Origin of the sequence: Brevibacterium yomogidense, from assembly GCF_900163715.1 — a bacterium.
GTDB lineage: Bacteria > Actinomycetota > Actinomycetes > Actinomycetales > Brevibacteriaceae > Brevibacterium > Brevibacterium yomogidense_A.
Map to the genome: position 1 here is coordinate 1 of NZ_FWFF01000003.1, position 57,671 is coordinate 57,671.

A 57,671-nucleotide genomic window follows, 5' to 3' on the forward strand; every position below is an offset into this window, starting at 1 on the left:
GGCCCACCGCTCGGGCAAGCCAGATCAGATGTCACCTATTCGTGCAGCAGTCCCCCCGCCTCTCATTCATCACCGACACCCGGCACGCAGGGACAGCGTCACGCACTCCGAAACCGGAAGAGCCCGATAACCTTTCACTCGTTGCAACGCGACGCGAGCCGTGAAGTCGGACCGTCCCACAGCCGTTGAGGCCAGGCATCCGTGTTGCGTTCACAGGGGTAACCCGTGCGAGAAGTTTTGACTAGCCATAGTCAACGTGTTTAGAACGGTCCACAGAGAACCCTCTAGAAACACGACGAACCGCCGCGTACGTCGTAGCGCAGTCCCAGTCCAGGTCACCGGATGGCATCAACACCGAGTAGGTACGTGCATACGCTGGCAACACTTTAAACTTAGCGCCCGCCGACCGAACGCCTAGATCTACCCAGAAGACTGTGTCATCGCGCAGTAGCGCAGAATCGCGCCACGGAGAGACGACTGCCAAGTCTCGCCCCAGGGCTCTCGCTAGGCGGGCATAGACAGACGCCTCAAATTCAAGCGACGAAGCTGGATCGAAGACGGCGGCCACATTCATGACTCCCACTGGAGGCGTTCGGGGACCGTCATGACATGCATCAACAGTTGATCTTCCGGACACGAACACTGAAGCAGTCAAGCAGCCAGACACGCTGAGTCGCACCCGACCTTCAGCACCCTCAAAAACAGCCTCACGGCTACTCGAGAGTAGTTCCATCACACTTGGCCAATCAGATGATCCGACTTGCAGCAGATCAACGGATTCAGCCACATCCAGGATAGTCCGACTAGGGCCATCACAACCAACATGAGAAGCTATCATGTCGGCGAGTGAAGATTCTGGCGTCCAATCTATCACCGTACAGTCGATGAAATTATCCACCGCAATTCGGAACCGCTCGCGCAAATACGCGGAATGGCGCTCGTCAGTGAGAGTCTTCGATCGGTACTCTGGCGCCATTGCATGTTCAACTGGCCATTTATACTTCCGTACAAGACTGAAAATGGGACGATCCGACATCACTACTACCCTAAAGACTGGACAGACCGCCTGCAGATAGCCAACAGCATCAATTTCGCGCTCAATACGCTGCAGTGTCATCCCCGTCATGTTCAGCAGGAATGTCGGTAAATCAGTCACCGACTCGAGACCATCCAGCAAGGTATTGTTCACCGCGATGCGACGGCGACTAACATCAGCTCCTGTTACCAAATCGCCCCCTTGCCTGATGACTGTGCCATGCGCCGGCGATGAGCGACGCCGCTTCGTGGGCCCCAGTACTCCTATCGAGACTGGCCAATCGGTCGCGAATAGCTGCACGCACAGTACTATCAAACATCCTGGCTACCGCTTCATCGATCGACTCGGGTTCGCTTTCCAACGCTCGCAGGCCGACACCGACGTCACGAGCCCACAGTGCACGAGCGTCCTGGTCATCAGTCATTGTCGACATATTAGGTATCCAAACAGTAGGCACCCCGATATCCATGAACTCAGCAAACGAGTTGTACCCAGCGGCCGCCACCGCGAACTCAAACGCGCGAGCGTACCTTGCCAGCGGGAACGTCTCGATTGTGGTATACGACGCGGAAGCTTGCGCTGACGAAATGGGCGCTTTGGTCAGTACCGGATGCCAACCATACGCCCTACTGACAGCAGAGAGCACCCTCTCCAGAGTCGAGTTCAGATCATTAATGTTTCCGGCACCCAAAGTAACCAAGACGTACCGAGTCTCGGGATCGTCGACGAGTCCAAGTTCCGCTAGAGCCTCTGCACGCGGCAGGACCTCGGTTTCAGATATTACAGTCATTGGGGAAACGCGCACCGACTTCGAGTCTTGACTGGTCGCACCCACGTCGTACTCCCCTGCATATTCGCCTGGCTCGATGATGAGGTCAAACTCAGGCGCCTTGGCCAGCTGCTCGCTGGTGATAGTGGGTTTCCACATTGCCCGGCGAACCCAAACGCGAAGCAGGTTGCTGGACTTAAGGACATTGAGCATTCCGCGATACGGCCACGTCCCGTCAAATATTATGACATCGATCTTGTACGTCCGAACCGCCAAACGAAGACGGTCCTCGAAGTATCTATGCCACAGCTCGGATCTTGTCTGCAGCGCAGAATTGAATGGCACATACTCGTATGGGAAGCCCGCCGCACCGACAACCTCCAGGCCCTGCGACATCGAGAAGAATATCGGATCGAAATCTTTCGCAGCCGCGCGGGCCAGCCCCAACAACCTCGTCAGATGGCCCATGCCAGCACCATTACTTGTGACCAACAGCGCCCTCGGCCGGCCGGAACCAGCGAACCTATCGGTGCGGCCAGGCATGCTTGTACTGAGTTGCTCACTGCGCGGGGTGATTGAACGTCCACCAACATCCGCACCATCTGCAGTCAGTTCGTCATTGCGAAGCTCTTCCTCCTTACCCATAAATGAACACAACCGGTCCTTATGGAGATCAACCGAATGACCCGCCGCGAACTCCTGACCAACACGTGACTGAAGGAGGTAGTCTCGGACGCCAGTACAGAACTCACCGATTACAGCTCTGACTTCAGCTGGCTCGCAATAAACTGCGGCGTCTCCGTACGTCGCCCTGAGGTATTCAGGCAATATCACTACACAGCCACTCCACAGAGCTTCCATAATTGCGCGCCCGTATGCTTCCAACCATTCGGAATGATGAAAATACACCCAGAAGTCAACTGCACCCAAGAAGCGCAACGGCTCGAGCGCGCCGAACTCGTGGATGGTCCAGTTCGAAGGAGTACCAGAAATGATCTCAAGAGCTGGCTTCGCCCCCCCAAGGATATGAACATCGTAGGAACCAGCGACTGGATAGGCGCTAACAATATCAGCTCGCGAATTTGGCCACTTCGCGCTCTGAGGTCGGGAATGTCTTCCGATCTGCGGTCGGCGGCTGTCGAACCCCGTGCGTATTACAGGCTCCCCGGAGTATGCGAACACGTTCGTCCAGTCATACGGCAGAACGCTCGCCACGCCCGCTATATGCTCTAGAGACTCCCGTACTACAGGACCGATTGGGGCCCATTCGGGAGTGACCCCGAGCCGAGACTCGACCACCGCCGTAACCTCATCAACGTCATACTCAATGTCGCCGTTAGGTTTGATCGCAGGCTGATTGGCTACGATCACAGCATTGTCCGCGCGCACTGACTTGGACACGTCGGGCATTGCCAACAGAGCTGTCGGATGGCGCAAAATGGCCAGTCGCGCGTGTATGTGATCACCGGGGATTATCGGGAACACACTGTCGCGATCAATCTCGCGAGTGATTACTGATGACCACGGTATAGCACGGGAAGACAACCTGCTGTTCGCCTGCAGGAGGCCGGTAGTCAGTCCCATGCTTTTCTGGATAGATAGCTCCTGAGCCGTACTATGACTTGTGCCTCCGGGCAAGCGAAAGTCAGTCACCGTCAGTACATCAATACTTCTCATTCGGCGCTCCCGGTGCACCCGCTGCGGCAATCAAGTGCACCAAGAGTGCCTCCATATCACGTTCACCGACCCGATCATCGGGAGTTTCCACCACCCTCGCAAGATAGCTGGCGTCCGCTCTCAGACGATCGACATCTTTCACTGTCGACACGTTGCGGAGCATTCCCAGGATCTGTTGTGACGATTGACCGTGTCTCCATTCGGATCGCGTCACCAGCTTTTCAATCTGCAACTGCCTTTCAGCTTCGGTTCGCTCTGCCCGCGATACTACCGCCAGCACCCTTCGCTGTGTCACTGAGTTCAGAGCGACCAGGAGAAGCACTGCGACTGCGGCAACAAAGATGGCGGAGAGGGGATATCCAGAGGCCAAAAGTGCTGTCGCCCCGAAAGCTGAGCCTAACGTTGCCAGCAGAATCAGACGCGTCCCGCGGGGACGCATCGCAAGCCGCAGGCGATCAGCTGTTGACTGCGCCATGTTTCCACTCCGATAGTTGTTGATTCATCTACATACCTGGCACCTGGACCCCTTACGCCGGCGGCGCACTCTGTAAGCGAATGCGCCCCGGGTCAAAGCAACACGCGCGAGGCTTCGCTCCTCACCAGCCACTCAAGAGGACTTCAGTTCAGGCTTCTCCTTGCAAAAAGAGCGTGCTGTACGCTCTCGGATTCTTTGCATCACGACAGCCCTGAAAAGTCGGGCAACTTAGCGCCATCCATCAGCTCACTCAGGATTCCAGCGATCACTCGCTCCGTTGCACGACCGTCGCCGTAAGGGTTTACCGCGTTGGCCATGCGCGCGTATGCCTGAGGAGAATCCAGCAACAATGAAACTTCTTGGATCACACGTTCCGGTTCTGTACCGATGAGCTTCACAGTGCCAGCTGAGACAGCCTCGGGGCGCTCGGTGTTCGTTCGCAGTACGAGCACTGGCTTACCAAGACTCGGCGCTTCTTCCTGAATACCACCTGAGTCAGTGAGAATGATATCGGAACGAGCGATGAGCTGCGCAAACTGATCGTAGTCGACTGGCTCGATTCGCAGAACATTGTCGAGGTCGTCCACGAATGGTCTTATCGATGCGCGAACGACCGGATTTTTATGAGCGGGCCAGACGAAGAGCACTGATGGATGATGTTCGGCCAGTGAGCGCACTGCACGGCCTATGTCCTCCATCCGCTTGCCAAGATTCTCACGACGGTGGGCAGTCAGGAGCACGATCCTCTGGTGTTCGCGGATATCGGTCAGCTCCGGTGCGGTCAGCGCAACGTTCTGCTTCACGGCCCAGTTGAAGGAGTCGATTACCGTATTCCCAGTAACTACGATCGACGACTCTCCGATCCCGTCTGCTATCAGGTTTGCCTTTGATACTTGAGTTGGCGCGAAGTGCATTCTCGCGATCTGCGAAACCAGCTTGCGATTTGCTTCCTCCGGGAAGGGTGAGTGGAGGTTCCCGCTACGAAGGCCAGCCTCTAGGTGCAGAACGGAGATCTCACGGTTGAATGCCGCAATCGCCGCTGCCATGACTGTGGTGGTGTCGCCCTGCACGAGCACAGCGTGGGGCTTAACCCTAACCAAAAGCTCGTCCATTCGCTCCATAGCGGCAGAAGCGAGGCCATTAAGCGTCTGCCCCGGAGACATCAAGTTGAGATCAGCATCCGGGCGAATTTGGAAAATCCTATTGACCTGGTCCAGCATTTCTCTGTGTTGAGCCGTGATCACTGTGAAGACGTCTAGGTCGTGAGCCGCTTCAAGTGCACGGATCACCGGCGCCACTTTGATCGCTTCAGGGCGTGTCCCGTACACGACCATCACGACAGGGCGCTCTGTTTTGCTAGTCGTCTTCAAGTATTCCTCCCAGGTGCGATCGTACGTCCGAAGATATACCTTCGTAGTCAGTATCGCGGTAGTGGTACGGGCCGACGCCCCATTTGTGTTCGGGGTTCATCCGGACCTCAGCAGACGTTCTCCGAATGGTCGCTGTCATCCATCTCTCCGCAAACGCCGCGTACCGCTTGTATCGCTGATTCTCGCGCCGGGAAACCTTCGCGATCTCCTCAGCACGGGTGTGCCCGGGGCTCACAAGCCCACTGAAAGCGATATCCAGAGATTCACCGCGAACTACCGACCGCGACATCTGCCGCGTGCCTCGCTTGACGCGTCGCCCGATGGTCCCCGCGACGGATCGGACCCCTCGCGGAAGACTCTGACCGTCGGAGACCTCTGCCCATGCGATATCGAGGAATACAAGCGGCACGCTGAGCTTTGTGACATGCTCAACCACCATCGTGAATCCTCGCTTCCAGAGCTCGAAGTGCTCGTCTGTCCCGAACTCGATGAGTCGCGCGCCTGCTGCCGGGCCCCACACTTCGATGCCCGCGTGGTACGCCTCCACCGAATTCGTGAGGAAGGCTCCCGAGGGAAACCTCCACACTCCACGTCGCTCGTCGACCAGGTCGAGAAGCAACAGCGCCGCGCCCGGCTCGGACAGACGGGCCACTACGTCTGCTGCTCTGTCTCCTTCCAACATGCGCTTCTGAAAGTCGGAACCGAGCCGATCAGAGGGAACATCGATATCACCAGCCGGCGACAGAGAGACGATGGCTGACTGCCGTGCCACATAGGTGCCCACCGCGATGTCAGGCATGTACTCGAGTGTGTCCCGACTCACGCATGATCCCCAGACGTCTATGCGTGGCACGTGCTTATCCGACATCTCGTCAATTCCTCAGGACGTCTCGAGCGCGCCGTGGCTGCGGCACCTGTTCGAGACGGACATCGGTCACGACGGGCAACATGTCAGTTTCGAACGTGCGGTCCACCTGCTGCTCGAAGCCTGGCCATGTCGCCGGTGGGCGTCGATACTCCTCGACTTCGTGTCTTCCACGCCGCGCATGACGGGGATCCGTGTCTTTCAGAGCCAGATCGTTGACGACGCGGACTTCCTGCATCTCCCCCTCGTCAACAGCCTTCTCAAGAAGTGACTGCGCCGTCTCGTGCTCTCCCTGAGCAACATTCCACGACCACCAACGATACTTCTCCGCGACGTCTTCGGCCTCCCCATCCATAATGACCTTGCCGTCGTGCATCCAGATCGCGCGATCGCACATCTCCTGAATGACCTTCGCCGCGTGGTTCACGAGGAATACGGTTCCCGCTTCGCTCAACATCTCGTTCATCGCCTCTTCACTGCGCGCGGCGAATGTCGCGTCGCCCGTCGACAGCGCCTCGTCGATGAGGAGGATCTTCGGCCGTGCGGCGACCGCGATCGCGAACCGCAGGCGTGACGACATGCCCGACGAGTATCCGCCCATCGGGCGGTTGATGGCGTCGCCCAGTGCAGAAAGCCGCACCACCTCGTCCTTCACGCTCTCAGCCTGCTCCGGAGTCATGCCCATGGCCAGGCAGCCAAGACGCACATTCGCAGCTCCGGACAGGGCAGGCTGCAGAGCCGCGTTCACCCCCAAGAGTGTGGGCTGGCGCTGCGCCAGAATGTTTCCCAGGTCGGGGCGCTCGACGCCCGCGATGAGTCGCAACAGTGTCGACTTCCCCGAGCCGTTCGCACCGATGACCCCGATGAACTCTCCCTGGCGCGCTATGAGGGAGACGCCCCTCAGCGCCTCAACCTTCTCCATCTTTCCCATGTTGAGTCGATTGAGCACGCGTGCCGCGCGATTGCGGCCCTTGGGTTCCGATGTGCGTACCGTATAGCTCATGTGCACGTCTTCGACGACGACCGCGGGGGCACGGTAGTCCGTCGAATCACTGCGCCTTTCCATAGGACTCCTCCCCACGGTAGAAGAACAGGAAACCGAAGATGACGAAGACGAAGGCCCACCCTATGGCCAGCATCCACATCCACACTGGAGAATCCAGGCCGTAGAGGATGGAGTTCCGATAGATCTGAAGGTACGAGAACATCGGATTCACCTTCATTACCGCCTGAACCGCAGGCTGGTCCACGAAGCGGTCAATCGAGAAGAAGACGCCGGACGCATAGAGCCAGAAGCGCGCGAATACGCTCACGACGTTACTGATATCGGGCAGGATGTGCCCCAGTCTCGCCAAAAAGAACGCGCACCCCAGAACGAACAGCGTCTGACACAAGAAGGCGGGGATTACGAGCACGACCCGCCACGTGAGGTTCTCCGCAGGCGGCAGGACACTCAGCACGACAGCGAGCACCAGGAACGTCGGCATGAAGTTCATGACTTCACGGACGACGACCGTGATGGGCAATGCGGCGCGCGGGAACGCGAACGCTCGGATCATCGCCTGCCCACTGCGGATCGCCTGCGTCCCACCGGTGACGCAACGCATCGACAGCTGGAAGAAGAAGACGCCGATCATGAGGTATCCGACGAAGTTGTCGATACCCCTCGACGTATTGAGGATCAGCCCGAAGATGACGTAGAAGCCGAGTCCCATGAGAAGGGGGTTGAGCACCAGCCAGCCGTACCCCAGCAGGTTCCGGTTCGCGGTCCCGGCGACCTTCGACCGCGCTTCCTCACGAATGAAGTACCTGCGACGCCAGAGCTGACGCAGATACGTGTCGAGCGGAGGCCGACGGCCCACCTGTCCGAGCGACCAGGAGGCTACCGCGACGGGCCCTTTCGAATCCGTGGAGGTCGACGTACTCGTCGTACTCATACGTGACCGCCCTTCACTCGTACTCCCAGATCCTCATACATCCTCCGGTACCGCTCGCCCAATGCCGTCCATGTGCGATTCTCCTCCACGAACAGCCGTGCTGCCGACCCCAGTCGCTGCCGCTCATCGGGATCGTCCGCGAGAGCGACGAGCACTCGCGCCAACTCGTCGACTTGCTCAGCTGGGAACACTGTACGCGCCCCTTCCGGCAAGGCTTCAGCCAGCGCCGGCAGATCGCTCAGGACCACTGCGCGACCCAGCCCGCCGGCTTCTACGGGTTTGAGAGGAGTGATCTTACGGCACACGTCGACGTTCTTCCGTGGAACAGCGAAGGTGTCCAGCGCGAGGACATACTGCTGTGCGCGTTCCGGAGGCACACGCCCTGTGAAGACCGCGGCGTCTCCGAGCGTCGCCGCGCGTTCTCTCAGCGCGGGGAGCTCGACTCCGTCACCGACGATGAGCATCCGCAGATCCACACCGGCGCCGCGCGCGTGCGTCACGGCGTCTACGAGCACGTCGAGGCCTTCGTATCCCACGATCGACGCGGCAGTCCCCACCCACACTCCCCCGCGCGGCAGCCCCAAGGATTCGCGCACTGACGCAGGGTCCTCACGCCAGTCCGAAGACAGCAGTCCCTCCGAGACGGAATTGGGGGCGACCAGTATGCGGCCACGATCGACGCCTCGGTCGGCCAGCTCGTCCGCCATCGTCTGTCCCAGCGTGATCACGGCGTCTGCGCTGCGTGCGACATCCGTCTCCCGCTGTCGGAACAGTCGGAACCGTTCACTCCTGCGTGCAGCCAGTTCGTCGTTCTCGTCACCACGTGAAGCGGCCCACGTGTCCTCAAGAGAGCCGCGCACCTCGTAGACCCACGGGAGGCCGAGCTCACGTGCAGCAGCGCGCGCGGCCAGACCGTTCGTGAAGTGGGTCGTCGTGTGGATGGCCTGTGCCCGCGAGCCGCGCGCAGTGCGCACGAGGAAACTCGCCTGCTGCTCCAAGCGCTCGTCCAGCGTGATCCCCAATCTATTGGGAATGTCGAAGAGGTAGTCGATGCCCTCGATCTGCACGCGATCTCGCAGGACCGGTCGGCCGATATCTGTGGGATATCCAGTTCTGTCTGCACCCACCACCGGCACGCCTGCATCCTTCACGGCCGTGAGCACGGCATGGGTGCGCAGCGTGTAGCCCGACTGAGTGTGAGGGAGCGAGTTCGTCAAGGAGAATAGGACTGATGCAGTCGGCAAGTCCCGGGGTGTGGGCGCGGCTCCGGCGGCAGATGTCTTGGACTCCCACTCCGGTTGGAACACACGAAGCTCTGCGGCGAGCCGGTCCTTCATCCTGCTGGTGGGAGCACTAGCGACGGCATCGGTCATACGTCCCTCATGCCACCGGATCCGGGCTTCCAGCAACTGTCCCCCGCGCACCCCCACGACATCTGCTGCACGTTCGATCGCCGTGCGCCGGTCACCCATCGAGAGCGCCAGCTCTCCCAGAACCCGTGACTGAAATCGGCCAGCTGGACGAGCGGTCACATACTCACGCGCACGGCTCACGTCACCGGTCAACCAGCTCGCCGCGGCCGCTGCGGCGGGCCCCGGCACCACTGACAGCACTGATCCCGCTGCGTGCGAAACCCGGGAGGGGAGCCGCCTGAACACCTGGATCCCGAATACCACCGGATCGTGGGCAACGTGGTCGACGACTATTCGCCACAGCGTGATCGCCTGCCGAGCAAGAACTGGAGTGCTCATCTGCGTACCTCTTCGAGTAGGGCAAGGTAGGTGTCCGCAGCAGCACGGGGGGAGGCATGGTCACGCAACCATGCGAGTGGGCGTTCGTCGACGGCAGTCGAGTTCGGATCGTTCCGCAATGAGGTGAGCACGCGGCGCAGCTCGTGTGTATCACCGGGACGGGATACTGATCCTCCGTGGGATGCACGGATCATCTGCGCAGCTTCACCGGCCAGGACTCCTGTGACGTGCACCCGCCGAGCCATCACAGAGACCAGCTTGGACGGCACAGTGCGTTCGAAGGAAGGAACATCCGCCAAACTCACGAGCCCCGTATGAGCCCACGCCCACTGCGACTCCAATGCCGCGCCGGTCATCTGTGGGAAGAACTCGACTCGGTCAGTGAGATCCGATGCAAGATCGCGCAGCTCTTCCCACTGCACACCGGCACCCACGACCCTCAAGCGCACTCCGTCGACATCCGCGACCGCGCGGATCACCGATTCCAGATCCTGCGAGCGTCCGACCGTGCCGACGTAGAGCATGTGAAGACCTCCGCCGGCGCTTCTCCGCGCTGTGCGCGGGGCTGAGCTGTTCACGTCGCTGGTGTTGCGCACGACGGACACCGGAGGCATATTGCGCCCGCGCAGTTCCGCGGCGAAGGACTCAGTCGTCGTCACGAGCGCATCTGCACTGCGCAGGGCTCGGTGGAAGACCGCGGGAAGAGCTCGCGACTCCAACCATTGCGCAGCGTCCTGCGGCAACCAGCCACCCAGAGCGCGGCTCACCAGCGAGGAATCTGCGATGAGATCCGGCCATGCATCTCGGATCTCCGCGACGTGCGGGACCTGCAGAGCGGACGCCGCAAGCGATGCGAGGAAAGGCATCGGCAGCCCCGGTGTCGTTGAGATGAGGACGTCCGGCCTGCTACGACGCATCGCCATTGCGGCGAAGGCTGACGTGGCAGAGGACACGGATTGGTCGATCAGCTGGCCGGGAAGCGTTCCCGAAGTCCGGACATAGGGCACACGGAGGATCCGCTCACCCTGATTGCCATCGATCCATCGCCATACCGGCTGGTGTTCCACGGCGAGCGAATCCGCCCGACGATGCGGGTAGTGCGCAATGGGAGCACACACTCCTACGGTGTGGCCACGTGCGACGAACTCGCGGACCAGTCCACGCCATCGGCGCTGAGGAGCACCGATCTCAGGCTCGTAGTAGTGGGTGAAGAGGAGTATTCTCACGCGTGCTTCCGACTCTCACGCCGACTGACGATGGTGGGTAGAGCGGCGTAGACGATGATTGCGCCAGACCACACGGCTACCGCGATCAACGGATCGTACATCGGCAGTTCGAAGAGAACTGGCAGCGCTGCGACAACGCAGACACCGGTGGCGAGCAGGTGCACTGCCGATACCTGCTCATGGGCGAGGCTCGCGGTCTGCAGCTTCTGGTAGATGTGTGTGCGATGTGCTGTGAAGAGGTTCTCCCGGCGATAGATGCGCCTGCCCAGGGTGTACAGGACGTCGAACATCGGGATGACGAAGGGGGCGAACAGCGCGGTCACCGGTGCGCCCTCATTCCACAGCACCCAGATTCCGACGCTGAGGAATCCGCCGATCGCATAGCTGCCGACATCCCCCAGGAACGAGCGAGCGGGCGTGGCATTCAACGGCAGGAACCCCACAAGAGCAGCAGTCAAAGCAATCATCGAGGCCGCGAACAGCTCACTGTCGACGGCCAGCGCCAACACTCCGAACCACAGTGCTGTCGCAGCTCCCCACGCCGGAACGAGCGTGTTCAACCCGTCCATGAAGTTGGTTCCATTAACGACGATGAGGATGCTCAGGACCACCGCCGCTGTGGCGAACACTCCCACGTCGGAAACCATCAGGACGGCTACGGCGAACGCACTCGCTAGGACCACCTGAGTCACGAGGCGGCTCACGGCGGACAGGGAGTTGAGGTCGTCGATAAGGCCCACAACCCCGAACAGGAGTGCCGCTGCGAGGGGCAGCAGTGAGCGGATGGTCTCAGGTCCCGAGTCAGACCCGTGGGTAGAGGCCAGCTGAGCGACCAGCGCCACCACCGAGCCGCCCAGGAGCCCTGCGAACACTGCGATGCCACCGCCGCGAGCAATGGGTTTGTCGTGGGATGACCGCGCGGTGGGATGGTCCAGGACGCCGCGCTTCTGGAGGATCGGGATCACCACGATCCGAGCTGAGAAATATGAGACTGCGGCAGACATCACGCATACAAGTGCGACGACCAGCATCATGAAGCGGAGCCCTTCTCCCCGGCCTCATCGAGTATCGCTGCGATGCTCACGGGGGCAGTGCTCAGCGGTTCGCTCGTGGAGCGCTGGCCGACTTTACCGTTCTGCATCGAGCTTGAAATAGCGCGATCGCTGCCTGCGCTGACGATTCTCCGCATCGCATCGACGAGTTCCTGGTTCCGTCTGTGTCCGGAGATGCGAGCGCTCACGATGAGTCCGCGTACACGCGCGAGGTCGACAGGCGGTACGGAGACCTGCGAGATCAGCGGATGGTTGGGACGCACATCGGTCTCCGATGCGCTCAAGCGCGTCTCTTCGAGCTTCTCCCCCTCCCGCAGTCCGGTGTAGCAGATCTCCACGTCGTCACGGCCGCTCAGTGCGATCACTCGCCGCGCCAGATCCTCGATCCGCACCGGCTCTCCCATGTCAAGCACCAGCGTTTCGCCCGGGTGCCCGATCGCACCGGCCTGGAGCACGAGCTCGCACGCCTCATCGGCAGACATGAAAAAGCGCTTGACGCCGGGCGCGGTGACAGTGACCGGCCCACCCGCCTGCGCTTGAGCGACGAAGGTGCCCAGGACTGAACCTCTGGACCCCAGAACATTGCCGAAGCGCACTGACATGTACGACAAGCCCGTGTCGCCCGCAACCGCTGCGATCGACCTCTCCGTCAGATACTTCGACCCGCCGAGAACCGAGGTCGGGTCTGCGGCTTTGTCCGTTGAGATGTGTACGAACTGCGGTACTCCCGTCTCCACAGCTGCATCGAGGAGGCTCATGCTGGCACCGACGTTGGTCATGATCGCTTCGTCCGGGAAGCGCTCCAGGAATGTGAGGTGTTTGAGCGCCGCCGCGTGGAAGATGATGTCCGGTTTCACGTCAGCAACCAACGAGCGCACGAATCCGGAGTCTCGCAGATCCCCCAAGACCAGATCGTCGCTGGTCAGCATCGCTGAGCCTTCAAGCACCAACTGCGTCGTGTGAAGACCTGACTCGTCCCGGTCCGTCATCACGACACGACCCGGCGAGAACCGCGCGAGCTGTTTGCACAGATGGGATCCGATCGAACCACCGGCACCCGTCACGAGAATGGTCTTCCCGTCCAGATAGCCCGCGATCCCCTGGACATCGGTCGAGATGGGGCTTCTGCCGATGAGATCATCGATCTCGATAGGGCGGAATGACGCGGGTCTGGTCGCAATAGCGGAGCCTGCGGACGCTCCTCGCTCCCGAAGGTCGTACACATCGAGTTCGGGCAGCACCCTCACCTCGGCACCCGCCTGTTTCGTCGTCTCGACGATGACGTCCAACTGCTCGGGGGGCAACCCGCGGATGGCGATGATCACGACATCGACAGGCTTCTCCTCAAGCACGCGCGGCAGATCGCTCAGTTCGCCGAGAAGTCGGGCTCCTTGGATGCGCAGGTAGCGCTTACTGGGGTCGTCGTCGAGGAACCCCACCGCTACATGCTCGCTATGAGGGTCGTCAGTGATGAGCCTGTAAGCGGTGAGACCATGACTGCCCGCACCGATGATCAAGGCACGCTTGCTGATTCCTCCGCGAGTGTGTCTCAGAGCACGCAGACGACTCCGCAGCCACTCGTTCAGTCCGATGACGACGATCGCGAGCGCAGAGGCAGTGACCGGCACGCTGGTCGGCACGAACACCGCATCCATCGAGAACGTGTTGAGGACGTACATGGCCGCGCTGGCCAGTGCGAGGACTCCTCCGACAGCGATGAGTTCGTCCCCAGATCCCTTCCAGAATCGCCCACGATAGACGAATGCTGGCCCCAGCAGCAGGAATGCAGCCAAGCCCACCGCCGCGCACAGTCCGATGCCCAGGAAGTTCGGCTCAGAGAGTGAGAAGTCGTATCGGACGAGGGACGCGAGCCAGATGCATGCAGCGTAGATCAGGCCGGCACTGAGGGACCTCAGAACCGCGCCCGTCAGCGCTCGATTCGTGGTCTGCGATCGCAGGGGGGCACGCGATGAATCAGTCTCAGATGAGGTCATCTTCGTCTGTGCCGTGCACGCCTTCCATCCGGGATCATCCAACTGCCTGGCCATGATTCCCTGTGAAGGAGGGTCTCAATCATTGTGAGTATAGTTAAAGTATTCTCACTATTGGAATTGAGACGTCGTGACACTTCTCGCCTGCGCCGATATTTAGGTGCACACGTACTCACGCCGCCCACGAACGGAGTTGGTCCTTGAACGTTCGCCGGCTCGCCCGCGACGCCCGCGCCGGAGTCTGGCATCTGCGGAACGGCGGAATCAGTCAGTTCCGCCGGTGGCAGCAACGACGGGGGACAGAATCCCGGAACCCCAGGATCTCTGAAGCAGAGTCGCTGCTGGAGCGCTATCCGCCGTTCGAACCGGCTCCTCGGGCGCCCGCGTTCCCATCTGTCCGAGTGGGAGTCATCCTCGATGACTTCTCCGCCCTCGCCTTCGCGTACGAGTGGGTCACGATCCCCTTGTCACGCAAGGGCTGGCGGGATCAGCTTCAGGGACTCGACTTCGTCTTCATCGAATCTGCCTGGAACGGCAACTCTGGCCAGTGGAAGTACCAGCTCACAGGCGAGAACGGTCTGAAACCCGATGCGCGGGAGCTGCTGTCGGCGTGTCGTGATCTGGGTATCCCGACGGTGTTCTGGAACAAGGAGGACCCCCCACATTTCGAGGACTTCCTCGAAGTCGCTTCCCTGTGCGACCACGTCTTCACCAGTGACAGTCGACTGGTCGATGACTATCGAGAGCGGCTGGGCCACGACCGAGTGGCGCCGCTGTCATTCGCAGCGCAGCCTGCGATCCACAGTCCCGTGCGGCCGGCCGGCCCCCGTCGGGAAGAGGGCGCAGCATTCGCGGGGATGTACTTCGCGCACAAGTATCCGGAGCGCCGCGAGCAGATGGACTGGCTCCTGGGCGGAGCGGCCGACGCCGCGCACAAAGCTCAGGAACGCTTCACGATCTTCTCCCGACAGCACGGCGGCGATGAGAAGTACCAGTTCCCCGGCGAGCTCGCCGACCACGTCGTCGGTTCCCTCCCCTATGACAGGATGCCGAACGCATACAAGGACTTCGCACTGTTCCTCAACGTGAACTCCGTCGTTGACTCCCCCAGCATGTGTGCCCGCAGGATCTTCGAGATCACTGCGAGCGGGACCCCCGTCGTGAGCGCTCCCAGTGAGGCCACACGCAGGTTCTTCCCCGCAGACGAGGTATTCCAGCCTACCGACCGGAAGGAAGCGGCACACACGGTTCGCGCTCTGATGCGCAGCCCCGAGCTCCGCGACCGGTCCGTGCACCTGGCACAGCGCCGCATCTGGCGTGAGCACACGTACTCACACCGCGCCATGGAGATCATGGACGTACTGGACATCCCGCACGCAGACCCCACAGCTGCGGCATGCACGGTGATCGTCTCCACGAACCGTCCGCACCAGATCGACCATGTGCTCACGTCCGTCGCCAAGCAGACCGGGGTCGATGTCCAGCTGTCCCTGGTCGCCCACGGACATGAACTCGACGAGAAGGATGTTCGCGCACGCGCGGCCAGCCTCGGACTGGACAATGTGGTCCTCCACCACGCGCCGTCCACGATGAGTCTGGGAGAGTGCCTCAATATGGCGGTCGACAGCGCGGACGGTGATGTGATCGCCAAGTTCGATGACGACGATCACTACGGCGAGCACTACCTCGCCGACCAGGTCAACGCGCTCCGCTACTCCGCGGCAGACTTGGTGGGAAAGCAGGCCCACTACATGCATCTCGAAGACAGCGGCGCGGTGCTCCTGCGGTTCCCCGAACGGGAGCACAAGTACACGAGCTTGGTGATGGGGCCGACAATGGTCGGATCACGTGCAGCATTCACCGACGTCCGCTTCAGCCCGATCACCCGAGGCGAAGATACGACGTTCCAACGAGAGCTCATCGAAGCCGGTGGCGTGGTGTACTCGTCCGACCGCTTCAACTTCGTCCAGGTCCGCACCCACGACGGCGCGCACACGTGGACTGTCGAGCAGCCTGAGCTGCTCGCCAACAGCGTGGTGCACGGCTTCGGCCTCGCCCCGGAGCACCACTTCTTCTGAGCCGGTCGGTCTACTCATGACGCATGCGCCCGCAGAAAGGACTCTCCTCATGCCCTCTCCCCGCACTCCTACCGTCGCCGTGGTGGGCCTCGGCTACATCGGGCTGCCCACGGCTGCCGTTCTGGCCAGCGTCGGCGTGCAGGTCACCGGAGTCGACGTGAAGCAGAGCACCGTCGATGCCGTCAACGCCGGGGAGCTGCCCTTCGTCGAACCCGACCTGGGGACGGTGCTCGCGGGTGCGGTGTCGCAAGGCACGCTGACGGCGTCGCTCGATGTGCCGCACGCAGACACCTACATCGTCGCCGTTCCCACCCCTTTCAAGGAGGGAAAGGTCCCCGACCTCTCCTACATCGAAGAGGCGACGCGCAGCATCGCCGCGAAGCTCACCGGTGGAGAGCTCGTCATCCTCGAGTCGACGTCGCCCCCCGGCGCGACGGAGTTCGTCGCGCAGACCGTCATGGAGACGCGTCCGGACCTCACACTGGAGCCGGATCTGCCGAACACCGTATACTTCGCGCACTGCCCCGAACGGGTCCTCCCCGGCCGCATCATGATCGAGCTGCGCACGAACGACCGGATCATCGGGTCCGTCAACGGTGACGCGGGCGAACGAGCAAGAGATCTCTATCAGCTGTTCTGCGAGGGCGAGATGCTCCTCACCGACGCGCGCACGGCGGAGATGGCGAAGCTGACAGAGAACGCGTTCCGGGACGTCAACATCGCGTTCGCGAACGAGCTCTCACTGATCGCCGACCGCGTGGGAGTCGACGTGTGGGAGCTCATCGAGCTGTCCAATCACCACCCGAGGGTGAATATCCTGCAGCCGGGCCCCGGAGTGGGCGGCCACTGCATCGCGGTCGACCCCTGGTTCATCGTTTCGTCAGCACCCGAGGAATCGCGAATGATCCGCAGCGCACGCGAGATCAACGACGAGAAGCCGGAGTACGTCCTCAATCAGGTCGTTCCGCGTGCGCAACGGTTCAAGCAGCCACGCATCGCAGTCCTGGGACTGGCCTTCAAGCCCGACATCGACGACCTGCGCGAGAGCCCTGCAATGCACATCGCCGATGAACTCGCCCGGCGGCTGCCCGAGGGAGAGATCATGGCCGTCGAGCCGCACATCGACGAACTTCCGTCGTCTCTTACGGCACACGGCAACGTCGTGCTCACGGAGTTCGAAGCAGCGATGTCGGCAGCTGACCTCGTCCTGCTGCTCGTCGATCACACGATCTTCAAGAACGCTGACCCTTCCGCGCTGACGAGCGCCCAGATCTTCGACACCCGCGGTGCGTGGCGAAGCATCTGAGAACCGCGGTCGCTCACGACACAGCTCAATCTGACGTGGTCGGTGTCGCCGGTGCGCTCCGTTCGAACACGAAGACGGTCGCAGAGCTCGCATCCACGTCGAGCTGGAGGGCAGAGCCGCCCTCCAGCTCGTCGGAGTACGGGAGGTCCGCTGGCAGCGGAAGCGGTTCCAGATAGTTCGACACCATCGGTTCAGTCAGATTCTCCGCGGAGACCTGCGATGCCGCGATCGCGGCGTAACCGTCCGGTACGTCGATGCTCATCGGCGTGGCGTCGATGTCCGCCGCATCGGCCGTGCTGAGCACCGTCACGACGATCTGATCTGCCGCCTCGTCGTGGACGGCGTAGGTCCGCACATCGCTGCGAGCACCTTCGGTGGAAAGAAACTCACCGTTCGCGCTCATCGATGCCAGGCGCAGCGCAGCGTGGTTGTTCTGCCCCACGATCGCCGCCGGATCGTCCTCTGCTGTGCAGACAACAGACATCGGGGCCCCGCCCAGACAATCGCCCAGCATGGAGTGCATCGCCATCCGCTGCACTCCCAGCTGAGCCGCATGCAGGGTGTAATCGATGGTCCACAGTGCTTTCGACTGTGTCCGCGAGGTGTCGTTGGTGCCAGGGCAACTGGTCGGGCCGGTCTCTTCGACCCAGAGTGGCAGGCCCGCTTCATCGGCCACCCCCAGCCCGATGCCAAGGATCCGCGCCGCAGAGTCATGCACCTCAGGATGGACGAAGTTCTCTGCCTGCGGACCTCGACCCGGCACCTCTGTCGACTCGCAGTCGTAGAGCGCGTACCAGTGCTGACTCACCGCCGCCTTGTCGGCTACATCCGATCCTGCGAACCCACGCATCCACTCGGCGTCGAACGCTCCGGGCCCAGCGATGGGCAGGCCGGGCGCCGCATCCGCGACCGCCGCGGCGTACTCCTCCACCTGCTGCACATAAGCATCGACGTCCCAGGAGTCGTCGCGGACGCGGTGGTTCGGCTCTCCCTCCACGGTAAAGCCGTTCGGCTCGTTGCCGATCGAGACGGCGACCAGAGCATCACCGAGGGACTGCTGCGCATGTGCGGCCATGTCCGCGCCCCGCTCCGGGTCGAAGTCTCCGAGTGGAAGCCCCAGAGTCACCTTCGCGTCCGTCGCATCCGTCAGCTTCCGCAGCCGCTCCAGATCCTCCGGTTGAACGACTACGTCGTCGGAGTCGTCGGATGTCTCGCCTGATGACGTCCAGAACAGGTTCCGGTCCAGTCTGTTCCCTCCGAAGCGCAGCGCAGGAGAACCCAACTCATTGAGACGTTCATCCAACGTCGACGCTTCAGGATCGAGGCGCGGATCAGCCAAGTCGGTTGCTTCCAATGAGATGCCGATGTTCTCCGACCGAACACGTCCACCGACCTTGTCCATCGAGACAGTCAGCTCCACAGGGTCGCCCAATGACGCATGCTCGCCCAGGTCCTGCACGAACTCTTCGGCATCGTCGCGAAGGGTCAGCCCAGGAGCTGAGGGTGGCTCGGGAGGCTCCGTGGTGCGGGTCCCCCGCTCCTCGTCGACTCCCAGGCTGCAGCCTGCGAGCAGGAACACTCCGGCCGAGGCCAGCGCACACAGGTTTCTCACTCGGGTCCTCACCAGAGCAGTCTATTGGCAGTCCTGCGAGCGTCGGACGTCTAGGGGTGGGACCACCGTGCGCGGGCGGTCTCCGTGGGACCGTTGACCTCTGTGAAACCTGCGTCGACCACGCGCACCGGTGCGGGCGGTGCACTCGCCCAGGACGCGTCGGATGCGAACTCCACACGGACGCGGAAGTCCGCAGCGCGCCACTGCGCGCGCGTCTGGTCGGGCATCTGCTCATATGCCAGCTGCGCTGCGTGGCCGCACTGTGCCGCAGCCTTGCCCGTCGTGAGAGCCGCCGCCGGAGTCAGCTCGATGACGACGAGCGCTCCAGTCGTCGCGCTCGATGTCGTGGCTGGATCTGCTGAGCCGTCGTCGGAGTCGCTCACGCCGAGCGGGAATTCCGTGCCGCCGACCTGCAGCTTCTTCAGCTCCCGCGGCAGAGGTTGCACCGGGCCGGGAGGCAGCACCAGGACGTCCACCGGCCCGAAGCCATGGGCGCTATCGCGTTGCACACGCACGCACCCCAGTGCGGCGGCGTCCTCGAACTGCTTGCCGTCTCCCCGGCGCACGACCTTGCGGATGGCGCCATGCCGCCAGTGCTCGAGGGCCTCGTGCCATTCGCCCTCGGGCTGGGAGCGGGGGTCGTCGAGGAAGGTGACGACGGCCTCGGCGGCGGCCTCCAGCACGTCGACGTGACGGGCGATGTGCGTCTTTGACCTGCGGACCACCACGGGCAACGCCCACGGGATGTCGTGGTCGCTCTCATGTCGCCGCATCCGGGAGACGTCCGGGCCTGCGGAGTCGGCAGTGCCAGTCTCCGCATCGGCCTGGCTCACGCCTGCTGCCCGGACTTCTCCACGACTTGTCGCTGGATGCGCGTGAGCATCCCCGACATGCCGTTGAGCCGCAGAGGGCTCACCGCCTTCGTGAGCGACAGTCGCAGCGGGAAGTCCGCGGGGACTGCAAGGACCTCACCGACCGTGCGGCCATCCAGCCCCTCTTGGAGGATGCCGGCGAATCCGCGGGTGGTGGGAGATTCCGGAGGTGCAGAGAAGAACAGGCTCACTCTTCCGTCCTTCGGGTCCGCGGCCGGTTCGACCTCGGCGATGACGAAGATCGGCGACTGACATTCCGGCACCGGCTCCAGCAGCTCCGGGTGGTCTGCGTAGCGGTCCGGCAGTGCGGGCAGCTCGTCGCTGAACTCGAGGAGGATCTCCAGCAGTTCATTCTGCTCCGCGGCTGCGAAGTCGTCCGCGATCTCCTGGAGGCCGCCGGGCAGCGGTGCGTTCGTCTGGTCGGTCATGCGCGGGGAGCCTCCCCCGGCTCCGCTCCGGTGACGATCGGCACGCGCACGACGTTGCCCCACTCCGTCCAGGAGCCGTCGTAGTTCTTCACGCTGTCGAAGCCCAGCAGGTGCTCGAGCACGAACCAGGTGTGTGAGGAGCGCTCACCGATGCGGCAGTAGGCGATGATGTCGCCGTCCGTCTGGAGGCCCAGGTCGTCGAGGTAGAGCTTGGTGAGCTCATCGGCGGCGCGGAAGGTGCCGTCGTCGTTCGCGGCCTTGGCCCACGGGACGGACTTCGCGGTGGGGATGTGGCCGCCGCGCAGGGCGCCCTCCTCCGGGTAGGCGGGCATGTGGGTGCGCTCCCCCGTGTACTCTTCCGGGCTGCGCACGTCGATGAGCGGGATGTCGCCGATCGCGTCGCGGACCTCCGGCAGGAAGGCGCGGATCTGGGAGTCGTCGCGGTCGACGACGGGGTACTCGGTGGGGGTGGGCTGGGGCTTCTCGCGGGTGTACTCGCGGCCCTCTGCCTCCCACTTCTGGCGGCCGCCGTCCATGAGGCGCACGTCCTCGTGGCCGAACAGGGTGAAGACCCACATCGCGTAGGCGGCCCACCAGTTGGACTTGTCGCCGTAGATGATCAGTGTGTCCTCGCGGGAGATGCCCTTGGCGGACATGAGCCGTGCGAAGCCCTCACCGTCGACGTAGTCGCGGGTGACGGGATCGTTGAGCTCCGTGTGCCAGTCGATCTTCACCGCACCGGGGATGTGCCCGGCCTCGTACAGGAGGACGTCCTCATCGCTCTCGACGATCACGACGCCGGGGGTGTCGAGGTGGTCCGCCACCCACTGCGTGCTGACGATGCGTTCCGGACGCGCGTAGGCCTCGAACTTCGGGTCCGAGGTGTCTGCGGGAACTCGGGGTGCGGTGGAATCAGTCATGGTGCCTCCGTGTAGGGGTGGAGTACGGGTAGGGAGAGCCTTCCGCCACAACCATACGGAGGCGGGCGTCTATTCCCCAGTCCGCGTGCTGGACGTGCTCGAGGTGCTCGCCCAGGTGCGGGTGAAGGCGGTGCCCAGCTTCTTCCACGATTCGTCGCGGATGAAGATCGCATCGACCGCGATCATCGTGAGCGAGAACCACGGCAGGCCCATGAGGACGCCGATCCCGATGTGGAAGCTGAGGATGCCGAACAGCGCGACCACGCGAGTGCCGCGGCGCAGCAGCATGAAGGGGAAGGCCATCTGCAGGATGATCGAGCCCCAGCTGACGGCGGCGACGCCGGGACCCCAGACGGTCAGCAGGTCCGCCAGCTCCGGCCAGGTGCTGAACTGCGCGACGTGCAGCGGGTCGTAGACGGCCCAACCCTCCGACCACGGAGTGCCGCCGGCCTTGTACAGCGCACCGGACACGTAAATAGCGGAGACCTGGAAGGTCAGCACGATGAGCACGATGTTGTGCGCGAGGTTCGTCAGCTCCGCGGGCAGCAGCCGTTCCCCCGCCAGCTTGCGCTGCCACCAGGGCTTCGCGACCTCGAGGGGACGGGCGCGGCGGCGAGCGTCCAGTGAGAGGCGCATCGACGTGTCTGCGAAGAGCAGTGCGATGAGGAAGATGCGGTAGGCGTTGTCGCCCTGGTCGCCGGCGCCGTCGTTGACCTCGACGAAGCTGACCCAGAAGATCAGGTAGATCGGCAGCATGATCCGCGTGCGCCACCCCAGCATGATGATGACGGCCAGGATCCCCAGCAGGATGTAGCACAGCGTGAAGAGTGCGGCGCTGTCCGCGACGTTGTGGAAGAGGCTGAAGAGCCAGATGCTCGGGAAGTCGCTGACGGGTTCCGCCAGCTCCCCGTTCCAGGCGGATCCCTCACCGAAGGTGTAGAGACGCGCGTTGAAGTTCGTCAGCAGCAGGCCGATGCCCACGAAGCCGACCACGATGCGGGTGACGGCCAAGCCGTACTGGGCGTGCTTCGCCTCCAACAGCCAGTTCTCGGAGAAGAAGTAGAGGTCCGCGATGACCTTCACCACTCCGTGCCAGAGCTGGGACAGGAGCCCGCGTGCGGTGCGGAGGATGCGCGTGCCCGTGGGCGCGGTCGGGGTCTTCCGGGCGGTCTTCGCCGTCTGAGTGGAGGTCGTTTTCTTCTGCGCGGGCTTATTCCGCGTGGTGCTCTTCGGGTTCATGAGCAGACGTCCTCCGGTGCGGAGCAGAAGTAGTCCGCGAACTGTTCGCGCGACTGTCCGTCGCGCTCGATGAGGCCGCGCCAGCCGGTGTTGACCACCTGGAGGGGCGGCTTCTCCGCGTCGGGTTCGTTGCGCTCGGCGAACGGCACGACGTTCTGTCGCGTCGTCTGGAACTGCACCCGGGCGACGTTCTCACCCCAGACGGCGTAGGCCACCTGGGTGGCGTAGGCGGTGAGTTCTTCCTCTGCCTCGAGGTAGGCGTCGACGACTTCCTCCCCGTCGTAGGACTTGAGGTTCTCCTCCAGCCTGGGCTGCCAGTCCTCTTGGAAGTAGTTGAGGTCGACCACGACTTCGTGGTCATCGTTCAGTGCGTCGAAGGCGCGCTTGTGCGCGGAGGTCACGTTGAGTGCGAGGTTCGCGGCGCGCGGTGGGAAGAGGTTGTGTCGCGACAGGGAGATCTCCACATCGGTGGCGCGCACCCAGTCAGTGACGGTCTCCTCGCCGTTCTCGACGACGACGGCGCGGACGTCCAGGCGGTGGTCGCCATTGACAGGGGCGGGTGCGAACACGCTCCAGCTCTGCCCGTACAGGGGAAGCATGTAGCTGCGCAGCGCATCACCGGGGACGGCGTCGCGGGCGGGTCCTGCTGGTGCGATCCAGAGGAAGGAGGCCGCCACGTGCCATGCGGTCATCACCAGGGCGACGACCATGCAGATCCGGATCCACAGGGGTCGCTTCGTGCGAGGAGGCGCCTCGGGCGCTTCGCTGTTGCTCACGTTCATGACTTCTTTCGATAGCTGACGCAACGGTGGGGCGCTGCGGTCTTTGCAGCGCCCCACCACTGTGCCGACGCCAGAGCCGGCCCCTCACCCTGAAGCGAGGAGCCGGCTCTGACTATACGGTGTAGCTCACGCCTTCCGGCGGCGGACGACCATCAGGATGCCGGCTCCCACCAGCAGAGCCATGGCCGCGATCGCCAGGATCGGACCGACTGCGTCCGTACCCGTACGGGGCAGGTCGTCGTCTCCGTCTGCGGAACCGTCAGCGTTCGCTGCGGTGCCGGCATCGGCGCTTGCGTTGGACGATGCGCTGGCGCTCGCCGAAGCGTTCGCCGAGTCATCACCCTGCGCGTCAGCGTCTGCCTCCGGCGATGCGTCTGCATCAGCGGTGGCGTCAGCTTCAGCCGTTGCGTCAGCGTCAGCTGCTGCCGAGGATGCCGCATCGCTGGATGCGTCAGCGTTCGCTGCCACGGTTGCGGCCGCCGCTGCGTCGGCGTTCGCCGCTGCAGTGGTGTCAGCGTTCGTGTCGGTAGCCGAATCGCTGGTCGCTGCAGCTTCAGCCGAGGCCGATGCTGCTGCGTTGGCATCCGTGCTCACGTCAGCCGAAGCGTCCGTGGAGGCATCCGTCTCTGCAGCAGACTCTGCCGCCGCAGACGCATCCGCGTCAGCCTCAGCCGAAGCTGCGGTGTCAGCATCCGCGGTCGCTGCTGCCTCTGCCGCTGCCTGAGCAGAAGCATTGGCATCGGAATCCGCATCAGCCGAAGCCGCTGCAGAAGCCGAAGCGTTCTCGTTGCCGTCCACATCAGCCGTCGCATCCGCGTCAGCAGTGGCATCAGCGTCTGCCGTGGCATCCGCATCCGCCGCCGCTGCTGCGGAGGCATCGCTGGAGGCATCGGTGTTCGCTGCCGCCGTCGCCGCAGCTGCTGCATCGGCATCCGTCGCTGCGGTGGTGTCCGCGTTGGCGTCGGAGTCCGAATCGTTGTCAGCCGCGGCCTGGGCCGCAGCGGACGCCGCTGCATCTGCATCCGTGCTCACGTCGGTCGACGCATCGGTGGAAGCGTCTGCTTCCGCAGCGGACTGAGCAGCCGAGGTGGCGTCCGCGTCTTCAGCAGCCGAAGCCGCATCATCCGCATCCGCGTTCGCAGCCGTCTCTGCCGCCGCCTGAGCGGAAGCGTTCGACTCATCGTCCGCATTCGCAGACGCCGCAGCAGAAGCCGAAGCGTTCACGTTGCCATCCACATCAGCATCAGCGGTTGCATCAGCAGTCGCGTCGGCGTCCGCCGTAGCGTCTGCCTCCGCAGCGGCTGCTGCCGAGGCGTCACTGGACGAATCAGCGTTTGCTGCCGCCGTAGCAGCAGCTGCAGTGTCAGCATCCGCTGCTGCGGTGGTATCCGCATTCGCGTCAGAGTCCGAATCACTGGTCGCTGCAGCCTGAGCCGCAGTCGCAGCCGAAGCGTTGGCATCCGTGTTCACATCAGCTGTCGTATCGGAGGAAGCATCCTCCTGTGCAGCCGACTCAGCAGCCGCGCTCGCATCGACATCAGCCGCAGCCGAAGCCGTGGTGTCAGCATCCGCGTTCGCCGCCGTCTGCGCTGCCGCCTCAGCGGAAGCGTTCGAGTCGTCATCCGCATTGGCAGACGCCGCAGCGGAAGCCGAAGCGTTCACGTTGCCATCAGCATCAGCAGCCGCGTCGGCATCTACCGTGGCGTCCGCCTCGGTCGTTGCGTCTGCCGCTGCTGCCGTCGAGGCATCGCTCGAGGAATCAGCGTTCGCCGCAGTCGCTGCAGCAGCACCCGCATCGACATCCGAGGCGGCCGACGTATCGGCGTTGCTGTCGGAGTCCGAATCGCTGTTCGCTGCAGCCTGAGCCGCGGTCGCTGCTGAAGCGTTCGCGTCCGTGGTCGCATCGGTCGACGCGTCCGTGGAAGCGTCCGTCTCTGCAGCGGACTGTGCAGCCGAGGTCGCGTCCGCGTCGGCTGCGGCCGAAGCCGTAGTGTCAGCATCAGCGTTCGCTGCCGGGTCTGCCGCCGCCTGAGCGGAAGCGTTCGACTCATCGTCCGCATTCGCAGACGCCGCAGCAGAAGCCGAAGCGTTCACGTTGCCATCCACATCAGCATCAGCGGTTGCATCAGCAGTCGCGTCGGCGTCCGCCGTAGCGTCTGCCTCCGCAGCGGCTGCTGCCGAGGCGTCACTGGACGAATCAGCGTTTGCTGCCGCCGTAGCAGCAGCTGCAGTGTCAGCATCCGCTGCTGCGGTGGTATCCGCATTCGCGTCAGAGTCCGAATCACTGGTCGCTGCAGCCTGAGCCGCAGTCGCAGCCGAAGCGTTGGCATCCGTGTTCACATCAGCTGTCGTATCGGAGGAAGCATCCTCCTGTGCAGCCGACTCAGCAGCCGCGCTCGCATCGACATCAGCCGCAGCCGAAGCCGTGGTGTCAGCATCCGCGTTCGCCGCCGTCTGCGCTGCCGCCTCAGCGGAAGCGTTCGAGTCGTCATCCGCATTGGCAGACGCCGCAGCGGAAGCCGAAGCGTTCACGTTGCCATCAGCATCAGCCGCTGCATCAGCCTCGGTAGCCGTGTCAGCCTCAGCGTCGGTTTCAGTCGCAGCATCAGCATCAGCGGCAGCTGCCGTCGAAGCGTCGCTTGACGAATCAGCATTCGCCGCCGTCGCCGCTGCAGCAGCCGCGTTGGCATCCGTCGCCGCAGAGGTATCCGCATTGACGTCGGAATCCGAATCGCTGTTCGCCACCGCCTGAGCCGCAGTCGCTGCCGAAGCGTTCGCGTCCGTGGTCGCATCGGTCGAAGCGTCCGTGGAAGCGTCCGTCTCCGCAGCAGACTGCGCAGCCGAACTCGCATCCGCGTCAGCCGCGGCCGAAGCCGTGGTGTCCGCATCAGCGTTCGCCGCCGGATCTGCCGCCGCCTGAGCGGAAGCATTCGACTCATCGTCAGCATTCGCAGACGCCGCGGCAGAAGCCGAAGCGTTCACGTTGCCATCAGCATCAGCATCAGCCTCGACCGTGGCGTCTGCCTCGGCCGTTGCGTCAGCCGCTGCCGCCGTCGACGCGTCGCTCGACGAATCAGCGTTGGAAGCCGTGGCCGCCGCAGCAGCAGCGTTGGCATCCGTCGCCGCAGAGGTGTCCGCGTTGGCGTCGGAATCCGTGTCGCTGTTCGCCGCAGCCTGAGCCGCAGTGGCTGCCGAAGCGTTCGCATCCGTAGTCGCATCGGTCGATGCGTCCGTGGAAGCGTCAGCCTCCGCAGCAACCTGCGCAGCCGCAGTCGCATCCGCATCCTCCGCAGCCGAAGCCGCGGTGTCAGCATCAGCGTTCGCCGCCGGATCTGCCGCTGCCTGAGCGGAAGCATTCGACTCATCATCAGCATTCGCAGACGCCGCAGCAGAAGCCGAAGCATTCACGTTGCCGTCGGTGTCGGTCGACGCATCAGCGTCGGTCGCCGTGTCAGCTTCAGCCGTTGCGTCAGAGGCAGCGGTTGCCGAGGCGTCGTTCGACGCGTCGGCATTCGCTGCAACCGAAGCAGACGCTGCGGAGTTCGCGTCCGACGCCGCTGTGGCGCTCGCGTTGGAGTCGGAGTCCGCGTCACTGTTTGCAGCGGCCTGCGCCGCAGCGGTGGACGAGGATGTTGCATCGGCTCCGACGTCAGCCGACGCATCTGAGGACGCGTCTTCCTGAGCCGCAGACTCAGCAGCCGCCGTGCCATCCGCATCTGCCGCGGCCGAGGCCGTGGTCGTCGCGTCGGCGTTCGCCGCAGCTTCAGACGCAGCCTCAGACGCGGCGTTGGCGTCCGAGTCAGCATCGACAGACGCTGCGGCCGAAGCCGAAGCGTTCTCGTTGCCATCCTCGTCAGCCGCCGTGACCGTGAGCGTCGTGCTCGGCTGGTTGCCGGACTCATCAGTCGCGATGATCGTGTAGTCCTTCGGGTCCGTGCCCTCGGGGACTGTCAGCGGTGTCTCGAAGCCACCGATCTCATCGGTCTCGACCGTGACAGGCCCCGCAATGACGTCACCCGTATCCGGGTCGACGAGGGTGACTCCGACCGTGCTGTTCGGCTCGAAGTCGGTTCCCGACACCGTGGTGTCAGACCCTGCCGGGACCGTGTCAGGCGATGCGGTGATGCCAGGAGCGAGAGCTTCGTTCAACGCGCGCACCGTGGATGATCCCAGATCGACGTTCGCGACGCTCGCAGCCGGCAGCACGTCGAGGCTCAGAGCATTGACAGTGAATGAATCGGCTTCCAGCTTACCCGGTTCCTCCTGCTCGTTGATGGTGACATCAACGACCTGGCTTAGGCCCGCGAACACTGGATCAAGCTCGAGGAGCAGCGGGTTGATGATCTCGGTAAGAGTGTCTGAGACACCAGATTCAACCAGCGACTTGAGGTCACCGAGTGCAGGAGTGATGATCCGGAGCAGTTCCGGAAGGATTGCGTCGGTCACTGCGTCCGTCAGCGGATCGAGCGGAATGGCACCCAGCAACGTGATGCTGACGTCGATATTCGGCTCTTCCGTGGACTCTCCGATCAGGAACCCAAGTGTCGTCTTCACTTCGACGTCGACGTTCGCGAGCTGGAGGACAGCCCGAGCTTCAGCCGAAAGGTCGATGACGACTTCGGTGTTATTGAGAACCTCGGTCAGTCCTTCGGTCACCTTGGTCGTCAGGCCCCTCAGCGCATCAGCGACTGCCGTCGTGACGCCGCTGATCGTTTCTCCATCGAGCAGCTGCGTATTCGGATCCAGATCGTTCAGGCTGTCAACGCCTTCGTGCGACTGGACATACGCCTCTTCAAGGTCGACGTCGATCACGCCAGAAGCAAGGTCGACGGAAACGACTCCGTTACCATCAACCAGCGGCTCATTGATCAGCGTGTTGCTGAGCTCAGTGAGCGCGATATCGAGGTTGTCGACACCAACCACAGCTTCGTCCACACCGAGTCGCAGGAGCGGGAAGCCTGGCAGGTCGAGACCGATGTTGATGTTCTCAAGCTGGCTGATGATGCTGCCAGTCGCACCTTCAGTTCCAAGGATGCTGTCGACGATCGTTCCGGCGTCGCCCAGAACACCGTCAACTTCGGTGGCAAGACCACCCACGAGCGGGCTGGAGATCGTTGCATCCGCCCCCGCGAGCATGTACTCCGAGCTGACCGAGCCGGCTTCCTTAGTTGCAGTGGACGCGGTCGCCCCCAGCTCCAGCGATGCCTCGTCGAGGACCTCGTCTGTGACTCCGGCGAGTCCGAGCTGATCGAAAAGGTCCGTCAAGTCGACAGATGCAGGACCATACGCCCCGGGGTTGTTCGGATCGAGATCAAGTGCTCCATCCTGCCCGACAGCGCCAGCGCTGGCAGTCGAGGACGTCGCGGCCGGAGACTCGGCGAACGAGTTCAGCGCACCGAGTTCACCCAGTTCGAGAAGACCCGCGGCCTCAGGCGAATCCTTGATGAGCGGAATCTGGATTCCATCACCGAGATCAACCTTCAGGCCATCGAGGAGGTCCAGATTCAACGGCGTCGATTCAGGTCCGATCTCGCTCGGAAAGCCCGTATGAGCCGTGTTGAGGTCAGCCAGATCAGCCGCGAGCAGATCCGTGTCAAGGACCATTCCGAGGGCTTCGGAGTAGTCGGCGGGGGCGGCGTTGGCGACCGTCACTGGTGCGGCGAGCAGCCCGAGGGCTGTTCCGGCTGCGACGACGCCTCTCCATCTAGCGCGGGCGAACCGCGGGAGACTACGTCTCATTCGGCATCCTTTCCGATGCTGTCGGTCCCTGGGTGACCAATGTGCAGAACCAGGCAAAACACTCACATCGTAGCCGAAGGCCGAGAAGCGAAAGGCCCATATGGTCCTTTTGTTCATGAACACCGAATGGCGAGACAGAACCTACGGAAGAGTAACCAGAGAAATGTGACCGCCGACGCGCTGACTAGGAACGACGGGTTTCCAGACTAAGAAATCTGCGCTTTCCAGCATTGGAAAGAACCACTTCCCAGCTGGCTTTCGCGGGTGCCGCTGACGCCATTCTGAAGCCGAGATCGGCGGTCAATCCTGCAAAGAGGAGGCCTCTTCGCTCAGCGAAAGTTCAGCAACCACTCATGGTGGAGGGTTATGAGTTCTGCCGTGGTCGGAGAGAAGAACTGGCCTGCGGGGGCTACGAACGCGCGCATTCGATGACCGTTGTAGATCGCCCTGCGAGGATCGGTCGCCGAGCAGACGACCCTCTCCCCCGTCCTCAGCACCAGGACGCTCGCGCCCGTTCGGTATCCGGTCTGCTGAGCTTCCACGCGGTGCAGTTCGTCCCATCGCACTCTGCGGGTACTGAGCGGGAACTGCCGCACCTCGATTCCACCCGGGGTCACGACGATGCTCGTGCGCCACGCATCAACTGCGACCAGTGTGACGGCTGTGCACAGCAGGCAGAAGAAGAGGAGAAGTGCGATGCCCACCATCATCGTGGTCGTTCCCTGGCCAGAGATGATGAGCATGAGCGGCGCAACGAGGGCGATCACCCACACTATGCCCAACATGAGGAACGGCAACACGAACAGCGCACGAGTACGCGGGTAGGCGAGCAGGGGTCGTCCCGGCCCCCAGACCTCGGCGAGCTTCGCTGCGCGCCTGTGTGCCCACCGCGGCCACGCCGCGTCGCTTCCAGCGTGCAGGGTCCGTCCCGTCGCGCTCACCGCGTGAGGAACCACCGCAGGATCTCTGCGAACTCAGCGGGCTTCTCCGAGTGGACCCAGTGACCGGCGCCCTTCACAGTGATCTGGCGGACTTTCGGGAAGTACCCCTGCATGACGGGCTCCGCGTCCTCAGTGATGTATCCGGACTTTGATCCGCCCATCCACAGCGTGGGGCCGTCGAACACTCGGTCCTCCGCCTCAGGGAAGCCGCCGATAGTCGGCAGAGACCGGTAGAGGAGGTCGAGGTTCGGCTGCCACTCGTATCCATCCGCCGAAGACCTGAGGTTCTGCAGGAGGAATCCGCGCGTGCCCTTGTTGGGGATGGGGTCCTGCAGAGCGTTGTCTGCGTCGGTGCGCGATTCGAGTGCGTCGAGGTCGAGCGCGGCGAGCGATCCCAGCAGGTGCTCGAACTCGCCGCCGTTGTCAGAGGCGACCGGTGAGATGTCGACGATGACCAGCCGATCGACGAGGTCCGGGTGGCGAAGCGCCAGCACCATCGCTGTCTTCCCTCCCATCGAGTGCCCGATGACATCGACGGGCCCGTCGGAGGCCGCGTCTGCGCGCAGCGTCTCTGCTACGGCGTCTGCCATCTGGACGTAGGAGAAATCCTCCGTCCACGGGGACTCGCCGTGATTGGGCAGGTCGACGAGCGTGCTCGTGTGAGTGTCGGAAATGGCCTTCGCCGCGGTCGTGAAGTTCTTGCCGCGACCGAAGAGACCGTGGAGGAAGACGGCCTGATCCGGCCCTTCCCCCACGGTCTTCGTCGCCAGTGCGGCGCTGTTCTGTGTGCTCACATCTTCACTGTCGCACATCGGCTCTCAGACGTCAGCATGGTGGCGAGCCGCCGTCATGCCGTCAGTCTGCGGGCCTCAGCTGATCGCGTCGGCGACCGGGGTGTCGCCATCGTAGAAGTTCACCGTCTGGCGCACTCCCACGTTGCTCTTCAGGACGTGGGCGATGACGACGGCGACGTTGTCGCGGCTGGTGTCTGCCGCCTCGACGTCCTGATCGTCGATCCGGCCGTCCTTGTCCGCGACGACGATCTTCTCCGAGGCAGGCTCCAGCGTGAGCTTGCCCGGTCCCAGGATCGTGTAGTCGAGATCCGTCGAGCGGAGGTGCTCGTCCGCGTCGTGCTTCGCCTTGGCGTACGTGTAGAAGGGCTCCTCCGGGTCGACCGTGTCCTTGGACACGAGCGCGGTGGCGAACGAGACCATGATGAAGCGCGTCACGCCGGCCTGGACGGCAGCGTCGATCGCGCGCACCGCTCCCTTGTGGTCGACGGCCTTCGTGCGATCAGGGTTGCCCCCGCCGGCTCCCGCGGAGAACACCACGGCGTCTGCTCCGTCGAAGGCCTTCGCGAGGTCGTCGACGCTCGCATCCTCCAGGCTCAGTTCGACGGGGTTCGCGCCGGATGCGCGCACGTCCACCGCGTGGTCAGGGTTGCGGATGAGTCCGTCGACGTCGTATCCCGCATCGACGAGCCGGGGTGCTGCCAACAGCGCGATCTTTCCGTGCGCTCCGATGATGACGGCCTTCTTGTCAGCCATATCGCTGCCTCCTTCGTCAGGGGTACTGCCGAGTCACGGTCGCCTGATCATCTGGAATCAGGCGCCGAGCTTCCGTCTGGATCAACGCACGTCAGCAGCGGGTATTCCTCTGCGTCGGACCAGGACGACGGAATCGTCGAGATGCGCGTGTGCACCGTCCGGCGCTTCGACCTCGCGTGTCCGGATTCCGGCGGTGAGCGTCTCCCACTCGTGAGGGTCGAGCGCGAGCGTGCTCAGTTCGTCCTCAGGCGATGGGAACTCCGCCGGGCCGCCGGTGTGGTGATCGGCATGGTCGCCGGCTTGCTGCGCGGACTGATCGGAAGCCCACGTGGGTGGTGCCGCGTGAGAGGTGAGGAGCAGGTGTCCCCCTGTCGCAACGAGGTTCGCCGCCGCCCGCAGGATCCGTTCCCGATCGAGTGCGACCGGGGACTGGAAGAAGCTCGCGGTGACGAGGTCGAACGGACCCTTGAGGGAGGAATGCCGATCACGGTCGGACAGGGTGGTGAGGTCGGCACGGACGAACTCGGCCCGGTCCCGGTCCTCGCCCAGGTCGGCGGCCTCGGCGGCGGCCCGTGCGCGAATGATCGCTGCCTGCGAGATGTCGACCCCGACGGCCCTCCAACCCTTCTGCGCAAGCCACAGGACGTCCGCGCCCTCACCGCAGCCCAGGTCGAGCACGCTGCCGGGCATGAGGTGGGCCGCCACGTCCGCGAGCACTTCGTTCACGTTCCCGGACCACACCTGCTCGTCGCCGTAGTGGGATTCCCAGAACGCGCTGGGGTCCTGGGGCGTATCGGCATGGGGCGCGTGGTCGTGATTGTGCTTGGCATCGGTGCTCATTCCCCCACACTAATCGCGAAGCGGTCGCAGGGGACGATTCGTTGTGCCAGAGCAGCAAATAGCCGTCCGACGCGAACAACACATCCCGGGCGGTCAGACCGTCCCGTAGATCACCACACAGCCACCCTCAGTTAGTACTCACCTCCAGTTAGTATTGATTCGAGTATTGAAGGAGCCGTTGTGGACGACAAGAAGGTTGACGAGGCGCGGGTCCGTCATCAAGAGGTGGCGAGCCTGGAGGACGAGCTGAGTGCGGCGCGCGAGGTGCGCGACGCTGCGATTCGAGAGGCTGTCGACTCGGGCGCGACGAAGTACCGGGTAGCGAAAGAAATTGGTCTCACCGAAATGCAGGTCGGTCGCATTACGAAGGCGGAGAAATGAAGGCACGGTTCTTGGTGGCCGCAGCGGTTGCACTGTCTGCTCTAGTCGGTTGCGAGATGGGCGACGAATCGCCAGTCAGTCAGGCTGCACCTCAGCCCGCGATCACGGTCGCGGGTGAACCGGGAGTGGTCGGGGCGTGGACTGGCGATCATGTGACCGCGAACCCCGCGCCCGAACCGGTGGCCGAACCTGCTCCTGCGGCCGAGCCTGCACCTGCCGCCGTTCCCGCTGACGAACCCGAACGAGAAAAGAGCAGCGGCGAGATCCAATGGGAGTGGCACCAAGATCAACAGAACCAGGACGACGACTACTGGGATCAGGTCGAAGAAGATAACGGATACGACCCGAACGACGGCTACTGGTTCGAGGACGGCGGCGAACCGACATGCGACGGGGCCGGTATCTACGGCGACTACTCCCCCGAAGGCTACGCGGACTGCTGACTTCATCTGCCCACTAGCAGTGGGCTGGCTGCATTGGCCAGGGTGCAGCGGACCTTCAGCAGGCGCGATCGCGAGAGTTCACTTTTCCTGACCGCTCTGGAACTACTGCTCTATGGCACGCTTCCTAGCAATCGACAAGCAGTCACCGCAGACCGCGACGAAGCGGAGAAGCGGAGAAGCGGAGAAGGCTCTGGACGAGCATGTCGCGGGCATGTGGAGCGACGAGTTGCTGGATCCGCCGCGGATCATCCTCGTGGCAGAGAAGCTCGACGACCCAGACAACATGGCTGGCCGGCACCTTCTCGATGCGGCACCTGGAATCACGCCTGAAGCCCACGAATACCGGGTGTTCGACCACGGTGAGCAGGCCATCATCACGTTCCGACGGGCCCATCCGACAGCTGACGGCACGAAACAGGCACCACTTTCTGACGAGCGGTCGGCCACGGCAGAAGCGCAGTTGGCAGAGAACCGCCAACGAGCTCAGGTGGTTCCTCTCATTCACCAGGCCGATGCGATCCCAGACGCTTCACGCATCGGGCTCGACCTCCGGCAGCACGTCGCACACGAACAGTGGGAGCGCGTGACGGCGTGGTTGAACGCTGATGCGAGGCGACGACCGGTGGCGCAGCCATCGCTCACAAACGCTGTTCTGGGCGGCTTCAGACGATCCGGGTACGCAGTGGACACCGAAGGGTCTCCTCAACGAGTTCCTCGATCAGGCCACCGGCGACACCCCTGACGCTCCACGAGACTTCTTCGCGACTGATGCGTGGTATTCGGTCGCCCAGGATCACGCGAAGTAAGCGGCCACTGATTCCTCCGCACAGCAGGACCTTGAAGGGCGGGTGACCACCAGCCCCAGGCCCGCAGCTCAGCCGTTCACCAGGACTGCATGCGCGATGAGATGGTCGAGTCGCCGAATATCGACGTTCTTCCCCAACTTGATCTTGATGTGGCCAGCCCGGGTCCAGAGCTCGAGCTCGGCGTTCATGTCGAAAGTTCCCGCATTTTCGCTGGACCACATGTTGATCGCGGAGTACGGAAGCGAGTAGACCTCAATCTTCTTACCTGTTAGACCCTGCGCATCACGGACGATCAGGCGCTTGTTCGTGAAGACAGCGGAGTCCCGCATCGTCTTGTACGCGGTATACGGTTGCTCGCCCTCGACCAGTAGCGGCCTGATGTCTTCGGGAATAGGAATCTCTGACACGAATGTCCACGCAGTCAGCGCGGTGATCTCTGCACTCATCTGCCCAGATTAGCGCCATTCAGCTGTTCCGAGATTCACGCAAGAAGCCCACAACCGCAACGACTGCGTCAACAATGTCGTGCCGTGTCAGCATCCGCGTATCGAGGTCATGGATTGTCGACAGTCGCAAACCTCCATCGCTGCCGAACACACCGCCACCGGGATACTTCACTCCGTCGGTGATCTTTCCTCTCCACGCGTCAAAGTCGAAACCGCTCGGGTCCCTCCTGAATCCGTCGCGCTTTCCAGAGGACAAGGAATCCGCAACCTTGTCCATGCCACACGCTCGCAACTCAGCGCGCACTGCGGTTCCGCTCATGCTTGTACGCAGATCACTAGCAAGGTTGAAAGCCAGGCGCCTCGCCTCCACCCGGCCCCGTACTCCAGTGACTGGATCGACTTCCACCATCGCCCGCAGCTTCCACACAGTTGAGCCTGAGCGACGAACCGGACTGCGCAGATCGACTCCAACAGCCACAGAAAAATCGTCCATGTCACGGGGGTGTGCTGCCCAGGCGAGGATCATGGGACTACCACCATTATCTCGGAGTGCGATGGCTGAGGTGATCCCGGGCAATGCAGATAGCTCCGCGGAGACTTCACGAGCCATCCGCTTCGTCACGATATCGGGAACATAATAACCAGCTCTTTGACCCAGGACTCCGTCGGCCTCAAGATCCCACTCGCTCAATACTCGAACGATTTCACGAGAGAGCCACGCTGCGTGCGCATTCGACGAGGCCTCCCACGAAGCGAATATATCGCGTAGGCGGATGCGGCCCCAGTCCGCACTGGCTTCTGCTTCATCTATATCGAACGAGCAGAGATAGAGCTTCGGACGCACGTCAAGGGTGTCAACCCACTCCACGTATCGGTCCAGCTGGTCGCCGTGGAGCGACGATGCGCCCTTCATTTCAAGGACCGCTACGGGATGCTCGTCCTCCGCGTCGAAAACGACCAGGTCTATTCGGCCGAACCCCGTGGACAGCTCTCGTGCTGCGGTGTAGGAACGGCTATTTGGAAGTCCTAAGAGGTCCCTCAACGGCGTATCGTCAAGCTCGATCAGGAGCGCCAGTACGTCGCTTGCAGAATTCTCGGACGCGAGCAGCCTGCTCAAATTCGACAACGATCCGTGTGCAGGTGTCTGATCCTCGACTCCGTTGAGCTTCTGCCCACTCGTCATGATGTTCTCGCCCTTCACGTTGTGACGCTCGACTACTCCAGTCTTCCATTCTTCTGCGAGATTGGAATCTTGCGATCAATGAAACGCAGCTCGACAAGACCACAGCCACTGTCACAACTCACCCCACGTACGCTCGTTCGATACGGTGTGAGCGTGACTCCACGGCGCCCCTCACCGCTCGGCGGCAGGAAGCCCACGAAAGACGACCTGGCGCAGGTGGACACCACTGCGCCGGACGGGGTCGATGACATCCTCCCCCTCGATCCGAGCGTGCGGCTGCGGCTCCTCATCGTCGGCATCAACCCAGGGCTCTGGACCGCAGCCGTCAATGCTCCCTTCGCCCGACCGGGCAACCGCTTCTGGCCCTCACTGCACCGCGCCGGACTCACCGACCACCAGGTCAACGCAACGCTGGGACTGTCCGAGGAGGACGAACAGCAGCTGCTGTCACGCGGCATCGGACTCACGAACCTCACGGGACGCCCCACTGTGCGTGCGGATCAGCTGAGCCGCGAGGAGCTCCGTGAAGCAGGACAGCGACTGATCGGACGTGCGGAGGCGATGAAGCCGGGTGCGGTCGCGATCGCCGGTATCACTGCGTTCCGCACGGCCTTCAGCCTCCCGAAGGCTGTGCTGGGACCGCAGGACCCCGCGGACGTCCCTGGCTGGCCGGTCGACGTCACGCTGTGGATCGTCCCGCAGCCCAGCGGACTGAATGCGCACGAGAACATCGACACCCTCGCCGCGAAGTGGCGTGCAGTGTGGGAGATCGCGGGTCGTCAGCCCACCGAACGGGATTCGTAGGCCCGTCTGCTGGCGACCGCCGCTATCGTCACCAGCAGCGCGACCGCAGCAGTGGCGCCGAACAGGAGGCCCCACTGCTGGCTGTTCGCTGCTGCCCCACCCGCCGAGGCCCCCACGGCGCTGCCGGCGAACAGGCATCCTGCGAACAGTGCGACCACCGTTCCCCGTGCACTGGGCAGGACCCCCGTCACCCACGTCTGCAGCGACGAGTGCAGGAACGACCATGTGACACCCAGCAGCAGCGCAGTCACGATGACTGTCGCGATCGACAGGTGCACGGCGAGGAGCGCGTAGCCACCCTCAGCGGCGAGGCCACCGATGGCCATGAGCCCCGGCATCGGCAGACGACGTGAGACCACTCGCACCATCCGGCTGGCCACGACGACCGCCACTCCGTACGCCGCGATCGCGAGGCCCGGACCTCCTGCACCGACGCCCTGCGACTGGAGCGCCGGTGCCAGCAGTGTGAGGACACCGAGGACCACTGCCCCTTCCACGAAGGCCAGCCCGATGACGACGAGCACCCACCGCCGGCGAGTGCCGTGGCCAGGGCGGTGCCGACCGCGACAGCGGCCATGAGGTCGGCCAGTGCAGGCTGGCGGTGGGCGTCATCGACGGTGTCGCCCACGTAGGTCAGAGACGCCGGGACGACTGCTCCGAAGAACGCTCCGCGGCTGCAGAGACAGCAGCAGGCGGACGGGTGCGGCTCCGGGGTGGGTCAGCAGGATCGTCGGCAGGGCTCACATCGGCTCACAGTACGCGGCGACGCTTCCTGCGGTGGTCGCGCGGTTCTCGTCCCGCAGTCATCGCGTGCAGCGCCGCAAGAACCGTCGCGAACACCAGCACCCCCAGGCCGCTGACGATCGCGAGCTGCAGTCCGAACAGTGCCAGCACGCCGCTGACGCCCATGACACCCAGTGCGTTCGCGGTGCGCAGATGTGCGAACAGTTCGGCTCGCCGGTCTGCGGGGACCAGTCCGTCCAGGACAAGGGAGTAGAACGTACCGAGCATCGGCAGGAAGATCCCCAGGACGAAGGCGCCGGCGAGCGTGACGCTCAGGTGCGCCTCGAACAGCGCCACCCCTAATCCAAGGGAGGATGCGGCCAGGAACCCCACGACCTTCCACGTGCTGGGCATGCGGTTGCGCACGCTCACCCAGACCCCGCCGAGCACCGATCCGATGCACAGTGCCAGTGCGAAGATGAACGCCCACCCGGGGGCCAGGCCGAAGGACAGCGCGAAGGCGACCGCACCGACCTCGACAGCCGCGACCGAGGCTCCGGTCGCCACCGAGCAGATCAGCCAGAGATACACCGCCCACGGCAGGCGGGCCCTCGATCGTCGCACGCTCTTGTCTTCGCGCACGCCTCGCGCCTCCGGAATGCTCGGCGTGAGCACCAGTGGCCCGATGCCGAGCACTGTGATCGCCACCATCGCCCACACGGGCGAGAACGCCCCGAGCACAGAGGCGAGTACGGGCGACAGCGCGAAAGAGACCTCGTTGAGGGTTGCAGCGACACCCAGTGCGCGCGGCAGTTTGCCGGGTTCGACCAGGTGGTTCAGCAGCGTCCGCTGGAAGCCGTATGCGGCGCCGTTCACGAGACCCGCGGCGACGACCGCCACCATGAGGGTCGCGAAGGGAGCACCCACCGCCGCGAGCACGGTGACGAGGGCGAGCCCGAGAGTCCGGACGGCGATGAGAGCGCGCAGATAGTGCACGGCGTTGAAGCGGTTGCCCAGTCGAGAGACCGGGACGGAGCCGATCACCTGTGCTGCGGTCATCGCGAAGACCAGGCCGGCCCCGGCCCCGGCGGAACCCGTCAGCGGCAGCGCGATGAGCGCGAAGGCGATCGGGGCTGCAGCCTGCGGCACGCCGAAGGACCCGTATCCGATCTGCCAACGGAGTACGTTCCACCGGGAGTCGCGGGAGGAGTCGCCCCCTATCTGCTCCTCACCCGATGCGCTCACACCGGACAGTCCATCACGTTTCGGTGAGCGGGCAGGAGTCGGTTCCCCGGCCTCGGCGGGAGCCGAAGTTGAGATCATCTTCAAATCGGACCAGTTTGTCAGTAGTGTGTTCCTACCGGTGGGTACCCGCCCAGGTCTGTTCCTCGAGAGTGCGACGAAGCGAGGAGGACAGACGAGGGTGCGGGTACCTTGCTAACTCAACGAGGAGTGAACATGACATCAGCCCGGAAACACCGACTCTCCGCAGCGGTCGCCGTCGCTGCGACAGCGAGTCTGCTCGTCAGCGGATGCGCGGGAGGCGCAGGCTCTGCAGATGACGGAGGCTCTGGCGAAGGATACGAGTTCGGAGCGCCGCAGGAGGACGTCGATGCGGCGATTGCAGACCTCGACCCCGTGGAGATCACCTACCAGGCAGGGGCCCAGTCGCCGAACTCCGTCTCCGCGATGAACGGCAACCAGTTCAAGGAGTACGTCGAGGAGCGATCCGGCGGGAAGGTCACCGTCGACATCGTGTGGGGTCAGGCGATCGCCGGCTACGCGGAGATCGACGATGCGCTGGCAGACGGCCGCGTCGACGTCTCTTACGCGCTGCCCATCTACAACCCGACCGAGCACCCTGAGTTCGATGCACTGGCGACCGCAACCGCCGGCATGCCGAACTCCCCGGTGCTCGGCGAGATGATCGGCAATGCCGCTATCGTCGATATGGCTTGGAGCAACGACGAGCTACTGGCCACGTACGAGGAGCAGGGCCTCACTCCGCTCACCCCGATGGTCAGCACCGGAACGTACGTGTCCGTGTGCGGCGAAGAGGGCACCGCGCTGGACGACTACGACGGACGACAGATCCGCGTGGCGAGCGTCGCACACGAGCAGCAGGTGACGGCACTGGGCGGCTCACCCGTCTCGATGGAGTATGTCGAGGTCTTCGAAGCACTGCAGCGCGGAACGGTCGACTGCACGTTCGCCCAGCTGCTGCCCTCGGAGGAGACGGGCCTGCTCGAAGTGGCGAAGCACGTCGCATACACGACACCGGAGAACAGCCTGTCCGGCCGTTCGGCCGGAGCGAACCTCGCGGGTGTCGGCTACCAGAACCTGCCCCTGGCGTACCAGCAGATCATCTTCGACTCACAGATGAGCGGATTCGCCGCGAGCAATGAGGTCATCGCGCAAGGCAACGCCGCCGGTGTCACCCAGCTCATGGAAGCCGGAGGCGAGATCGGTCCGATGGAGGAGGACGCTGATGAGCGCATCGGTGAGACGAACGATGAGCTCCTCGCCGGGATCGAGGAGTCGGGTGTCATCGGCTCCGACGTCCAGGGCCGTGCCACGGAGACCGCGGACAAGTGGAAGCAGGTCGCCGAAGAGCTCGGGTACACCGAGAAGGGCGGCTACGAGGACATGCACGAGTGGTTCGACGCGGACGACTACGACTTCGAACCGTTCGCCGAGAGGGTCTTCGAGGAGACGGCGCTGCCGCACCGGCCGAGCTGAGTCTCCCGGATAGGCTCCGCCTGCAGACCACTGCGCTCCCGACTACTCGGGGGCGCAGTGGTCTGGCGCACCGGCCGAGCTGGGCGCGGAACGTCCTGCGCCAAATACGCCCTGAGTCACAACATTCCTTGCGTTCTCTCAGATCGGGGGCATACGTTGGCGAAGACAGATCGCAACGGATTGGAAGGTTCACCATGGCCAAGACAGTTTCCGTTCCACAGCCTGCCGGCGCTCGGTCGACCCGCAGGGAGAACGCGGAGAAGGGCTTCAAGGCGCCTGCCGCACTGAGCAAGAACATGCAGAGGGTCCTCGTCGATCTCACGGCGCTGCATCTGGTGGGCAAGCAGGCCCACTGGAACATCGTGGGGCCGAACTTCCGGGACCTCCATCTCAACCTCGATGAACTCGTGAGCATCGCTCGTGCGAATTCAGACGTCACCGCGGAGAGGATGCGAGCGCTGCACGCCACACCGGATGCCCGACCTGCAGTCGTCGCGGAGCAGTCCTCCCTGGCCGAGTTCCCGCAGGGCGAGGTGCACACGCATGACGCCATCGACCACGTGGTTCAGGCGATCGAAGCAACGGTCTGGACCATCCGCGACGTGCACGACGAAGTCGATGAGGCGGATCCGACCACCGCAGACCTGCTCCACGGCTTCCTCTCCGAGCTCGAACAGCAGGCATGGTTCATCAGTGCTGAAACCCGCACTGCCTCGAACTGACGACGAATGACAGACAGGAGGGCGGCCCGTGAACGGGCCGCCCTCCTGCGCATTCACCGTTCTTCAATCACAGCCCGGAACGCCTGTTCTGCTTCGTCTCCGAACGGGACGAAGACGACGGTCTCGACAGTCTCTGCGACCTCGGCGGCGGTGTCCTGCACCGTCTGGACTGCGATGCGAGCGGCATCGTCCATCGGCCAGCCGTAGACGCCTGCGGAGATCGCGGGGAACGCGACGCTGCGGGCACCCACCTCCGCAGCGACCCGCAGACTCTCGCGGTAGCAGGAGGCGAGGGTCTCCGACCGGTCCTCGCTCTTCGCGTACACAGGCCCCACGGTGTGGATCACCCAGCGTGCGGGCAAGTTCCCCGCTGTCGTGGCGACGGCCCGCCCGGCGGGGAGCCCGTCCGGCAGTGTGGTGTCGCGAAGTCTGCGGCACTCCGCGAGGATGTCGGGGCCTCCGGCGCGGTGGATCGCACCGTCCACTCCCCCACCTCCCAGCAGACCGGAGTTCGCGGCGTTCACAATCGCGTCGGTCTCTTCCTGCGTGATATCACCCGGTCGGATCACGATGTCCATGGCGGCGCTCCTCTGCTGATCGGGTCGTTCTGGTGCGGCTGTTGTGGCTGGTCTGGTCGGTGACCCCACCGTAGTCCGGGTCACCGAGCACGTGTCCGCGCGCACTGCACGTGTCTAGGATGGCGGGCATGACGCTTGCGGCTGCACCCACACGAATCGAGGACACGGCGCTCATCTTCGAAGGTGGCGGCATGCGCGCCGCTGTCACCAGCGGCATGGTCGTCACCCTCCTGGAGGCGGGCCTGTCCTTCGACTGGGTGGCCGGGATCAGTGCGGGGGCGACGAACACCGCGAACTACCTCTCCCGCGACGCGCGCCGCTCCCGCAGATCTTTCGTGGACTTCTCCGCTGACGAGCAGTTCGGCGATCTGCGCACCTTCGCCCGCGGGCAGGGACTCTTCAACGCCGAGTACATCTACCAGAACTCCGGCGGCCCCGACCAGGCGCTCCCCTACGACTGGGAGTCGTTCCTGTCGAACCCCGGTGACCTGCGGGTCATCGCGTTCGATGCAGAATCAGGCGAGGACGTCGTGTGGTCGAAGTCGGACATGCCCCACATGGACGACCTCATGGTCCGGGTGCGCGCGTCCTCGACCATGCCGATCCTCATGCCGCCGGTCCACCTGGACGGGCACGTCTACGTCGACGGTGCGATGGGCGCCGACGGCGGGATCGCGCTGAGCCAGGCGCAGCGCGAGGGCTTCGAGAAGTTCGTCATCATCCTCACGCAGGAGCGCACGTATGCGAAGGAGCCCCAGCGGTTCCCCGGCTTCTACCGCAACTGGTTCCGCCGCTATCCCGCGCTGGCCGACGCGCTGCTGACCCGGTGGAGGCGCTACAACGAGACCCGCGAGCGCGTCTTCGAGCTGGAGCGCGAGGGGAAGGCGTACGTGTTCGCCCCGGAGCGCATGCCGGTGGGCAACGGCACGCGGGATCTGTCGCGGCTGGCGGCGGCGCATCGGATGGGGCTGTCCCAGTCGCGGCGCGAGCTGCCCGCGATCCGGGAGTTCGTGGGGGTGCGGTGAACAGCACGCGAACGTCCCGTTCCTCACGGCTGAGTGACCGGTGAGCGCTTCGACATCATTCAGTGAATACCACCTGTTCGCCATTGACCCAGGTCACAGTGATCCTTCTATCGTGGCTGGTGAGGGCACCCGCTCTCAGCACCGCTGAAGAAAGGCACACCATGAAACTGCGCCAGGCGATCAGCACACCGCTGGCTACGACTGCTCTTATCGTCACCGCTGCGGTCGGAGGCTCGGTCTCCGCAGCAGCCGCGGACACCGGCAGCGCCCCCAGCGGCGCATCGGCGTCAGCCGCCCAGCCCGCCGCGTCTGCACAGTTCGACAACACCAGCGACTTCATCAACCACTACAAGGGTCAGACCCTCGCCAACAGCAACGGCAGCTACCCCGGCCAGTGCGTCAGCGCGATCTCCATCCTCCTCGAAGAGGTCTACGGCGTCGACCACGGCGCCTGGGGCAACGCAATCGACTACCAGGCGGGCGGCTCCGCCGGCCAGCAGATGGAGGCCAACGGCTTCTCCTGGGGCACCGACACGAACTTCAAGAACGGCGACATCGTCGTCTGGGGCGACGGGGCCAACACCTCCGCGTACGGCCACATCGGCATCTACTGGGACGGTCAGATCTGGCACCAGAACTGGGATTCGGGCAGCGGCATGGACCAGTCGCTCCATGCCATCGACTTCAACAACGACATCGACGCTTACCTCGGCTACTGGCGAGGCTGACGCACGGTTACGCCCTCACCCGAACGCAGACCAGCGAGGCCCCACGATCCGGGATCGTGGGGCCTCGGTGGTGCGGTGCGTGTCGACGACGTGCGTGGCGCGGTACCTCTTCCACTTCACTTTGCGCTCTTTCAGCACTCGCTGTAAGCGATCTGTCTTCTGGAGCAGACGACGCTCACCATCAAGCGTGTACTCGATCTGACGACCGTCAGTCATAGTGAAAGTCCTTGTTTGATTCTCGACCGCCTGAGCTTTGCGGTGCGACTCTGATCGATGCGTAGCGGGAATAGCCATCAATCCACCTCGCTTTCGTGGGATAGACAGTACCGGAAGAAGCTGGGAGGAGCCCTCACGACTCACCTCCGTCGCCGGCGCGGACAGGCGGTGCGTACGCGTTCGAACTGACCTTGTTGAGCACTTCCTCACTGAGCACATCAAAAAGGTCACCGTCGTCTACGGCCAGAGTTTCATCTGTGGCCATCGCCGTCAGGACGCTCATCCCCATGTTGGCGTCGACGAGGTCTTCTGATGAGGACATCTGAATCGCCCACTCAAGACGACGCCAGAATTTCGCCTGCCTATCGGTCTTCTGCTAGCGGAGATAGTTGACGAAAGCGATCGCTGCGGCCACAGCCGCGGCAAGCACAGCGAGCGCAGGCGCAAGCGCACTCACATACTCAACCCAGCTCGGCAGCAGGACCGCCGCATCGGAGATCTCTGTCATGCCTCAGGACGATAGCTCCTGGCACAGACATAGCGTCTGCTCTCCTGTCGCTCGCAGCCAGGGGAGCGACTACATCGCCGCGGCACAGCGCAAGCCAGTCGAGATCACAGCGCGCAGAGCGAGACGCCATGCGGTGGACTCGCACGCATAGAGACCGACCACGTCCCGCGTATCGGAGCTGGCCGCACTCATCGGGCTCCGCTCAGTGCGGCCAGCTCGGACTGCGGCTGTCAGCTGTCGTAGCGCGCGACCAGACGGCCGCTGACTTCGCCCTTCGCCAGACGGTCGATCCCGTCTGGAATCTCGTCGAACGCGATGTCCGAAGACTCGATGACCAGGTCGCCGTCTGCAATCATCTTCAGGACTGCTTCCAGATCCTCTCGCCTGCCGATGGTCGTGGATCCCTGCAGGTTGATCGCGCGGGTGATGAAGTCGAACGAAGAGAACTCGAACTCCAGCTTTCCCATTCCGACGAGGACGACGGTTCCACCGAACTTCACCGCATCGATCGCCTTGACGGTGGTCTCCCCGAATCCTGCGAAGTCGACGACGACGTCGAGGTCTTCGCCCGCCAGTTCGCTGACGTCCTTGACGACGCGGGACACGCCGCGCTCCTTGGCTGCCTCCCACACCTGTTCGCGGGGTTCGATGCCGATCACCTCGGCACCCTGAGCGACAGCGATCCGAGCGCCGGTCATCCCGAGGCCGCCCAGGCCGAGGATTCCGACGCGCATACCCTTCTTGATCCCGCCGTGCACGACGACGCCGGAGTACGAGGTCACGCCTGCGTCAGTGGCCGCCGATGCCTGCGACCTGCTCACTCCGGCCGGCTTGTGCACCAGCATTTCAACGTTGCCGATGACGTATTCGCCGTATCCCCCGTCGCGCGAGACACCGGGCGCGTCCGTCGCCTTCACTGCCTGCGCGACTTCATCACCGACCTTGAAGTCTGTGACGCCCTCGCCCACTTCTTCGACGGTGCCCGTGGCCTCGTGGCCGAGCACCATCGGCAGGTCGACGATGATCGGGATGACGCCCTCGAGGTAGCCCACGTCGCTCGCCGAGGCAACACGGGATCGCTCAGCTGTCAGGCCGCGTCCTGCGACTTCGCCTTCTTCGCCGTCCCCCGCAGCCACTTCGCGAACCAGATCGCGAAGAGCGTCGTCGCCGGCATCGTCACCGTCAGGCCCACGATGCCCGCCAGCAGCTGCACGATGGTGTACGCGACAGCCTCCGACTGCATCAGCGCCCACACCGGCATCCCGAACGACTTCGCCGCGACGAACGCCGCGAGGCTCGCACCCACGACGGAGAAGCTCACCGTGTAGATCGCACTCGCCGCGTGGTCCTGCCCCACATCCAGCGCCCGCTTCATGAGCGACGGACTCTTCTTCTGCCCGCTGCGGCTTGCCTGCGCTGCGCGCTCGCGCAACTGCCTGCGCGTCAGATTCCCATCGCCGAGGCCCCCGTCGCCTCCCGCACCCGACTCCCCCGGCCTCTGTGCCGGGGTCTCGTCGGCACGACCGCCGCCCCCGTGGTCGTGGCCTCCTGCGTCCTGGAAGCCCAAGAGCGAGAAGACGACGGATGCCTGCGCGACGGTGATGTCATTGAGGATGCCGATCAGCGCGATGAGCAGACCGGCGAGCGCCAGCACGGACAGGTCGATATCCCCGGTCACGAACACGGACGCGGATGTGGTGTCCGTGATGCCGGTGAGCCGTGCGACGGAGGAGAAGATCCACCCCGTGAGCATCGCTGTGCCCACGCCGACGACGGTGCCCGCCCACGCCGCCATCGTCTTCGCCCCGAACCCGTGGGTGAAGTGCAGGACGACGGTGAGCACCAGCACGGAGGTGACGGCGGAGTACGCGAGAGGATTGCCGCCTTCGTGCACTCCCGTCACCAGGAACAGCCAGATGAACAGGGCAGAGACCAGCAGCGACACGAATGCGCGCAGACCCTTGCCGCCCACGCTCAGCGCGACCAGCACCAGGGTGATCGCCGCGAAGATCAGCAGCGAGGTGCCGCGCTCCACCGAATGGAACGAGTGCAGCACGTCGCCCTGGACCGGAGTCGCCGTCTGGACGACGACCCGATCGCCGTCCTCCAGACCCGCGACCCAGCCCTCACGGGTGATGCCGATGTTCTGCGTCCCGCCGTCGTCCAGGTGGGCGGTCGCCTGGCCGCAGTGGGAGTCCGCATCGATCCAGTCCGCGGCGCAGTCAGCCAGGTCGACATCGCTGAGCTCCGCCCGCGAATAGTCCAGCGTCGTCCCGTTCGGCAGGGCTGCCGGCTGCTGCGACGGCCACATCGCCAGCACGATCGGCAGCGCGAAGACCAGCACACAGCCCACCACGATGAGGGACACGAACGTCTCCCGGGTGAACCCGGAGAAGCGGAGAGCAGGCATACGCATACCCACCAGTGTTCCCTATGAGGTCGTGAAACGAAGACGCCTTCTCATCACGAAGGCGCCCTCGCGGCTGCGAGGGCGCCCACGGTAGTCGGGAGGCCTCAGAACTCCAGGACGATGCGTCCGCGCACTCCCCCGGCCTCGAGCCTGCGGTGGGCCTCCGGCGCCTGGTCCATCGGCAGCGCCTCTGCCACGCGCAGGGTGACGACGCCGTCCTCCGCCTGCTGGCGCAGCGTATCCAGCTCCTCCGGGTTCTTCGCGTACTTGCTCACGACGATCGACCAGAATTTCACGCCGCGCTCGCGCTCACCCTTGTCGCCGCGGATCGTCACGATCGTGGCGCCGTCCTTCGCAGCGGGGACGATCTCGTCCAGCTGCACGGAACCGTCGATCATGCCGTCGACGCCCTCGGGGAACTTCTCCCGCACTGCGGCGGCGAATCCTTCGCCGCGGCGCAGCACGACGTCTGCACCCAGGGAGGCGACCAGCTCTTCATCCGCTTCCGATGCGTCCGCGACGACCGTGTGACCGTCCGCCTTCGCCAGCTGCACGGAGTAGCCGCCGAACGCGCCGGCCGCACCCGTCACCGCGATCGTCGAGCCGGCCGGCAGGTTGAGCTTGTCGAGCGCCAGGCGGGCGGTGAGCCCGTTCATCGGCAGCGTCGAGGCTTCGATGAGCGAGGCGCCGTCGGGGATGCGGGCGACTGATTCGACCGGCACCGCGATCTTCTCCGAGTAGGCGCCGTGGGATCCGTTCGGCACGACGATCGCCATGACCGCGTCGCCGATCTCCAGGTCCGTGTCCGTGTCCGAACCGATCGACTCGATCATGCCGGCGGCATCCATGCCGACGACGTAGGGCGGCTCAGCACCCGCGACGTCGCGCATGCCGACCCTGCGCATCGTGTCTGTGGGGCTGACCGCCGCTGCGCGCACGCGGATGACCACCTCGCCGGGACCCGGCACGGGGTCGGGAAGCTCCATGACTTCGAGGACGTCGGGACCACCGGGCTCTGTGTATGCAATCGCCTTCATGTGTCGCACAACACCCCGTCCGGGCCACTATTCCCGCCGTCCGTCATCCGGACGCGACACGTGACAGCCTCTCTGCCCCGCACCGGACGCTCCCTCATCAGAGGCACCTGCCACACGCACCTGCTGGCGCCCCGGCCTTCACAGATGCAGCCGCTTGCCCAGCTCATGACGGACCTCCGCACCACGGGTTAACTGCAGGAACGCCAGAGCGACCAGACTCAGCACACCGCAGACGACGGATGGCAGCGGGTCGTTCACCCACCCGAACGCCAGGAATCCGATGGGAGCCAGTCCCAGCAGCACCGCCAGGCCGGTGTAGACGATGTGCTCCCCCGCCTCGATGCGCATCACCCTCACTGTGATGATGAGTGCCACGATCGAACAGGCGCAGAGGCTGGGCACCGCATACGTGAGTGACCAGCCGTGCCAGCCGGTGAGGTAGTCCCAGTAGGTGACCGACAGCCCCACCAGCACCACGAGGTACACGGTCCCCTTCGCGACGTTGCGGCGTTTGCGCGCCGCCATGAGCACGACGAGCCACATCGCGGCGACCCCCAGCCACAGCGAGCGCAGCACGCCGATGCCGTCGCTGTCGCGGTTGAACAGCAGCTGCGCGGCGAACGACAGCACGACCACCGCGAGCGAGCTCAGGAACAGCGTCCGCAGCACCCGCCTGCGGGAGAAGTCCAGGGGAATCGTCGGGAACGGCTCGCCGCACCCCTCGCCCTCCAGCCGAGCACGGCACAGCGGACACGTCGTCCAGGTGCCCTCGACATCGACCGAGCACTCCTCACAGCGCTTCATGGGCCAACCTCGGCGGCATCAGAGACGTCAGTGACCTCGGCGACCTCGTCCTCGGTCACGCGGGTGGCAGCGACGGACACGTCCACGCCGCCGACGGCGAGCATCCGTGCGAACTCCCGCACGTGGTCGGTCTCCGTGAACGGCGAGGTGAAGCTGACCGTGAGAATCCCGTCGTGCGACATGGAGCAGAACTGCGGGCGGACCGCAGCCACATGGAACATCATCCGCCGGACTCGCGATTCGGCGGGCTCCGGCAGTGCCACGCGGCCCAGGTTTGACACGGCCACAGTCAGCCCTCGGTTGTTGGCGACGTTGACCAGCCCCAGGATGACGTCCTTGATCCCGCGCGGCAGGATCCGCAGCAGCGGCATCCGCTCGAACCGGATGAACCTGCGCAGCTTGCGCTCAAGGGCCTCCGGAGTGGCCTCCGGACGGAACTGCTCCTCGAGACCACGGCAGATGGCGCCGAGGCTGTCGTCACCCTGGCCGTACGTGTGCTCCACCCGGACGGTCGCGAAGAAGTTCCGCGGCGAGTTCGACGGGAAGAACTGGCGCAGATTCACCGGGACGGACGCCGCGATCGTCTGCGACCTGCCCAGTCCGCCCGAGGACAGCCGGACGGCTTCGAAGAACAGGCCCGTGAGGTACATCGTCATCGACACGCCCTCCGCGCGGGCGAGCGAGAGCACCTGCGTCGCCGGCATGCTCAGCTCGACCAGCCGCGTCCGGTTGTCCGGGGTCCTGGTCCCCCGCACGCGGTGCACGCCGTGGACCGTCCTGCGGCCCAGTCCGGCTGGGCGGCGGGAGGGCTGCGGAGTGGGGGCGGCCTCGGGCGCGGGGGTGTTCTGGGGTGCTGGGCCGTTCTCGGATGTTGGGGGGTCGTCAGCCTTCGCGTCCTTGCGGCGGTGCCTGCGGAAGTAGTGCGCGAAGCTGTCGGGGGTCAGGCCCAGGGCGTCAGCGGCGGCCTCGCTGGGGTCGGCGTGCAGGTCCGATGCCTGCTCAGGGGTGTCGAGCTGGTCGGCGGCGGGGGCCTCGGGATCGGATTCGCCCGGCTCGAGCGGCTCGGGATGCCGCAGGCGGACGTAGGAATCCAGGAGGTCCGTGAGGAACCACAGGGCGCCGGTGCCGTCGGACAGAGCGTGGAAGACCTCGAGCGAGATCCGTCGTTCGTGGTGGACGACGCGGAACAGCAGATTGCGGCGGTCGACCTGGTAGAGGGCGGCGCAGGTGTGCTCCTCCTCCGGGGTGACGACGGGGCGCAGGCTGCTGTCCTGCAGGTAATACCAGAAGACGCCGCGGCGCATGACCGCGTGGTAGAGCGGGTAGCGGTCGTAGGTCTCCTCGAGGGCGGCCTGCAGGAGGAGCGGATCCACGTCGTGGTCCATCTCCGCGCTGACGCGGAAGACCTTGGGGTCGGAATCGCTGCGGGCGGCGAGGAAGATGTTCGACGCGTTGTCCAGGCGCACCCAGGCGGGGCGGGTCACGGTGTGCCGCCTGGGTCAGGCGTGTGGGCTGAGTCAGGCGTGTCGGCCGAGTTCGTCGGCGCATCCTCGTCGAGGAACGCGTTGATCACCTCGTAGGCCTGACGGAGCGAGCGGGAGAAGCGGGGCAGCGTGATGAAGCCGTGCAGGGCACCGTCGACGCGGTGGAGGCTGACGGTGTTGCCGGCCTCCTCGAGCGCACGGCCGTAGGCCTCGCCCTCGTCGCAGAGCAGGTCGAGTTCGGCGGTGATGAGGAGCGTGTCCGGCTGGCCGGAGAAGTCGTCGGCCATGAGCGGGGCGATGCGGGGGTCCTTGCGCGCCTGCGGGTCCGGGACATACATCTCGAGGTAGTCCTGGACCTCGTGGGTGGTGAGGCGGTAGTCCTTCCCGTGGTCGCGCACGGAGGCGAACGGTGAGGTCCGCGGATCGTGGTCCCAGTGGGTGACGGGATAGAGGAGGATCTGGCGGCCGGGGGTCGCGTGGCCCTCCGCGTGCAGCTGCTGGGAGACGACTGCGGCGAGGTTCCCGCCTGCGGAGTCGCCCACGAGCACGATGCGGCTCGGGTCGTCGACGCCCACGCGGCCCGGTTCGTCCAACAGGAGCCGGGCGATGTGCAGGCAGTCCTCGAGGCCCGCGGGGAACGGGTGCTCCGGTGCCAGGCAGTAGTCGACGGAGACGACGACGCAGCCGGTGAGCTCCGCCATCGTCGCGCACGCCGGGGTGTAGCTCTCGATGTTCCCCGTCACCCAGCCGCCGCCGTGGAAGAAGAGGAGGACGTCGTCGCGGCTGCGTTCGATCGGGTTGAACACGCGGACGGGGATGGGGTGGGTGCCGTCGTCGACCGTGGTCTCGCGGAAGGGAACGCGCGGGCCCGGCAGTGCGGCCAGCTGGCGCTGCAGGCGGCGGACCTTCTCGTAGTCCTCGCGCATGTTGACCCGCGGGGCCGCGAACAGGCCGAGCACCGCTCTGACGAGCCGGTTCACGGGCGGCCTGCGGCGTTCGGACTGGTCCATGGTGACAGCTTAGGGGCGGACGGCTGGATCGACGTGGTGGTGGCGCGCGTGGTGAGGTGTCGCCGAATACACTGCGCTCATGGACAGCGCAGTCGTAGCCAGTGGCGTCGAACCGATCGGGCGGATGACACCGTACGGAGCGGAGCACATCGCGGTGCTCGGGCTGACGGTGGTCCTCGCCGTGGTGCTCGTGATGGTGGCCCGACGCATCCGCGGGAGCGTCCATGAGGATCGCCTGCTGCGGACAGCCGGGTGGGTCATGCTGGCGGTGACGGTGCTGTGGACCGTGTGGGGCATGATGCCCGGCCAGTGGAACATCGACCAGTCGCTGCCCTTCCAATTCTCCGATGCGATGCGCTTCATCACGGCGATCGCACTGCTGACGCGGGCCGGGTGGGCGATCGCCATCTGCTACTTCTGGGGGCTGACGCTCAACCTGCAGTCCGTCATCACCCCGGACCTCAACTACTTCGACTACCCCGTCGTGGAGTTCGCGGCCTACTGGTTCCTGCACATCGCCGCGCTCGTCGCGCCGATCGTGTTCGTGTGGGGGCTGGGGTATCGCCCTACATGGCGCGGGTACGGCGTCGCCTATGCGGCAGCGATCGGATGGGCACTCGTGGCGATCGGCGTCAACGCGGTGACCGGGGCGAACTATGCGTATCTGAGCCATGCGCCGGAAGGACCGTCCGCACTCGATCTGCTGGGCCCGTGGCCGGTCTACATCCTGTGGGAGCTGCTCATCGTCGCAGTCGTCTGGGCGCTCATGACGTGGCCGTGGGAGGCGCGGGGGCGGTCAGTGCGTCAGGACGAGACGATCGGCACCCTGCGGACCCTGAGACGAGCGCGTTCCGCTCTGACGTGACTGGGCGCATTACGCTTCTTCGGGCTGATCCTTCTGCGGCAGCGAGTCACGGACGAGCTCGTATGAACCCTCCACCAAGTCCTTGACCAGCGCCTCTGTGAAGGGCCTCCCAGCGGGACCAGATCCTCGCGTTCCGGATCGCGCTGGCAGCGGCGGTGGCGGGATGGCCTGCGGTGCCTGTTATCGCCGACGGACGGTCTGTCGGTTCGAGGGACGGGCGTGCGCGCACGTCCGTCGGACCGCAGGGGTGTCCCTCGCGGCGCTTAGGCCCGCATGGCACATATCGCCGACGGACGGTGTGAGAGTACGAAGGTATCCTCGGCGTCAGCGGCAACGTCGCCGCCTGCTCTCTGGCCCGATCGTCCATGCGATGGGACCTACCTCGATGGCAGATGACAGCGACGACCGAGGGTTCACCCCTCCGCCGCCCTCCTTCTCCCTCATGGGTCATCTGGCGCCGGGAGCACTTCGGGCCCAAGTGACCGGTACGCAGCATCTCGGACAACGGCCTCACCCGTGATGCCGCAGATCGCCGAGGGACGGCTCGACGGTTCGAGGGACGGCCGTACGCACCCGTCCGTCGAGCTGCGGGGGCGTCCCTCGCGGGCGCTGGAGACAAGACGCCGCCTCCGTGTTCGGGACGCCGGTGTCTGCATCGGTGAGTCGAGCACGGAGGCGGTCACTGGGCGGGGAGAGCGTGGGCAGCGAGCTCAGCGCCGTTGAGTCGTCACTCCTGCACGCGGAATCTCCGATCTGCGTGCAGGAGTGACCGATCAGCGGCTGGTGACCGGTCAGCGGCCGTGTCGCCGGTCAGCGGCCGTGTGACCGGTCAGCGGCGGTTCAGCCCCTCGGTTCGGCCCCTCGAGGGGAAGGGGCTGGCGTCGAACTACTCAGAGTGCCGCGCGGAGTCTCGCGGCCTCCTTGCGGCGCTGTTCCTGCTCAATGGGATCCGGCACCGGCAGGGATGCGATGAGCCTGCGCGTGTAGTCGTGATCCGGACGGGTGAGCACCTGCTCTCCCGTGCCGTTCTCCAGCAGCTCCCCGTGATAGAGGACGCCGATCCGGTCCGACAGCATGTCGACGACCGCCAGATCGTGGCTGATGAACACCGCCGCGAAGCCCAGGCGATCCTGCAGCTCGCGGAAGAGCTCGAGCACCTTCGCCTGAACGGACACATCCAGCGCGGAGGTGGGCTCATCGGCCACGAGCAGCTCCGGATCCAGAGCGATGCCGCGTGCCAATGATGCACGCTGACGCTGACCTCCGGACAGCTCGTGCGGATACCGCTTCGCGTACTCGGTGGGCAGCTGGACCGCGTCCAACAGCGAGAGCACTTCCCTGCGGCGATCCGCGTCGCTCATCTTCGGACGGTGCACCGCGAACGGCTCCTCGATGCACTGGCCGACCGTCAGCTGCGGATTGAACGACGCCGCGGGATCCTGGAAGACGAAGCCGATCCGTTTGCGCAGCGGCTTGAACGTCTTCTCCTTCATCCCGACCATCTCGTAGCCCAGGACGTCCAGCGACCCGCCCGTGGCGGTGGTGAGCCCGGCGATCGCACGACCGATCGTCGTCTTGCCCGAACCCGATTCGCCGACCAGCCCGAACACCTCGCCCTTGTGCACCGTGAAGTCGACGCCGGCCACCGCGGTGAAATCGCGCTTGCCGATGCCACCCGGGTAGACGATCTCCAGACCACGAGCGGTGACGACCGGCTCGCCGAACGTGCTGCCGGCCTCAGCAGCGGGTGCCTCCCCCGCCTCGGCGGTGGTGGCAGCGGCGCGAGCAGCAGCGGCCGCACCTGCACCGCCCGCACCAGAGCGGGAGTCGGCGCCAAGTCGCGGAACGGCCGCGAGCAGGGCCTGCGTGTACTCCTCTTTCGGGGAGGCGAACAGCTCCTTCACCGGGGCGGTCTCGACCAGCTCACCGCGGTACATCACTGCCACCCGGTCGGCGAGGTCCGCCACGACACCCATGTTGTGGGTGATGAGGACGATCGCCGTGCCGCGCTGATCGCGCAGGTCGCGCAGCAGGTCGAGGATCTCGGCCTGGACGGTGACGTCGAGCGCAGTGGTCGGCTCGTCGGCGACGATGACGTCGGCTCCCAGGGCCAGTGCCATCGCGATGACGATGCGCTGCTTCTGTCCGCCGGAGAACTGGTGCGGGTAGTAGTCGTAGCGATCGGCGGCGTTGGGGATGCCGACGTCCTCCAGCGCGCTGACGACCCGCTCCCGGATCTGCTTCTTCTTCAGCTTCGGGTTGTGGGCGCGCAGGCCCTCCGCGATCTGCCACCCGATCGTGAAGACGGGGTTGAGCGCGGTCGACGGCTCCTGGAAGACCATGGAGACGTCCGCACCGCGCAGTTTCCGCAGCTGGGCCTTCGAGGCCGTGAGCACGTTGTTGCCCTGGAGGACCACCGCACCGTTCGTCGTCGCCGTGTCCGGGATGAGCCCCAGGACGCTGCGCGCGGTGACGGACTTGCCCGAACCGGATTCGCCGACGATCGCCAGCACCTCTCCGGGCGCCACCGCGAGCGTCAGATCCTTGACCGCGTGGACGTCGCCCGCGTCGGTGACGAAGGTGACGTCGAGGCCGTCGATGCTGAGGACGGGGGCCTTGGATGTGCCGCCCGTGGTCACGCCGCCCGTGGTCGTGCCATCGGTGCTCATGCCGTCTCCTTCACTGCGGACTTCTTCTTCGATCCCGCGCGCTTGCGCAGGCGCAGACGCGGATCGTTGAGGTCGTTCATCGACTCGCCCACGAGCGTGATGCCCAGGACGGTGATGACGATCGCGATGCCGGGGAACACGCTGGTCCACCAGATGCCGCTCGTCACGTCAGCCAGCGACTTGTTGAGGTCGTAGCCCCATTCCGCCGCGGACGACGGCTCGATGCCGAAGCCCAGGAAGCCCAGGCCCGCCAGCGTAAGGATCGCCTCGGAGGAATTCAGCGTGAAGATCAGCGGCAGGGTGCGGGTCGCGTTGCGGAACACGTGCTTCGTGATGATCCGCGTGCGCGACGCACCCAGCACGATCGCCGATTCCACGAACGGCTCCGCCTTCAGCCGGACGGTCTCCGCACGCACCACGCGGAAGTACTGCGGGATGAACACGACGGTGATCGAGAACGCCGCGGCGAGGATGCCGCCCCACGCGCTCGACTGGCCGCCGGAGATCACGATCGCCATGACGATCGCCAGCAGCAGCGACGGGAACGCGTAGACCGCGTCCGCGACGACCACGAGGATCCGGTCCAGCCATCCGCCGATGTACCCGGAGATCAGGCCCAGGGCCACGCCGATGAAGATCGACAGCAGCACGGCGACGATGATGACGCTCACCGCGGTCTGGGCGCCCCAGATGACGCGGGAGAACACGTCGTATCCGCCCACCGTGGTGCCCCAGATGTGGGCGGCGCTGGGTGCCTGCTGGGCGCCGAACCGGCCGCCCTCCTCATACGACATCTGGGCGTAGCCGTAGGGGGCGATGAGCGGCGCGAAGATCGCCGCGATGAGCACCAGCGCGCAGATGATGAGGCCTGCGATGAGCATGCCGCGCTGCAGGCCGACGGCCTGGCGCAGGTGGCTGATGATGGGCAGCCGCTGGAACGGGATGCGCTTGAGGATGTCCATCAGTACCTCACTCGGGGGTCGATGAGGGCGGCGATGACGTCGACCAGGAAGTTCGTGAGCGCGACGATGACGGCGAGCATCACGACGATCCCCTGGACGGCGACGAAGTCGCGCTTGAGCAGGTACTGGACCAGCTGGAAGCCCAGGCCCTTCCACTCGAACGTGGTCTCCGTCAGCACCGCACCGGCGAGCATCATCGCGATCTGCATGCCCATGACCGTGATGACGGGGATGAGCGCGGGGCGCCACGCGTGGGTGGTGACGAGCCGGAACTCGCTCACGCCGCGCGACCGGCCGGACTCGACGTACTGCTGGCCGAGCGTGCCGATGAGGTTCGTGCGCACCAGGCGGAGGAACACGCCGGCGGTCAGCAGGCCCAGCGCGATCGCCGGCAGCACCGCGTGGGACGCGATGTCGCCCAGCGCTTCGAAGTCGCCGATCCGGATCGCGTCGATGAAGTAGATGCGGGTAGGGCCGACCACGCCGGACATGAGCAGCTCCGTGCCGCTGGACGCGCGCCCGGATGCGGGGAACAGCGGGATGAGCACGCCGAACACCAGCTTGAGCAGCAGGCCCGCGAAGAACACGGGGGTGGCATAGCAGAGGATCGCGAACACGCGCAGGGCCGCGTCGGGCCACCGATCGCGATGGTAGGCCGCGAGCATGCCCAGCGGGATGCCGACCGCGAAGGCCACGATGAGTGCGAAGAACACCAGCTCGACGGTCGCCGCACCGTACTGGAGGAAGAGGTCCGTGACGGGACGGTTGTCCGACACGGTCGTGCCGAAGTCACCGCGCAGCAGCCCGCCCATGTACTCGAAGTACTGGACGATGAGCGGTCGGTCGTAGCCGGCGGCCTCGATCCGCTCCTGCAGCTGGGCCTTGGTGAGCCTGCCGCCCAGTGCCGCGGTGATCGGGTCGCCGGTGATCCGCATGAGGAAGAACACCAGCGTGGTGAGGATCCAGACGGTGGGGATGATGAGGAGGAACCGGACCAGGACGTAGCGCCCCAGCCCGGACCCGGACGCCCGCTGCTTCTTCAGCGGCTTGGCCGGATCCTCCGCGAGAACGGGGTTCTCGATGCTTGCAGCCATGAGTATGAAGCCATTCAGTCACGCCGATGGGGCGGGTGCAGCTGCACCCACCCCATCGGCTGTCAGTTCAGGGAACCGTGCTCCGCTCTCACTTGCCCAGGAGGGCGAGGCGGAACTGGAAGGACGGATCGAGCGTCTCGTCGACACCCGTCACGTCATTGCCGGACACTGCGATCTGCGAACCCTGCAGGAACGGCAGGGTCGGCAGCTGCTCGGCGAGGTCGTTCTGGATGTCGGAGATCGCCTCCGCACGCTCGTCCTCGTCCGTGATGGAGCCCTGCTCGGCGAGCTTCGTGTTGATGTCCTCGTCGCGGAAGTGGTTCGCGAGGAACGACGGGCTCTCCTCCGTGTCGTAGAAGAACGGCACCATGTAGTTGTCCGCGTCCGAGTAGTCCGGGAACCAGCCCAGCTGGTAGGCCGGGTAGAGGTCCTCCGTGCGGTCCTTGGCGTACTGGACCCACTCCGTGGACTGCAGGTCGACGTTGAAGAGGCCGGTGGCTTCGAGCTGGCTCTTCACCATCGCGTACTCGTCACCGGAGGACGGACCGTAGTGGTCCGGGTTGTACTGGAGGCTGATGTCGACCGGAGTCTCCACGCCTGCTTCCTCGAGTCGCTTCGAAGCCTCGTCCTCATCCGCAGCGCCGCTGCCGTCGCCGTAGAGGTCCTTGAGCGATTCGTTGGCGCCCGGCAGCCCTTCCGGAACGTAGGAGTACAGCGGGGTGTAGGTGCCCTTGTAGACCTGCTCCGCGATCGTTTCGCGGTCGATCGAGTCGGCCATCGACTGGCGGATCGCCAGTGCCTTGTCCTCGTCCGGGTCGTCCGACTCCGCACCATGGGGCATCGTGTCGAAGTTGAAGACGATGTAGCGGATCTCGCCGCCGGGTCCCTGGTGGACGGTCAGCTCGTCGTTGCCCTCGAGGTCCTCGACGTCCGTTGCAGACAGCGAGCGCCATGCGACGTCGATGTCACCCTGCTCCAGACCCAGCTTCATGTTGTTCGCGTCAGCGAAGTACCGCATCTGCACGGACTCGGACTTCGCTTCGCCCAGCGGCCCCTGGTAGTCGGGGTTCGCCTTGTAGGAGATGAGCTCGTTGAACGAGTAGGAATCGATCGTGAACGGGCCGGCGAAGGCCTCTGCGTCGACGATCTCCTGGTCCGGGGTGATCTCGTCGGCGGCGAAGACGTCTTCGTCGACGATCGGGCCGGCAGGACCGGCGAGCACCAGCGGGAACGTCTGGTCGTTCTCGCGGTTGAGCGTGAACTGGACCGTGAGGTCGTCCGGCGTCTCGATCGACTCGACCGTGCCGAGCAGCGAGGAGGGACCGTTCGGATCCTGGATCTCCAGCTGGCGCTCGAAGCTGAACTTCACGTCCGAGGCGGTGAGCTCGTTGCCGTTCGCGAAGGTGAGGCCCTCCTTGAGCTTCACCTCGTAGGTGCTGGGATCGGTGAAATCAGCCGACTCCGCGATATCCGGCTCCGTCTCCGCCGTGCCCGGCGTGTAGGAGAGGAGGAAGGGGAAGACCTGCTGCATCACGAAGAACGAGCCGTTGTCGTAGGAGCCTGCCGGGTCGATGACCGTCA

General features: G+C 64.6%; 48 protein-coding genes (1 of these 48 running past the window's edge). 11 read left to right on the plus strand and 37 right to left on the minus strand.

The features are described from left to right. Positions 1-1,211: 1,211 nt before the first annotated feature. From FM105_RS02740 to FM105_RS02780, 10 genes are all read right to left on the minus strand, one after another. A complete protein-coding gene (locus FM105_RS02740) occupies positions 1,212-3,482 on the minus strand; it encodes a glycosyltransferase (protein ID WP_087004450.1) in 2,271 nt (756 codons plus the stop codon). After that, the gene (locus FM105_RS14470; protein WP_143275799.1) at positions 3,469-3,957 is read right to left on the minus strand and encodes a hypothetical protein; all 489 of its coding nucleotides are present in this window, start codon (positions 3,955-3,957) and stop codon (positions 3,469-3,471) included. Before FM105_RS14470 ends, FM105_RS02740 begins: the two co-directional genes overlap by 14 nt. A 200-nt stretch (positions 3,958-4,157) precedes the next feature. After that, positions 4,158-5,327 carry a non-hydrolyzing UDP-N-acetylglucosamine 2-epimerase gene (gene wecB / locus FM105_RS02745; RefSeq protein WP_306298551.1) on the minus strand — a complete coding sequence of 390 codons (1,170 nt, stop codon included), beginning with the start codon at positions 5,325-5,327 and terminating at the stop codon, positions 4,158-4,160. After that, on the minus strand, positions 5,314-6,195 hold the full coding sequence (locus FM105_RS02750; protein WP_087004455.1) for a DUF6270 domain-containing protein: 882 nt from the start codon (positions 6,193-6,195) through the stop codon (positions 5,314-5,316). Before FM105_RS02750 ends, wecB begins: the two co-directional genes overlap by 14 nt. A gap of 4 nt (positions 6,196-6,199) precedes the next feature. Further along, a complete protein-coding gene (locus FM105_RS02755) occupies positions 6,200-7,123 on the minus strand; it encodes an ABC transporter ATP-binding protein (protein ID WP_444861019.1) in 924 nt (307 codons plus the stop codon). 118 nt (positions 7,124-7,241) lie between these two features. Then, complete coding sequence (locus tag FM105_RS02760) at positions 7,242-8,129, minus strand: ABC transporter permease (RefSeq protein ID WP_087004460.1); 888 nt, start codon at positions 8,127-8,129, stop codon at positions 7,242-7,244. Continuing rightward, a complete protein-coding gene (locus FM105_RS02765; RefSeq protein WP_087004462.1) occupies positions 8,126-9,880 on the minus strand; it encodes a glycosyltransferase in 1,755 nt (584 codons plus the stop codon). Before FM105_RS02765 ends, FM105_RS02760 begins: the two co-directional genes overlap by 4 nt. Further along, positions 9,877-11,106 carry a glycosyltransferase family 4 protein gene (locus tag FM105_RS02770; protein WP_087004465.1) on the minus strand — a complete coding sequence of 410 codons (1,230 nt, stop codon included), beginning with the start codon at positions 11,104-11,106 and terminating at the stop codon, positions 9,877-9,879. The genes FM105_RS02765 and FM105_RS02770 overlap by 4 nt, the downstream gene beginning before the upstream one ends. After that, a complete protein-coding gene (locus FM105_RS02775; RefSeq protein WP_087004469.1) occupies positions 11,103-12,140 on the minus strand; it encodes a hypothetical protein in 1,038 nt (345 codons plus the stop codon). The genes FM105_RS02770 and FM105_RS02775 overlap by 4 nt, the downstream gene beginning before the upstream one ends. Beyond that, entirely contained in the window at positions 12,137-13,951 is a 1,815-nt protein-coding gene (locus tag FM105_RS02780; RefSeq protein ID WP_179207037.1) for a polysaccharide biosynthesis protein, read from the minus strand. The genes FM105_RS02775 and FM105_RS02780 overlap by 4 nt, the downstream gene beginning before the upstream one ends. Positions 13,952-14,550: 599 nt before the next feature. On the opposite strand from FM105_RS02780, the gene FM105_RS02785 reads away from it, so the two are divergent. Next, on the plus strand, positions 14,551-16,227 hold the full coding sequence (locus FM105_RS02785; RefSeq protein WP_256970183.1) for a glycosyltransferase family protein: 1,677 nt from the start codon (positions 14,551-14,553) through the stop codon (positions 16,225-16,227). A gap of 49 nt (positions 16,228-16,276) precedes the next feature. Then, on the plus strand, positions 16,277-17,533 hold the full coding sequence (wecC, locus tag FM105_RS02790; protein WP_087004478.1) for a UDP-N-acetyl-D-mannosamine dehydrogenase: 1,257 nt from the start codon (positions 16,277-16,279) through the stop codon (positions 17,531-17,533). Between the two features lie 25 nt (positions 17,534-17,558). On the opposite strand, the gene FM105_RS02795 is transcribed toward wecC, so the two are convergent. The 11 genes from FM105_RS02795 to FM105_RS02845 form a co-directional block, all read right to left on the minus strand. After that, positions 17,559-19,145, minus strand: a complete 1,587-nt coding sequence (locus tag FM105_RS02795; protein WP_143275801.1) for a hypothetical protein — start codon at positions 19,143-19,145, stop codon at positions 17,559-17,561. A gap of 50 nt (positions 19,146-19,195) precedes the next feature. Continuing rightward, entirely contained in the window at positions 19,196-19,978 is a 783-nt protein-coding gene (locus FM105_RS02800; protein ID WP_256970184.1) for a peptidyl-tRNA hydrolase, read from the minus strand. Continuing rightward, complete coding sequence (locus FM105_RS02805) at positions 19,975-20,445, minus strand: SufE family protein (protein WP_087004483.1); 471 nt, start codon at positions 20,443-20,445, stop codon at positions 19,975-19,977. The genes FM105_RS02800 and FM105_RS02805 overlap by 4 nt, the downstream gene beginning before the upstream one ends. Next, the gene (locus tag FM105_RS02810) at positions 20,442-21,365 is read right to left on the minus strand and encodes a sulfurtransferase (protein ID WP_087004486.1); all 924 of its coding nucleotides are present in this window, start codon (positions 21,363-21,365) and stop codon (positions 20,442-20,444) included. Before FM105_RS02810 ends, FM105_RS02805 begins: the two co-directional genes overlap by 4 nt. A gap of 69 nt (positions 21,366-21,434) precedes the next feature. Further along, positions 21,435-22,604 (minus strand): HTTM domain-containing protein, encoded by a 1,170-nt coding sequence (locus FM105_RS02815; protein WP_087004489.1) that lies wholly within the window; start codon positions 22,602-22,604, stop codon positions 21,435-21,437. Further along, positions 22,601-23,386, minus strand: a complete 786-nt coding sequence (locus FM105_RS02820; protein WP_256970185.1) for a DUF5819 family protein — start codon at positions 23,384-23,386, stop codon at positions 22,601-22,603. The genes FM105_RS02815 and FM105_RS02820 overlap by 4 nt, the downstream gene beginning before the upstream one ends. Before the next feature lie 126 nt (positions 23,387-23,512). After that, entirely contained in the window at positions 23,513-29,242 is a 5,730-nt protein-coding gene (locus FM105_RS02825) for a choice-of-anchor G family protein (RefSeq protein WP_143275802.1), read from the minus strand. Between the two features lie 212 nt (positions 29,243-29,454). Continuing rightward, on the minus strand, positions 29,455-29,892 hold the full coding sequence (locus tag FM105_RS02830) for a PH domain-containing protein (RefSeq protein WP_143275803.1): 438 nt from the start codon (positions 29,890-29,892) through the stop codon (positions 29,455-29,457). A gap of 170 nt (positions 29,893-30,062) precedes the next feature. Then, entirely contained in the window at positions 30,063-30,860 is a 798-nt protein-coding gene (locus tag FM105_RS02835) for an alpha/beta fold hydrolase (RefSeq protein WP_256970186.1), read from the minus strand. Positions 30,861-30,935: 75 nt separating this feature from the next. Continuing rightward, entirely contained in the window at positions 30,936-31,613 is a 678-nt protein-coding gene (locus FM105_RS02840) for an SDR family oxidoreductase (protein ID WP_087004501.1), read from the minus strand. 81 nt (positions 31,614-31,694) lie between these two features. Continuing rightward, positions 31,695-32,453, minus strand: a complete 759-nt coding sequence (locus tag FM105_RS02845) for a class I SAM-dependent methyltransferase (RefSeq protein ID WP_087004504.1) — start codon at positions 32,451-32,453, stop codon at positions 31,695-31,697. Between the two features lie 180 nt (positions 32,454-32,633). Between FM105_RS02845 and FM105_RS02850 the strand changes: the two genes are divergently transcribed. The 3 genes from FM105_RS02850 to FM105_RS14475 all read left to right on the plus strand — a co-directional run bounded on the left by FM105_RS02850 (position 32,634) and on the right by FM105_RS14475 (position 34,019). Further along, positions 32,634-32,834, plus strand: a complete 201-nt coding sequence (locus FM105_RS02850) for a hypothetical protein (RefSeq protein WP_087004507.1) — start codon at positions 32,634-32,636, stop codon at positions 32,832-32,834. Further along, entirely contained in the window at positions 32,831-33,277 is a 447-nt protein-coding gene (locus FM105_RS02855; RefSeq protein ID WP_143275804.1) for a hypothetical protein, read from the plus strand. The genes FM105_RS02850 and FM105_RS02855 overlap by 4 nt, the downstream gene beginning before the upstream one ends. Before the next feature lie 112 nt (positions 33,278-33,389). Further along, a complete protein-coding gene (locus FM105_RS14475; RefSeq protein WP_143275805.1) occupies positions 33,390-34,019 on the plus strand; it encodes a hypothetical protein in 630 nt (209 codons plus the stop codon). Between the two features lie 132 nt (positions 34,020-34,151). Here FM105_RS14475 and FM105_RS02870 read toward each other — a convergent pair whose 3' ends face one another. Together FM105_RS02870 and FM105_RS02875 are read right to left on the minus strand one after the other, a co-directional pair. Beyond that, positions 34,152-34,529, minus strand: a complete 378-nt coding sequence (locus FM105_RS02870; protein ID WP_087004518.1) for a PH domain-containing protein — start codon at positions 34,527-34,529, stop codon at positions 34,152-34,154. A gap of 19 nt (positions 34,530-34,548) precedes the next feature. After that, positions 34,549-35,730, minus strand: a complete 1,182-nt coding sequence (locus FM105_RS02875; protein ID WP_087004521.1) for a hypothetical protein — start codon at positions 35,728-35,730, stop codon at positions 34,549-34,551. A 135-nt stretch (positions 35,731-35,865) separates the two neighbouring features. Here FM105_RS02875 and FM105_RS02880 point away from each other — a divergent pair, with 135 nt between their 5' ends. Next, entirely contained in the window at positions 35,866-36,516 is a 651-nt protein-coding gene (locus FM105_RS02880) for a mismatch-specific DNA-glycosylase (RefSeq protein WP_179207039.1), read from the plus strand. Here FM105_RS02880 and FM105_RS02885 read toward each other — a convergent pair. Then, on the minus strand, positions 36,492-37,040 hold the full coding sequence (locus FM105_RS02885) for a hypothetical protein (protein WP_179207040.1): 549 nt from the start codon (positions 37,038-37,040) through the stop codon (positions 36,492-36,494). The genes FM105_RS02880 and FM105_RS02885 overlap by 25 nt on opposite strands. A gap of 226 nt (positions 37,041-37,266) precedes the next feature. After that, entirely contained in the window at positions 37,267-38,484 is a 1,218-nt protein-coding gene (locus FM105_RS02890) for an MFS transporter (protein ID WP_256970187.1), read from the minus strand. Positions 38,485-38,697: 213 nt separating this feature from the next. Between FM105_RS02890 and FM105_RS02895 the strand changes: the two genes are divergently transcribed. Beyond that, entirely contained in the window at positions 38,698-39,978 is a 1,281-nt protein-coding gene (locus FM105_RS02895; protein ID WP_087004530.1) for a C4-dicarboxylate ABC transporter substrate-binding protein, read from the plus strand. A gap of 194 nt (positions 39,979-40,172) precedes the next feature. Beyond that, positions 40,173-40,700 (plus strand): Dps family protein, encoded by a 528-nt coding sequence (locus FM105_RS02900; RefSeq protein ID WP_087004532.1) that lies wholly within the window; start codon positions 40,173-40,175, stop codon positions 40,698-40,700. A 53-nt stretch (positions 40,701-40,753) separates the two neighbouring features. Here the strand turns inward: FM105_RS02900 and FM105_RS02905 are convergent, their stop codons facing one another. Beyond that, the gene (locus FM105_RS02905; protein ID WP_087004534.1) at positions 40,754-41,278 is read right to left on the minus strand and encodes an O-acetyl-ADP-ribose deacetylase; all 525 of its coding nucleotides are present in this window, start codon (positions 41,276-41,278) and stop codon (positions 40,754-40,756) included. Positions 41,279-41,406: 128 nt separating this feature from the next. On the opposite strand from FM105_RS02905, the gene FM105_RS02910 reads away from it, so the two are divergent. Continuing rightward, complete coding sequence (locus FM105_RS02910; protein ID WP_087004537.1) at positions 41,407-42,303, plus strand: patatin-like phospholipase family protein; 897 nt, start codon at positions 41,407-41,409, stop codon at positions 42,301-42,303. 161 nt (positions 42,304-42,464) lie between these two features. Continuing rightward, a complete protein-coding gene (locus FM105_RS02915; RefSeq protein WP_087004540.1) occupies positions 42,465-43,031 on the plus strand; it encodes a CHAP domain-containing protein in 567 nt (188 codons plus the stop codon). Positions 43,032-43,380: 349 nt separating this feature from the next. Here FM105_RS02915 and FM105_RS02925 read toward each other — a convergent pair whose 3' ends face one another. The 7 genes from FM105_RS02925 to FM105_RS02955 all read right to left on the minus strand — a co-directional run bounded on the left by FM105_RS02925 (position 43,381) and on the right by FM105_RS02955 (position 50,500). After that, entirely contained in the window at positions 43,381-43,569 is a 189-nt protein-coding gene (locus tag FM105_RS02925; RefSeq protein ID WP_087004545.1) for a hypothetical protein, read from the minus strand. A gap of 416 nt (positions 43,570-43,985) precedes the next feature. Beyond that, positions 43,986-44,891 (minus strand): zinc-binding dehydrogenase, encoded by a 906-nt coding sequence (locus tag FM105_RS02930; RefSeq protein WP_179207041.1) that lies wholly within the window; start codon positions 44,889-44,891, stop codon positions 43,986-43,988. Beyond that, a complete protein-coding gene (locus tag FM105_RS02935) occupies positions 44,843-46,171 on the minus strand; it encodes a YibE/F family protein (RefSeq protein ID WP_087004551.1) in 1,329 nt (442 codons plus the stop codon). The genes FM105_RS02930 and FM105_RS02935 overlap by 49 nt, the downstream gene beginning before the upstream one ends. Positions 46,172-46,269: 98 nt before the next feature. Then, positions 46,270-47,202: an NADP-dependent oxidoreductase gene (locus FM105_RS02940; RefSeq protein WP_087004554.1), complete on the minus strand. Its 933-nt coding sequence runs from the start codon at positions 47,200-47,202 to the stop codon at positions 46,270-46,272. A gap of 138 nt (positions 47,203-47,340) precedes the next feature. Further along, the gene (locus tag FM105_RS02945) at positions 47,341-48,006 is read right to left on the minus strand and encodes a DUF6320 domain-containing protein (RefSeq protein WP_087004557.1); all 666 of its coding nucleotides are present in this window, start codon (positions 48,004-48,006) and stop codon (positions 47,341-47,343) included. Beyond that, positions 48,003-49,490 carry an alcohol acetyltransferase gene (locus tag FM105_RS02950; RefSeq protein ID WP_087004560.1) on the minus strand — a complete coding sequence of 496 codons (1,488 nt, stop codon included), beginning with the start codon at positions 49,488-49,490 and terminating at the stop codon, positions 48,003-48,005. Before FM105_RS02950 ends, FM105_RS02945 begins: the two co-directional genes overlap by 4 nt. Next, positions 49,487-50,500 (minus strand): alpha/beta hydrolase, encoded by a 1,014-nt coding sequence (locus tag FM105_RS02955; protein ID WP_087004563.1) that lies wholly within the window; start codon positions 50,498-50,500, stop codon positions 49,487-49,489. The genes FM105_RS02950 and FM105_RS02955 overlap by 4 nt, the downstream gene beginning before the upstream one ends. A gap of 79 nt (positions 50,501-50,579) precedes the next feature. Between FM105_RS02955 and FM105_RS02960 the strand changes: the two genes are divergently transcribed. Further along, positions 50,580-51,365: a YwaF family protein gene (locus FM105_RS02960; protein ID WP_256970188.1), complete on the plus strand. Its 786-nt coding sequence runs from the start codon at positions 50,580-50,582 to the stop codon at positions 51,363-51,365. 890 nt (positions 51,366-52,255) lie between these two features. Here FM105_RS02960 and FM105_RS02965 read toward each other — a convergent pair. The 4 genes from FM105_RS02965 to FM105_RS02980 all read right to left on the minus strand — a co-directional run. Beyond that, positions 52,256-54,034: a dipeptide ABC transporter ATP-binding protein gene (locus FM105_RS02965; protein WP_087004566.1), complete on the minus strand. Its 1,779-nt coding sequence runs from the start codon at positions 54,032-54,034 to the stop codon at positions 52,256-52,258. Continuing rightward, positions 54,031-54,996 carry an ABC transporter permease gene (locus FM105_RS02970; protein WP_087004569.1) on the minus strand — a complete coding sequence of 322 codons (966 nt, stop codon included), beginning with the start codon at positions 54,994-54,996 and terminating at the stop codon, positions 54,031-54,033. Before FM105_RS02970 ends, FM105_RS02965 begins: the two co-directional genes overlap by 4 nt. Continuing rightward, complete coding sequence (locus FM105_RS02975; protein WP_087004572.1) at positions 54,996-56,090, minus strand: ABC transporter permease; 1,095 nt, start codon at positions 56,088-56,090, stop codon at positions 54,996-54,998. Before FM105_RS02975 ends, FM105_RS02970 begins: the two co-directional genes overlap by 1 nt. A gap of 88 nt (positions 56,091-56,178) precedes the next feature. Next, positions 56,179-57,671 carry the 3' portion of an ABC transporter substrate-binding protein gene (locus FM105_RS02980; protein WP_087004575.1) on the minus strand. Its footprint extends 142 nt past the window's final position, so 1,493 of the gene's 1,635 nt are visible here — the last part of the coding sequence; the start codon falls outside the window, past its right edge — the gene reads right to left on this strand; the stop codon is at positions 56,179-56,181.

Excerpts from the sequence above, each read along its gene's own strand:
- FM105_RS02760 (WP_087004460.1), bottom strand. The coding sequence starts at position 8,129 with ATGAGTACGACGAGTACGTCGACCTCCACGGATTCGAAAGGGCCCGTC.
- FM105_RS02765 (WP_087004462.1), bottom strand. The coding sequence starts at position 9,880 with ATGAGCACTCCAGTTCTTGCTCGGCAGGCGATCACGCTGTGGCGAATA.
- FM105_RS02775 (WP_087004469.1), bottom strand. The coding sequence starts at position 12,140 with ATGATGCTGGTCGTCGCACTTGTATGCGTGATGTCTGCCGCAGTCTCA.
- FM105_RS02940 (WP_087004554.1), bottom strand. The coding sequence starts at position 47,202 with ATGAAGGCGATTGCATACACAGAGCCCGGTGGTCCCGACGTCCTCGAA.
- FM105_RS02855 (WP_143275804.1), top strand. The coding sequence starts at position 32,831 with ATGAAGGCACGGTTCTTGGTGGCCGCAGCGGTTGCACTGTCTGCTCTA.
- FM105_RS02955 (WP_087004563.1), bottom strand. The coding sequence starts at position 50,500 with ATGGACCAGTCCGAACGCCGCAGGCCGCCCGTGAACCGGCTCGTCAGA.
- FM105_RS02810 (WP_087004486.1), bottom strand. The coding sequence starts at position 21,365 with ATGACTGATTCCACCGCACCCCGAGTTCCCGCAGACACCTCGGACCCG.
- FM105_RS02815 (WP_087004489.1), bottom strand. The coding sequence starts at position 22,604 with ATGAACCCGAAGAGCACCACGCGGAATAAGCCCGCGCAGAAGAAAACG.
- FM105_RS02905 (WP_087004534.1), bottom strand. The coding sequence starts at position 41,278 with ATGGACATCGTGATCCGACCGGGTGATATCACGCAGGAAGAGACCGAC.
- FM105_RS02805 (WP_087004483.1), bottom strand. The coding sequence starts at position 20,445 with ATGACCGACCAGACGAACGCACCGCTGCCCGGCGGCCTCCAGGAGATC.
- FM105_RS02870 (WP_087004518.1), bottom strand. The coding sequence starts at position 34,529 with ATGAGTGCAGAGATCACCGCGCTGACTGCGTGGACATTCGTGTCAGAG.
- FM105_RS02840 (WP_087004501.1), bottom strand. The coding sequence starts at position 31,613 with ATGGCTGACAAGAAGGCCGTCATCATCGGAGCGCACGGAAAGATCGCG.
- FM105_RS14475 (WP_143275805.1), top strand. The coding sequence starts at position 33,390 with ATGGCACGCTTCCTAGCAATCGACAAGCAGTCACCGCAGACCGCGACG.
- FM105_RS02975 (WP_087004572.1), bottom strand. The coding sequence starts at position 56,090 with ATGGCTGCAAGCATCGAGAACCCCGTTCTCGCGGAGGATCCGGCCAAG.
- FM105_RS02900 (WP_087004532.1), top strand. The coding sequence starts at position 40,173 with ATGGCCAAGACAGTTTCCGTTCCACAGCCTGCCGGCGCTCGGTCGACC.
- FM105_RS02925 (WP_087004545.1), bottom strand. The coding sequence starts at position 43,569 with ATGTCCTCATCAGAAGACCTCGTCGACGCCAACATGGGGATGAGCGTC.
- FM105_RS02820 (WP_256970185.1), bottom strand. The coding sequence starts at position 23,386 with ATGAACGTGAGCAACAGCGAAGCGCCCGAGGCGCCTCCTCGCACGAAG.
- FM105_RS02895 (WP_087004530.1), top strand. The coding sequence starts at position 38,698 with ATGACATCAGCCCGGAAACACCGACTCTCCGCAGCGGTCGCCGTCGCT.
- FM105_RS02935 (WP_087004551.1), bottom strand. The coding sequence starts at position 46,171 with ATGCGTATGCCTGCTCTCCGCTTCTCCGGGTTCACCCGGGAGACGTTC.
- FM105_RS02750 (WP_087004455.1), bottom strand. The coding sequence starts at position 6,195 with ATGTCGGATAAGCACGTGCCACGCATAGACGTCTGGGGATCATGCGTG.
- FM105_RS14470 (WP_143275799.1), bottom strand. The coding sequence starts at position 3,957 with ATGGCGCAGTCAACAGCTGATCGCCTGCGGCTTGCGATGCGTCCCCGC.
- FM105_RS02945 (WP_087004557.1), bottom strand. The coding sequence starts at position 48,006 with ATGAAGCGCTGTGAGGAGTGCTCGGTCGATGTCGAGGGCACCTGGACG.
- FM105_RS02845 (WP_087004504.1), bottom strand. The coding sequence starts at position 32,453 with ATGAGCACCGATGCCAAGCACAATCACGACCACGCGCCCCATGCCGAT.
- FM105_RS02970 (WP_087004569.1), bottom strand. The coding sequence starts at position 54,996 with ATGGACATCCTCAAGCGCATCCCGTTCCAGCGGCTGCCCATCATCAGC.
- FM105_RS02755 (WP_444861019.1), bottom strand. The coding sequence starts at position 7,123 with ATGGGAAAGATGGAGAAGGTTGAGGCGCTGAGGGGCGTCTCCCTCATA.
- FM105_RS02915 (WP_087004540.1), top strand. The coding sequence starts at position 42,465 with ATGAAACTGCGCCAGGCGATCAGCACACCGCTGGCTACGACTGCTCTT.
- FM105_RS02740 (WP_087004450.1), bottom strand. The coding sequence starts at position 3,482 with ATGAGAAGTATTGATGTACTGACGGTGACTGACTTTCGCTTGCCCGGA.
- wecC (WP_087004478.1), top strand. The coding sequence starts at position 16,277 with ATGCCCTCTCCCCGCACTCCTACCGTCGCCGTGGTGGGCCTCGGCTAC.
- FM105_RS02825 (WP_143275802.1), bottom strand. The coding sequence starts at position 29,242 with ATGAACAAAAGGACCATATGGGCCTTTCGCTTCTCGGCCTTCGGCTAC.
- FM105_RS02960 (WP_256970188.1), top strand. The coding sequence starts at position 50,580 with ATGGACAGCGCAGTCGTAGCCAGTGGCGTCGAACCGATCGGGCGGATG.
- FM105_RS02965 (WP_087004566.1), bottom strand. The coding sequence starts at position 54,034 with ATGAGCACCGATGGCACGACCACGGGCGGCGTGACCACGGGCGGCACA.
- FM105_RS02910 (WP_087004537.1), top strand. The coding sequence starts at position 41,407 with ATGACGCTTGCGGCTGCACCCACACGAATCGAGGACACGGCGCTCATC.